This is a genomic window from Sphingomonas adhaesiva (genome assembly GCF_002374855.1).
GTDB classification, from domain to species: Bacteria; Pseudomonadota; Alphaproteobacteria; order Sphingomonadales; family Sphingomonadaceae; genus Sphingomonas; species Sphingomonas adhaesiva.
Window position 1 is genome coordinate 114,625 of sequence record NZ_NWVC01000004.1, and the last position, 56,101, is coordinate 170,725.

Annotated in this window: 54 protein-coding genes (1 of these 54 cut by a window edge); 28 read left to right on the forward strand and 26 right to left on the reverse strand. The window is 69.5% G+C overall.

Annotated elements, in window-relative coordinates:
- Positions 1 to 1,422, reverse strand: the 5' portion of a protein-coding gene (locus COA07_RS10200; protein WP_066711453.1) for an OPT family oligopeptide transporter. The gene continues 540 nt to the left of window position 1, outside the view; the window shows 1,422 of its 1,962 coding nt (coding positions 1-1,422); the start codon lies at positions 1,420 to 1,422; its stop codon lies beyond the left edge, outside the window.
- A gap of 487 nt (positions 1,423 to 1,909) precedes the next feature.
- Between COA07_RS10200 and COA07_RS10205 the strand changes: the two genes are divergently transcribed.
- Positions 1,910 to 3,196: a homoserine dehydrogenase gene (locus COA07_RS10205; RefSeq protein ID WP_066711454.1), complete on the forward strand. Its 1,287-nt coding sequence runs from the start codon at positions 1,910 to 1,912 to the stop codon at positions 3,194 to 3,196.
- Positions 3,197 to 3,202: 6 nt separating this feature from the next.
- Here the strand turns inward: COA07_RS10205 and COA07_RS10210 are convergent, their stop codons facing one another.
- From COA07_RS10210 to COA07_RS10225, 4 genes are all read right to left on the reverse strand, one after another.
- Positions 3,203 to 3,706, reverse strand: a complete 504-nt coding sequence (locus tag COA07_RS10210; RefSeq protein ID WP_066711455.1) for a hypothetical protein — start codon at positions 3,704 to 3,706, stop codon at positions 3,203 to 3,205.
- A 31-nt stretch (positions 3,707 to 3,737) separates the two neighbouring features.
- Positions 3,738 to 4,073, reverse strand: coding sequence for a DMT family protein (locus COA07_RS10215; protein WP_066711456.1), 336 nt, complete (start codon positions 4,071 to 4,073; stop codon positions 3,738 to 3,740).
- Between the two features lie 93 nt (positions 4,074 to 4,166).
- Positions 4,167 to 4,517, reverse strand: a complete 351-nt coding sequence (locus COA07_RS10220; protein WP_066711457.1) for a DNA primase — start codon at positions 4,515 to 4,517, stop codon at positions 4,167 to 4,169.
- 73 nt (positions 4,518 to 4,590) lie between these two features.
- Positions 4,591 to 5,817, reverse strand: a complete 1,227-nt coding sequence (locus COA07_RS10225) for a multidrug effflux MFS transporter (protein ID WP_066711458.1) — start codon at positions 5,815 to 5,817, stop codon at positions 4,591 to 4,593.
- Between the two features lie 95 nt (positions 5,818 to 5,912).
- Between COA07_RS10225 and COA07_RS10230 the strand changes: the two genes are divergently transcribed.
- Positions 5,913 to 6,869, forward strand: a complete 957-nt coding sequence (locus COA07_RS10230) for an isopenicillin N synthase family dioxygenase (protein ID WP_066711459.1) — start codon at positions 5,913 to 5,915, stop codon at positions 6,867 to 6,869.
- A gap of 21 nt (positions 6,870 to 6,890) precedes the next feature.
- Here the strand turns inward: COA07_RS10230 and COA07_RS10235 are convergent, their stop codons facing one another.
- The 6 genes from COA07_RS10235 to hflK all read right to left on the reverse strand — a co-directional run bounded on the left by COA07_RS10235 (position 6,891) and on the right by hflK (position 13,746).
- Positions 6,891 to 7,598, reverse strand: a complete 708-nt coding sequence (locus COA07_RS10235; RefSeq protein ID WP_066711460.1) for a VIT1/CCC1 transporter family protein — start codon at positions 7,596 to 7,598, stop codon at positions 6,891 to 6,893.
- A gap of 22 nt (positions 7,599 to 7,620) precedes the next feature.
- On the reverse strand, positions 7,621 to 8,145 hold the full coding sequence (locus COA07_RS10240; protein WP_066711461.1) for a phosphoribosyltransferase family protein: 525 nt from the start codon (positions 8,143 to 8,145) through the stop codon (positions 7,621 to 7,623).
- A gap of 166 nt (positions 8,146 to 8,311) precedes the next feature.
- The gene (locus COA07_RS10245) at positions 8,312 to 9,973 is read right to left on the reverse strand and encodes a helicase HerA-like domain-containing protein (RefSeq protein WP_096640943.1); all 1,662 of its coding nucleotides are present in this window, start codon (positions 9,971 to 9,973) and stop codon (positions 8,312 to 8,314) included.
- A gap of 77 nt (positions 9,974 to 10,050) precedes the next feature.
- The gene (locus COA07_RS10250; RefSeq protein WP_066712483.1) at positions 10,051 to 11,583 is read right to left on the reverse strand and encodes a Do family serine endopeptidase; all 1,533 of its coding nucleotides are present in this window, start codon (positions 11,581 to 11,583) and stop codon (positions 10,051 to 10,053) included.
- A 145-nt stretch (positions 11,584 to 11,728) separates the two neighbouring features.
- Complete coding sequence (gene hflC / locus COA07_RS10255) at positions 11,729 to 12,607, reverse strand: protease modulator HflC (RefSeq protein WP_066712482.1); 879 nt, start codon at positions 12,605 to 12,607, stop codon at positions 11,729 to 11,731.
- Positions 12,607 to 13,746, reverse strand: a complete 1,140-nt coding sequence (gene hflK / locus COA07_RS10260) for a protease modulator HflK (protein ID WP_096640999.1) — start codon at positions 13,744 to 13,746, stop codon at positions 12,607 to 12,609. Before hflK ends, hflC begins: the two co-directional genes overlap by 1 nt.
- Positions 13,747 to 13,819: 73 nt before the next feature.
- Here hflK and COA07_RS10265 point away from each other — a divergent pair, with 73 nt between their 5' ends.
- The 3 genes from COA07_RS10265 to COA07_RS10275 are packed head-to-tail and all read left to right on the forward strand — an operon-like array spanning position 13,820 to position 15,511.
- A complete protein-coding gene (locus COA07_RS10265; RefSeq protein WP_066711511.1) occupies positions 13,820 to 14,764 on the forward strand; it encodes an Mrp/NBP35 family ATP-binding protein in 945 nt (314 codons plus the stop codon).
- 55 nt (positions 14,765 to 14,819) lie between these two features.
- Positions 14,820 to 15,257: a CoA-binding protein gene (locus COA07_RS10270; protein WP_066711512.1), complete on the forward strand. Its 438-nt coding sequence runs from the start codon at positions 14,820 to 14,822 to the stop codon at positions 15,255 to 15,257.
- On the forward strand, positions 15,254 to 15,511 hold the full coding sequence (locus COA07_RS10275; RefSeq protein ID WP_066711513.1) for a hypothetical protein: 258 nt from the start codon (positions 15,254 to 15,256) through the stop codon (positions 15,509 to 15,511). Before COA07_RS10270 ends, COA07_RS10275 begins: the two co-directional genes overlap by 4 nt.
- A gap of 7 nt (positions 15,512 to 15,518) precedes the next feature.
- On the opposite strand, the gene COA07_RS10280 is transcribed toward COA07_RS10275, so the two are convergent.
- Together COA07_RS10280 and COA07_RS10285 are read right to left on the reverse strand one after the other, a co-directional pair.
- Complete coding sequence (locus tag COA07_RS10280; protein ID WP_066711514.1) at positions 15,519 to 16,526, reverse strand: glycosyltransferase family 4 protein; 1,008 nt, start codon at positions 16,524 to 16,526, stop codon at positions 15,519 to 15,521.
- A gap of 52 nt (positions 16,527 to 16,578) precedes the next feature.
- The gene (locus COA07_RS10285; protein WP_066711517.1) at positions 16,579 to 18,129 is read right to left on the reverse strand and encodes an alpha-amylase family glycosyl hydrolase; all 1,551 of its coding nucleotides are present in this window, start codon (positions 18,127 to 18,129) and stop codon (positions 16,579 to 16,581) included.
- 143 nt (positions 18,130 to 18,272) lie between these two features.
- Here COA07_RS10285 and coxB point away from each other — a divergent pair, with 143 nt between their 5' ends.
- The 7 genes from coxB (at position 18,273) to COA07_RS10320 (ending at position 26,661) form a co-directional block, all read left to right on the forward strand.
- Positions 18,273 to 19,229: a cytochrome c oxidase subunit II gene (coxB, locus tag COA07_RS10290; RefSeq protein WP_066711515.1), complete on the forward strand. Its 957-nt coding sequence runs from the start codon at positions 18,273 to 18,275 to the stop codon at positions 19,227 to 19,229.
- A complete protein-coding gene (locus COA07_RS10295; RefSeq protein ID WP_066711516.1) occupies positions 19,226 to 21,754 on the forward strand; it encodes a cbb3-type cytochrome c oxidase subunit I in 2,529 nt (842 codons plus the stop codon). The genes coxB and COA07_RS10295 overlap by 4 nt, the downstream gene beginning before the upstream one ends.
- Entirely contained in the window at positions 21,751 to 22,158 is a 408-nt protein-coding gene (locus tag COA07_RS10300) for a hypothetical protein (RefSeq protein WP_245842109.1), read from the forward strand. The genes COA07_RS10295 and COA07_RS10300 overlap by 4 nt, the downstream gene beginning before the upstream one ends.
- Positions 22,155 to 22,712: a cytochrome c oxidase assembly protein gene (locus tag COA07_RS10305; protein ID WP_245842110.1), complete on the forward strand. Its 558-nt coding sequence runs from the start codon at positions 22,155 to 22,157 to the stop codon at positions 22,710 to 22,712. Before COA07_RS10300 ends, COA07_RS10305 begins: the two co-directional genes overlap by 4 nt.
- The gene (locus COA07_RS10310) at positions 22,709 to 23,794 is read left to right on the forward strand and encodes a c-type cytochrome (RefSeq protein ID WP_096640945.1); all 1,086 of its coding nucleotides are present in this window, start codon (positions 22,709 to 22,711) and stop codon (positions 23,792 to 23,794) included. The genes COA07_RS10305 and COA07_RS10310 overlap by 4 nt, the downstream gene beginning before the upstream one ends.
- 496 nt (positions 23,795 to 24,290) lie before the next feature.
- Positions 24,291 to 26,186, forward strand: a complete 1,896-nt coding sequence (locus COA07_RS10315; RefSeq protein WP_066713356.1) for a ribonucleoside-diphosphate reductase subunit alpha — start codon at positions 24,291 to 24,293, stop codon at positions 26,184 to 26,186.
- Between the two features lie 82 nt (positions 26,187 to 26,268).
- On the forward strand, positions 26,269 to 26,661 hold the full coding sequence (locus COA07_RS10320; protein WP_066711704.1) for an endonuclease domain-containing protein: 393 nt from the start codon (positions 26,269 to 26,271) through the stop codon (positions 26,659 to 26,661).
- Between the two features lie 77 nt (positions 26,662 to 26,738).
- Here COA07_RS10320 and COA07_RS10325 read toward each other — a convergent pair whose 3' ends face one another.
- The gene (locus tag COA07_RS10325) at positions 26,739 to 26,990 is read right to left on the reverse strand and encodes a DUF2171 domain-containing protein (protein ID WP_066711712.1); all 252 of its coding nucleotides are present in this window, start codon (positions 26,988 to 26,990) and stop codon (positions 26,739 to 26,741) included.
- 59 nt (positions 26,991 to 27,049) lie between these two features.
- Between COA07_RS10325 and COA07_RS10330 the strand changes: the two genes are divergently transcribed.
- Both COA07_RS10330 and COA07_RS10335 read left to right on the forward strand, forming a co-directional pair.
- Complete coding sequence (locus tag COA07_RS10330) at positions 27,050 to 27,265, forward strand: hypothetical protein (protein ID WP_066711705.1); 216 nt, start codon at positions 27,050 to 27,052, stop codon at positions 27,263 to 27,265.
- Positions 27,266 to 27,313: 48 nt separating this feature from the next.
- On the forward strand, positions 27,314 to 28,369 hold the full coding sequence (locus COA07_RS10335) for a ribonucleotide-diphosphate reductase subunit beta (protein WP_066711706.1): 1,056 nt from the start codon (positions 27,314 to 27,316) through the stop codon (positions 28,367 to 28,369).
- Positions 28,370 to 28,418: 49 nt separating this feature from the next.
- Here the strand turns inward: COA07_RS10335 and COA07_RS10340 are convergent, their stop codons facing one another.
- The 4 genes from COA07_RS10340 to ykgO all read right to left on the reverse strand — a co-directional run bounded on the left by COA07_RS10340 (position 28,419) and on the right by ykgO (position 30,557).
- Entirely contained in the window at positions 28,419 to 28,790 is a 372-nt protein-coding gene (locus tag COA07_RS10340) for a DUF4440 domain-containing protein (RefSeq protein ID WP_066711707.1), read from the reverse strand.
- A gap of 63 nt (positions 28,791 to 28,853) precedes the next feature.
- Positions 28,854 to 29,711, reverse strand: coding sequence for an aspartyl protease family protein (locus tag COA07_RS10345; protein ID WP_066711708.1), 858 nt, complete (start codon positions 29,709 to 29,711; stop codon positions 28,854 to 28,856).
- An 84-nt stretch (positions 29,712 to 29,795) separates the two neighbouring features.
- On the reverse strand, positions 29,796 to 30,404 hold the full coding sequence (locus COA07_RS10350; protein WP_066711709.1) for an HAD family hydrolase: 609 nt from the start codon (positions 30,402 to 30,404) through the stop codon (positions 29,796 to 29,798).
- Positions 30,405 to 30,431: 27 nt separating this feature from the next.
- Complete coding sequence (gene ykgO, locus COA07_RS10355) at positions 30,432 to 30,557, reverse strand: type B 50S ribosomal protein L36 (protein WP_003046794.1); 126 nt, start codon at positions 30,555 to 30,557, stop codon at positions 30,432 to 30,434.
- Positions 30,558 to 30,764: 207 nt separating this feature from the next.
- Here ykgO and COA07_RS10360 point away from each other — a divergent pair, with 207 nt between their 5' ends.
- On the forward strand, positions 30,765 to 31,370 hold the full coding sequence (locus tag COA07_RS10360; protein WP_066711710.1) for a DUF4136 domain-containing protein: 606 nt from the start codon (positions 30,765 to 30,767) through the stop codon (positions 31,368 to 31,370).
- Entirely contained in the window at positions 31,367 to 32,491 is a 1,125-nt protein-coding gene (locus COA07_RS10365; RefSeq protein WP_066711711.1) for a M14 family metallopeptidase, read from the forward strand. Before COA07_RS10360 ends, COA07_RS10365 begins: the two co-directional genes overlap by 4 nt.
- A 784-nt stretch (positions 32,492 to 33,275) precedes the next feature.
- On the opposite strand, the gene COA07_RS10370 is transcribed toward COA07_RS10365, so the two are convergent.
- Positions 33,276 to 33,824 carry a hypothetical protein gene (locus tag COA07_RS10370; protein ID WP_245842111.1) on the reverse strand — a complete coding sequence of 183 codons (549 nt, stop codon included), beginning with the start codon at positions 33,822 to 33,824 and terminating at the stop codon, positions 33,276 to 33,278.
- Positions 33,825 to 33,942: 118 nt separating this feature from the next.
- On the opposite strand from COA07_RS10370, the gene COA07_RS10375 reads away from it, so the two are divergent.
- Complete coding sequence (locus COA07_RS10375; protein WP_066711489.1) at positions 33,943 to 34,311, forward strand: PRC-barrel domain-containing protein; 369 nt, start codon at positions 33,943 to 33,945, stop codon at positions 34,309 to 34,311.
- 11 nt (positions 34,312 to 34,322) lie between these two features.
- Positions 34,323 to 34,472, forward strand: a complete 150-nt coding sequence (locus tag COA07_RS18280) for a hypothetical protein (protein WP_157085244.1) — start codon at positions 34,323 to 34,325, stop codon at positions 34,470 to 34,472.
- A gap of 5 nt (positions 34,473 to 34,477) precedes the next feature.
- Here the strand turns inward: COA07_RS18280 and COA07_RS10380 are convergent, their stop codons facing one another.
- Both COA07_RS10380 and uvrB read right to left on the reverse strand, forming a co-directional pair.
- Positions 34,478 to 35,212 (reverse strand): TonB family protein, encoded by a 735-nt coding sequence (locus tag COA07_RS10380; protein WP_083956900.1) that lies wholly within the window; start codon positions 35,210 to 35,212, stop codon positions 34,478 to 34,480.
- A gap of 45 nt (positions 35,213 to 35,257) precedes the next feature.
- Entirely contained in the window at positions 35,258 to 37,453 is a 2,196-nt protein-coding gene (gene uvrB, locus COA07_RS10385; RefSeq protein WP_066711488.1) for an excinuclease ABC subunit UvrB, read from the reverse strand.
- 212 nt (positions 37,454 to 37,665) lie between these two features.
- Here uvrB and COA07_RS10390 point away from each other — a divergent pair, with 212 nt between their 5' ends.
- Entirely contained in the window at positions 37,666 to 38,499 is an 834-nt protein-coding gene (locus tag COA07_RS10390; RefSeq protein WP_281254089.1) for a ferredoxin--NADP reductase, read from the forward strand.
- Between the two features lie 310 nt (positions 38,500 to 38,809).
- Here COA07_RS10390 and paoC read toward each other — a convergent pair whose 3' ends face one another.
- Genes paoC through paoA form a run of 3 tightly spaced genes read right to left on the reverse strand, consistent with a single transcriptional unit; the run spans position 38,810 to position 42,602 of the window.
- Positions 38,810 to 41,005 carry an aldehyde oxidoreductase molybdenum-binding subunit PaoC gene (gene paoC, locus COA07_RS10395; protein ID WP_066711486.1) on the reverse strand — a complete coding sequence of 732 codons (2,196 nt, stop codon included), beginning with the start codon at positions 41,003 to 41,005 and terminating at the stop codon, positions 38,810 to 38,812.
- Positions 41,002 to 41,958 carry an FAD binding domain-containing protein gene (locus COA07_RS10400; protein ID WP_066711485.1) on the reverse strand — a complete coding sequence of 319 codons (957 nt, stop codon included), beginning with the start codon at positions 41,956 to 41,958 and terminating at the stop codon, positions 41,002 to 41,004. Before COA07_RS10400 ends, paoC begins: the two co-directional genes overlap by 4 nt.
- On the reverse strand, positions 41,955 to 42,602 hold the full coding sequence (gene paoA, locus COA07_RS10405; protein ID WP_096640949.1) for an aldehyde dehydrogenase iron-sulfur subunit PaoA: 648 nt from the start codon (positions 42,600 to 42,602) through the stop codon (positions 41,955 to 41,957). Before paoA ends, COA07_RS10400 begins: the two co-directional genes overlap by 4 nt.
- A gap of 185 nt (positions 42,603 to 42,787) precedes the next feature.
- On the opposite strand from paoA, the gene COA07_RS10410 reads away from it, so the two are divergent.
- The 7 genes from COA07_RS10410 (at position 42,788) to COA07_RS10440 (ending at position 51,923) form a co-directional block, all read left to right on the forward strand.
- On the forward strand, positions 42,788 to 44,875 hold the full coding sequence (locus tag COA07_RS10410) for a prolyl oligopeptidase family serine peptidase (RefSeq protein ID WP_373853935.1): 2,088 nt from the start codon (positions 42,788 to 42,790) through the stop codon (positions 44,873 to 44,875).
- 63 nt (positions 44,876 to 44,938) lie between these two features.
- A complete protein-coding gene (locus COA07_RS10415; RefSeq protein ID WP_066712742.1) occupies positions 44,939 to 46,489 on the forward strand; it encodes a GAF domain-containing protein in 1,551 nt (516 codons plus the stop codon).
- A 257-nt stretch (positions 46,490 to 46,746) separates the two neighbouring features.
- The gene (locus COA07_RS10420) at positions 46,747 to 47,514 is read left to right on the forward strand and encodes a Crp/Fnr family transcriptional regulator (RefSeq protein WP_096640951.1); all 768 of its coding nucleotides are present in this window, start codon (positions 46,747 to 46,749) and stop codon (positions 47,512 to 47,514) included.
- 68 nt (positions 47,515 to 47,582) lie between these two features.
- Positions 47,583 to 48,422 (forward strand): diacylglycerol/lipid kinase family protein, encoded by an 840-nt coding sequence (locus COA07_RS10425; RefSeq protein WP_096640953.1) that lies wholly within the window; start codon positions 47,583 to 47,585, stop codon positions 48,420 to 48,422.
- Positions 48,419 to 49,198: a metallophosphoesterase family protein gene (locus tag COA07_RS10430; protein ID WP_066710459.1), complete on the forward strand. Its 780-nt coding sequence runs from the start codon at positions 48,419 to 48,421 to the stop codon at positions 49,196 to 49,198. Before COA07_RS10425 ends, COA07_RS10430 begins: the two co-directional genes overlap by 4 nt.
- Before the next feature lie 45 nt (positions 49,199 to 49,243).
- The gene (locus tag COA07_RS10435; protein ID WP_096640955.1) at positions 49,244 to 51,598 is read left to right on the forward strand and encodes a ribonuclease R family protein; all 2,355 of its coding nucleotides are present in this window, start codon (positions 49,244 to 49,246) and stop codon (positions 51,596 to 51,598) included.
- A 19-nt stretch (positions 51,599 to 51,617) separates the two neighbouring features.
- The gene (locus COA07_RS10440) at positions 51,618 to 51,923 is read left to right on the forward strand and encodes a hypothetical protein (protein ID WP_141396506.1); all 306 of its coding nucleotides are present in this window, start codon (positions 51,618 to 51,620) and stop codon (positions 51,921 to 51,923) included.
- A 471-nt stretch (positions 51,924 to 52,394) separates the two neighbouring features.
- Here the strand turns inward: COA07_RS10440 and metK are convergent, their stop codons facing one another.
- On the reverse strand, positions 52,395 to 53,612 hold the full coding sequence (gene metK / locus COA07_RS10445) for a methionine adenosyltransferase (protein WP_066710453.1): 1,218 nt from the start codon (positions 53,610 to 53,612) through the stop codon (positions 52,395 to 52,397).
- A 44-nt stretch (positions 53,613 to 53,656) separates the two neighbouring features.
- Positions 53,657 to 55,210, reverse strand: a complete 1,554-nt coding sequence (gene lnt / locus COA07_RS10450) for an apolipoprotein N-acyltransferase (protein ID WP_066710450.1) — start codon at positions 55,208 to 55,210, stop codon at positions 53,657 to 53,659.
- 104 nt (positions 55,211 to 55,314) lie between these two features.
- On the opposite strand from lnt, the gene COA07_RS10455 reads away from it, so the two are divergent.
- Complete coding sequence (locus COA07_RS10455; protein WP_066710471.1) at positions 55,315 to 55,749, forward strand: VOC family protein; 435 nt, start codon at positions 55,315 to 55,317, stop codon at positions 55,747 to 55,749.
- Complete coding sequence (locus COA07_RS10460; RefSeq protein WP_066710448.1) at positions 55,746 to 56,048, forward strand: polyhydroxyalkanoic acid system family protein; 303 nt, start codon at positions 55,746 to 55,748, stop codon at positions 56,046 to 56,048. The genes COA07_RS10455 and COA07_RS10460 overlap by 4 nt, the downstream gene beginning before the upstream one ends.
- Positions 56,049 to 56,101: the final 53 nt, after the last annotated feature.

Below are 56,101 nucleotides of genomic sequence, written 5' to 3' on the forward strand. Positions count from 1 at the left end.
CAGTTGCAGCACCGGCGGCACCACCAGCGAACCGAAGCCGACGCCGATCACCAGCGCGACCTGCTGCTTCCACGGCGTCGCGCCGACCAGCTGCCCGGTCTTCAGATCCTGCAGATTGTCGTTGGAGATGGTCGCCACGCCAAAGACGATGCCGGTGACGATCAGCGCATAGGCGACCAGCGCCGATGTTTCCTGCGCGCCGCCGCCGCGCCCGAACCAGCCGACCAGCATCAGCGAGGCGGCGATGACCGAGAGGATGCCGATCCCCGACACCGGCGAATTGGACGCGCCGATCAACCCGGCCATATAGCCGCACACCGCCGCGATCACGAGGCCGACGACCAGCACGAACAACAGGCTGGCCGCGATCAGCAGCCAGGCGCTGCCCGCCAGCGGCCCGCCCGCGAGTACGCCGTGGAGGAGCAGCGCGATCGGCACCAGCACCGCCAGCGTGCCGCCCGCGATCGCGGCGAACGGCAGGTCGCGTTCCTCCAGCGCGACGCCCGCACCGCGTGCGCCGCGCGATGCCGCCAGCGACGCGCGCAGCCCGCCCGCGACCGGCCCGGCGATGCGGATCAGCGTCCAGATCGCCGCGACGCCGATCACCCCGGCCCCGAAGAAGCGCACGTCGTTGCGGAACACGGTGTTGGCCCATTGCGCGACGTCGCCCGCCTGCGGCGCGGCGGCGGTCAGGATCGGCAGGACGATCCACCAGCCGATCGCGACGCCCGCAAGGATCGCCAGCCCAGCCGACAGCCCGATCAGGTGCCCAGCGCCCAGCAGCGCGAACGACAGCCCGCCGACCACCCCGGTCGCGCCCGCGCCGACGCGGAAGAAGGTGGCGGCCTCCGCCGCGATCAGCTTCGTCTGGGTGAGGATCGCGAAGCCGGCGGAGGCGAGCGTGCTGGCGAGGATCGCGGACATGCCCTTCACGCTTTCCGCCCCGCCGTGGCGGCTTTCCTCGCCGACCTTCAGCACCTCGGCCGCGGCGCGCCCCTCGGGATAGGGCAGGTCGGTGTCGACCACCAGGGCGCGGCGCAGCGGCACGGAGAACATCACCCCCAGCACGCCGCCGGTGGCGGTGACCGCGGCGGTGGTGAGGAACGGGAACCCCTGCCAGTAACCGACCATCACCAGCCCGGGCAGGACAAAGATGATCGCCGCCAGCGTCCCCGCCGCCGACGCCACCGTCTGGACGATGTTGTTTTCGAGGATCGAGGAGCCGCGGAAGGCACGCAGCACCGCCATCGAGATCACCGCGGCGGGGATCGAGGTGGCGAAGGTCAGCCCGATCTTCAGCCCCAGATAGACGTTGGCGGCGGTGAACAGCAGCGTGATCGCGCCGCCCAGCAGGATGCCGCGCAGCGTCAGTTCGGCGACGGGGGTGGGTGCGGGAGCGGCGGGTGATGCGGGTCCGGTCATTGCGCTACCGTGGCATAGCCGCGCCGCGTCCACCAGCGGGGGCGGCACGCTGGCGCGCTATGATGCAGCGGACGGACCCGTGGCACCCAGGGTCGTGCTCGCCGGTGCACGCATAAGGGCCGGGCGGGCAACGGTGGAATGGTGCGTCTGTCGCGTACGCGGGGGGAGCGCGGCCATGTCGCTCCCCCGGTCGGCTGCCGGTCCTACCGGCGACATCCTGCTCCTGCGCGCGTTGTTTTTTGGGGTGCGGCAGCGATCATGTACCGCATTCGCAAGCCAAAAAAAAGCCGGGCAGAAGCCCGGCTGTAAAAGTTTTTAGGAGAGGATGCCTGAAAGGCACGGCTTTTGTGCATCGCAACACACAATTGTGCAAGTGCAATGTGATTCGCGTGCGGTTGCAAAAAATGCATTCGCTGGCGAGTCGCGTCTCGCTCGACATCAGCCACGGCAGACCGTAATCGCGGCCGGCGAGTTCGGGGGACAGGCGATGGCGGACGTGTTGCGGGTGGCATTGGCGGGGCTGGGCACCGTCGGCGGCGGGGTGATCCGCGTGCTGGACGAGAACCGCGAGCTGATCGCGCGCCGCGCCGGCCGCCCGATCGAGGTCGTCGCCGTGTCCGCGCGCGACCGGTTGAAGAACCGCGGGGTCGACCTGTCGCGCTTCGCCTGGGTCGACGATACCGCGACGCTGGCGGACGTGGAGGCGGACGTGATCGTCGAGCTGATCGGCGGATCGGACGGCCCGGCCCTGGCGCTGGCGCGGCGCACGCTGGCGGCGGGCAAGGGGCTGGTCACCGCGAACAAGGCGATGCTGGCGCACCATGGCCTGGACCTGGCGCGCGCCGCCGAGGAAGCGGGCACCGCGCTGAAGTTCGAGGCGGCGGTGGCCGGCGGCATCCCGGTCATCAAGGGGCTGCGGGAGGGCGCGGCGGCCAATGCGATCGGGCGCGTCTACGGCATCCTCAACGGCACGTGCAATTTCATCCTGTCGAAGATGGAGAGTGAAGGCCGCGACTTTGCGGAGGTGCTGGCCGAGGCGCAGGCGCTGGGCTTCGCAGAGGCCGATCCGTCGTTCGACATCGACGGCGTCGACGCCGCGCACAAATTGTCGATCCTGGCCAGCCTGGCGTTCGGCACCGCGCCGGCGTTCGACGCGGTCGAGATCAGCGGCATCCGCCACCTGCTGGCGGCGGACATCGCGGAGGCGGCGGCGCTGGGCTATCGCGTCCGCCTGATCGGCGTGGCGGAGGCCGGGGCGTCCGGGCTGTTCCAGCGTGTCCATGCGCATCTGGTCCCCAGCGACCATCCACTGGCGCATGTCACCGGCGCGACCAACGCGGTCGTCGCGGAGGGCAATTTCGTCGGCCGGCTGCTGTTCCAGGGCGCCGGCGCGGGCGCGGGGCCGACCGCCAGCGCGGTGGTCGCCGACCTGATCGACATCGCGCGCGGCGAATTCGGCCCGGCCTATGCGATGCCCGCCGATGCGCTGGCGACGACCGCGGCGGCCGACAGCGGCGAACGGCGCGGGCGCGCCTATCTGCGCTTCTCGGTCGCGGATCGCGTCGGCGTGCTGGCCGAAATCGCCGCGGCGATGCGCGACGCGGGCGTGTCGATCGAAAGCCTGATCCAGCGCGGTGCGTCCGCGGAGGGCAGCGTGCTGGTCGCGATCGTCACGCACGAGGGGCCGGAACGCTGCGTCGAACATGCGCTGGAGCGGTTGCGCGGATCGCAGAGCCTGACCGGCGAGCCGCTGTGGATGCACATCCTGGCGTAGTGCGTACTAGGGGCTGACGCGCCCGGCCAGCGACGGTTCGGTGAGGTCGATCGGCACGCGCTCGCCCTTCGCCGCCTTCGCGTGCGGGCGGAAGGCGCGGGCGACGCCGCCGATCACGTCGCCGACCAGCATTCCGGCGCTGGTCCCTTCCCCGTTGCGTTCGCAGCAGCTGCCCGGCGCGACCAGTTTCTGGACGCCGCGGATCGCCGCGGTGCCCATGCCGAGCAGGTCGATCCCCACCTGGCACCCGCGGGCCACCGAGGCGCACGGCGCGCCTTCCGCCGCCAGCGCACCCATGCCGTCGGCGTTGCGGTTGACCGGCTGCGGCAGCGACGAGGGCGCCTCGTCCGGCAGCGGCAGCTTCTGGTCGGGGAGAGGATCGGCGCACACGACGATCTCGTCCGGGGCACGGCCGCGCTTGCAGGCCTGATGCGCGACGGGCACCAGCACCGAGAAACGCGCGGGGACGTCCGCCGGGGCGGCCTGGAGCAGCAACAGGGCAGCGATCATGCGCGCAGCGTGGGCGCCCGCGCTGCGATCGTCAACGCCCCGCGAACATGAACGCGGCGGCGCCCACCAGGCAGCCGAACGCCCCGGCGTGGCGCCAGGTCAGCGGCTCCTTCAGCACGACGATCGCGAAGATCGTGAACACCGCCAGCGTGATGACCTCCTGCGTCACCTTCAGCTGCCCGCCGGTCCAGCCGTGCAGATAGCCGATGCGGTTGGCCGGCACCGCCAGGCAATATTCGAAGAAAGCGATCGCCCAGCTGATGACGATCACCAGCGGCAGCGCCTTGTCCTCGCCGCCCTTCAGATGCCAATACCAGGCGATCGTCATGAAGCAGTTCGATGCGATCAGCAGGGCGATCGTGGGCATGGCGGGCAGCGTTCCGCGAAAGAGGGCAGGGTGGCCCGCCATGCCGCCGCGCGCGCGCCGGTGCAATGGCGCGCGGCGACGGCGGACAGAGGGTCAGGGACGCAGCGCCGCGTCGTCGCGATCGGTAAGTTCGGCGTCGTCCTCGCCACCGTCGACGGCATCGTCGTCGAAATCGGCCTGGGTTTCGTCCTCGGCGACGTCGGCATCGTCCTGCACCACGGTGGCGTCGGTCTCCCCGACCTCGCCGTCGCGCAGCGTCAGTTCGTCCTCATCCTCCAGATCGTCGTCCTCGTCGATGTCGGGATCGAGATCGACGATGATCGTCCCGTCGCTCGGCCCGTCGCGAGTCGCCTCCAGGATCTCGGCACGCTGGCTTTCGTCGTAGCCGTCCTCGTCATAGCCGTCGTCGCCCGAACCGTGACCATGGATCTGATGTCCGCCCATCGCGATGCTCCTCATGCCGATGATGGCGACGAACGGCAGACGGGCGCGCGCGGTTCCGCTGGCGCGGCTCGGTTCAGCGCGTCGTGAACAGCCGCCCGCGCTCCGTCACCAGCACCGCGGCGATCGAGGCCAGCCCCGCGACCAGGAAACCGGCGGTCAGCGGCACGGTGGTGCCGTCGAACGACTGGCCGATCACCGCGCCCACGCCCGCGGCGACCGTCACGCTGGTGAAGCCCTGCACGCTGGAGGCGGTGCCCGCGATATGGCCCATATTCTCCATCGCCATCGCGGAGAAATTGGCGCTGGCCAGCCCGAAGCAGCCCATGGTGATCGCCTGCAGCACCGCGAACACCCACAGATTCTCGAACCCCGCCAGTGCGAGCGCGAGGTGTAGCGCGGATGCGGCGATCAGCAGCAGCACCGCGCCATGCGCCAGCCGCCGCGTCCCCACGCGCATCACCAGCCGTGCGTTGGCGAGGTTCGCAGCCGCCATCGTTCCCGCGGTGGTGGCGAAGATGACCAGCAGCAGCCGCGGGCGCCCGAACGTGTCGGCCATGATCTGCTGGATCGAATTGAGATAGCCGTACAGCGCGCCCAGCAGCGCGGTCGCCGCCAGTGTATATCCCAGCGACCAGCGATCCGACAGCGTCAGCCGCCACCCCGCGACGATCCGCGCGGGCGACAGCGGCACGCGATCCTCGCGGTGCATCGTCTCGGGCATCCGCCACGAAAACCACGCCAGCACGGCGATCGTCGCGACCGCCACCGCCCAGAAGATGTCGCGCCACCCGCCGAACAGCAGTACCCCCGCGCCGAAGGCGGGCGCCAGCACCGGCACGATCATGAAGACGATGAAGGTGATCGACATCACCCGCGCCATCGCGCGCCCTTCGAAGCAATCGCGCACGATCGCCACCGCCGACACGCGCGCCGCGGCGATCGCGAAGCCGGCGGTGACGCGCGCGGCCAGCAGCAGCGGGAAGCTGGCGGCGATCGCGCACAGCGCATTGGCGGCGACATAGATCGCCATCGCCGCGATCAGGCTGCGCCGCCGCCCGAACCGGTCGGCCAACGGCCCGTGGATCAACTGCCCGCCGCCGAACCCCAGGACGAAGGCGGTGATGACATATTGCCGCGCATTGGCATCGGGGGCGCCCAGCGTATCGCCGATCGCGGGCAGCGCGGGCAGCATCGAATCGATCCCCAGCGCGGTCAGCGCCATCAGGGCGGCGATCAGCGCGACGAATTCGGGCAGCGGAAGCGGCGGTCCCCGATCGGTGGGGGCAGGGGAAGACGACATGCCGCCGCGACTAGGGCAGCGGACGCGCGCTGTCACGCGTTGCCGGACGTGCCGCGCGCGCCTATCTTCGCCACATCAACAGGTTGGACGTTCTTATGCTCGACACCCCCGCCGCCCAGGTTCCGACGCTGAGCCTGAAGGACCAGGATCGCGACCCCGACGGCTTCGCCGCGGCGCTGGGCGGATCGTTCGAACGGTTCGGCTTCGCGATCGTCGCCGACCATGGCGTGCCGCAGCCGCTGATCGACCGCGCCTGGGCCGAAACCGCGGCGCTGTTCGCGCTGCCCGAGGAGGAGAAGCGCGCGTATCACGTCCCGGGCGGCGGCGGCGCGCGCGGCTATACCCCGTTCAAGACCGAGATCGCCAAGGACGCGCGCCACGTCGACCTGAAGGAATTCTGGCACGTCGGCCGCGAACTGCCCGCCGGGCACCGCTATGCGGGCGAGATGGCGGCGAACGTCTGGCCGACGCGGCCGGAGGGGTTCCGCGACACGTTCGTGGAGATGTTCGACGCGTTCGATCGCGCCGGCGACCGGCTGCTGTCCGCGATCGCGCGGCACCTGGGGCTGGCGCCCGACTGGTTCGATCCGGCGGTGAAGGACGGCAATTCGGTGCTGCGGCTGCTGCACTATCCGCCGATCCCCGCCGATGCGGAGGGCGTGCGCGCCGGCGCGCATGAGGATATCAACCTCATCACGCTGCTGCTGGGGGCCGAGGAAGCGGGGCTGGAACTGCTCGACCGCGATTCGGGGCGCTGGCTGGCGATCAAGCCGCCGGAGGGGGCGATGGTCGTCAATGTCGGCGACATGCTGCAACGGCTGACCAACCATGTGCTGCCGTCGACCACGCACCGCGTCGTCAACCCGCCGCCCGAACGGCGCGGCCATTCGCGCTATTCGATGCCGTTCTTCCTGCACCCGGCGCCCGATTTCCTGATCGAGACGCTGCCGCAGACGATCACCGCCGACCGGCCGAACCGCTATCCGACGCCGATCACCGCCAACGGTTACCTGCACGAACGGCTGGTCGAGATCGGCCTTATCAAGAAGTAAGCCGGCGGCGCTGGGCGACCGTCAGATCACCGTGCCGGTCGCCTTGCCGATCAGCGCGGTGACGGCCATCGCCAGCGCGCCGAGCGCGACGACGCGCACCATCCCGCGCACCACCGGCGCGCCGCCCGCCCGCGCGCCGAGCATTCCGAGCAGCGCCAGCAGCAGCAAGGCGGTGGCGGGAACGGCGTAGAGGACGGCGTCGTGCGGGGCGAGCGCGGCGAGGACGGGCGGGATTGCGCCCGCGCTGAACGCCGCGGCGGAAAACAGCGCGGCCTGCACCGGGTTCGAACCGCCGTCGTCCGCCAGCCCCAGTTCGTCCCGGCGGTGGGCGCCGAGCGCGTCATGCGCCATCATCTGTTCGGCGACGCGCTGCGCCAGCGCGGGTTCGACGCCGCGCGCCTCGTAGATCGCGGCCAGCTCGCGCGTTTCGGCCAGCGGCGCGCGCTTCAGCTCGGCGGCCTCGCGCACAAGATCGGCACGCTCGGTATCCGCCTGCGAACTGACCGAGACATATTCGCCCGCCGCCATCGACAGCGCGCCGCCGACCAGCGCGGCGGTGCCCGCGATCAGCACGGCGCCCGCGCTCGCGCCCGGTGCCGCCGCCACGCCGACGATCAGGCTGGAGACGGAGATGATGCCGTCGTTCGCCCCCAGCACCGCGGCGCGCAGCCAGCCGGTACGGTGGACCAGATGATGTTCGCCGGCGGCATGGGGAAGGGCGTCTGTCATGCTGCCTCCGGCACTCCGGGTGTCAGGCAATCCGTTCGGGCACTTCGGCCGCATCGGCGGCGATCGCGCTGTCGGGGGCCATCGCCTCCCACGGGAAGACGAACCAGTCCTTGGTCACGGTGCGGTCGATGCCGTGCGCGGCATATTCGACGCGCTGCTGCGACCGGCAATTGTCGATCAGCGTGGCGAAGCGCACTGCCCCGTCGGCCGCGCCCTCGCGCGCCAGCATCGTGCGCAGATGCCCGATCGTGCGCCCGCTGTCGTTGATGTCGTCGACGAACAGCAGCCGCTGGCCGGCGCGGGTGCGCGCGGCGAGCTTCGCGATCGCGTCGGCGGCCAGTTCCTCCGACTGCGACGAATAATCGACCGCCAGCATCGGCAGGCCGGTGGCATGGCTGAGATAGACCGCGGGGATCAACCCGCCGCGGCCGATGCCGATGATATGCGCGGGCGTCCAGTCCGCATCCGCCGCCATCGCCGCGGCCAGCGCGCGGACATGGGCGACGAGATCGGCGTGGGTGATCGGGGTGAAGATCGGCGTGCTCATGGCGGCGATGTAACGAAGACGCGCGCGCGAGTCATCGGGGTTGCGCCGCGCCTGCGTCATCCCGGCGAAGGCTGCGATCTTCCTGTGGCGGGCGTGACGGACGATCACGGGAGACCCCAGCTTTCGCTGGGGTGACGTTCGAGGCGGGCGGCGTCGGCGCCCGCCCTTACCGCCGCAGCAACCCGCCCAGCACGCCGCGCATCACCTGGCCCAGCAGGCCGCCGCCGGACTTGCCACGGCCCGATCCCAGCACCGCCTTGGTCACTTCATTCGCCACGGTCCGGCCGATCGCGGAGGAGGCGGAGCGGGTGGCGGAGGTCATCGCCTTGTTCCACGGGTTGTTCGCCGCCTCGCGCTCGGCGGCGCGGCGGGCGCGGTCGTCCTCGCGCGCCTGGCGGTCGGCGTCGCGCTGCGCGGCGATGCGCGCGCGTTCGGCGTCCCTGGCGGCCTTCGCCTGTTCCTTCGCCTCCAGCGCGGCGGCCTTGTCCGCTGCGTGCTGTGCCTTGGCGGCGGCGACCGCGGCGGCGGCCTCCTGCGTCTTGGCGGCGAGCAGTTCCTCGGCCGAATCGCGGTCGACGATCGTGTCATACTTGGTGCCGATCGCGTCGGTCTGGATCAGCACGCGGCGCTCGTCCGGCGTGACCGGCCCGACCCGGCTGGCGGGCGGGCGGATCAGCGTGCGCTCGACCGGCGCGGGCGCGCCGTCGGGCTGGAGCAGCGACACCAGCGCCTCGCCGGTCTTGAGCTGCGTGATCGCGCTCGCCACGTCGACCGCCGGATTGGGGCGAAACGTCAGCGCCGCGGCGCTGACCGCCTTCTGGTCGCGCGGGGTGAAGGCGTTCAGCTTGTGCTGGATGCGGTTGCCCAGCTGCCCGGCGACCTTGTCGGGGATGTCGATCGGGTTCTGGGTGATGAAATAGACGCCGACGCCCTTCGACCGGATCAGCCGGACGACCTGTTCGATCTTGTCCATCAGCGCGTCGGGCGCATCGTCGAACAGCAGGTGCGCCTCGTCGAAGAAGAAGCACAGCTTCGGCTTGTCGGGGTCGCCCACCTCCGGCAGATGCTCGAACAGTTCGGACAACAGCCATAGCAGGAACGTCGAATACAGCTTCGGGCTGGCCATCAGCCGGTCGGCCGCCAGCACGTTGACGAGGCCGCGGCCCCGGTCGTCCACGCCGAACAGGTCGTCCAGATCGAGCGCGGGTTCGCCGAAGAAATGTTCCGCGCCCTGACTGCGCAGCTGGAGCAGCGCGCGCTGGATCGCGCCGATCGACTGCTTGCCGACATTGCCGTAGGTGACGGTCAGTTCGTCCGCGCGCTCCGCGCAATGCGCCAGCATCGCCTGCAGATCGTCCATGTCGATCAGCAGCAGGCCGTCCTGGTCGGCGACGTGGAAGGCGATCGTCAGCACGCCTTCCTGCACCTCGTTCAGCCCCATCAGCCGCGCGAGCAGCAGCGGACCCATCTCGCTGACGGTGGTGCGGATCGGGTGGCCCTGTTCGCCGTACAGGTCCCAGAACTGCACCGGCGTATCGGCATAGGCCCAGTCGGTCAGGCCGATCTCGGCAGCGCGCGCGGCGAAGATCGGGTGCGTCTTCGCCGCCGGGGAACCGGCCATGGCGAGGCCGGACAGGTCGCCCTTCACGTCGGCGACGAAGCACGCCACGCCCGCGGCGGAAAAGCCCTCCACCACGCCCTGCAACGTCACCGTCTTGCCGGTGCCGGTCGCCCCGGCGATCAGCCCGTGGCGGTTGGCGCGGCGCAGGTCCAGCCGCTGCGGCGCCACGCCGCCGTCGCCCGCGCCGATGAAGATGCCGTCGCTCACTCGTCACTCTCCCCACAGGCGAAAAGGGCCGCCGCATCCGATGATGCGACGGCCCCGTTCGCGGCGCAATGCGGCGGTTACTTGATCTTCACTGCCAGGAAGACGCCGCTGGTGCGCTGACGCGTGATGTTCAGCAGCACCTGCGGGCGCCCCTGCGCCTTGGCCGCGGCGACGACGCGCGCGACATCGGCGGCGGTGCGCACCGGCTGCGAGTTGATCGAGGAGATCACGTCGCCGCGCTTCAGCTTCTGGCCCGCATCACTGGACGGATCGACCGCGCTGACGACGACGCCCTGCACCGTCGAATCGACCCCGATCGCGCGCGCGATCTGCGCGGTCAGCGGCTGGACGGTAACGCCGATCGAGCTGGACGCGGGCGCGACCGCGCCATCGTCGTCACCGCCCGGCAGCCCGTCATCGTCACTGCCGCCGCCCTGCAGCGCGGCCATCTGATCCTCCGGCGGGCGCGTCGCGACCGTCGCGGTGACCGTCGTCGGACGACCGTCGCGGATCACGTCCATGCGGATCGTCGAACCCGGTGCGGCATTGGCGACCAGGTAGGACAGCGTGCGGTCCGGCGTCACCGCCTGGCCATTGATCGCGGTGACGACGTCGCCCTGGCGCAGCCCGGCCTTCGCGCCCGGACCGCCCGGTTCGACCCGGCCGATGATCTCGCCCTTGTTCTTGGGCAGGCCCAGCGCCGCGGCGATATCGTCGTTCACCGGCTGGATGCCGACGCCCAGATAGCCGCGCTGGATCTTCTGACCCTTCATCAGCGTGTCGATGATCGGCTTCGCCTCGGTCGCGGGGATCGCGAAGCCGATGCCGATGTTGCCGCCCGACTGCGAATAGATCTGGCTGTTGATGCCGATCACCTCGCCGTTCAGGTTGAACATCGGGCCGCCCGAATTGCCCTGGTTGATCGCGGCATCGGTCTGGATGAAGCTGTCGAACGGGCCGTTGCCGGTCGAACGGTGCACCGCCGAGACGATGCCCGCGGTCACCGTGCCGCCCAGCCCGAACGGCTGGCCGATCGCGACCACCCAGTCGCCGACGCGCGCGCGTCCCGAATCGCCCATGCGGACGAACGGCAGCGGGGTGGGCGAATCGATCTTCAGCACCGCCAGGTCGGAGGTGGGATCGCGGCCGATCAGCTTGGCCTTGTATTCCTTGCGGTCCTGCAGCGTGACGGTGATCGATTCGACCGTCGCGCCGCGCGCCGCCGGCGCGATGACGTGGTTGTTGGTGACGACGTAGCCGTCCGCCGAGATCAGGAAGCCCGAACCGAGCGACTGCCCCTCACGCGTGACCGGCGCGCCGCCGCCTCCGCCGCCGAACTGGCCGAACAGGTCGCCGAACGGCGTGCCGGCGAACGGGTTCGCCTGCTGCTGGACGGTGACCTTCTGGGTGGTGGAGATGTTGACGACCGCGGGCTGCAGCTTGGCGACCAGATCGGCGAAGCTCATCGGCGCGCCGGCGCGCGGCGCGGCGGCGGCGATGCTGCCCGGTTCGTTCTGGGCGACTTGCGCGGTCGCGGGGTTCTGCAGCGTCAGCGACGCGGCGGTGCCGCCGAGCAGAAGGGCGCCGGTAAGGGCGTAGGCGTAACGCACTTTTCTCATGTCCTTCTCAATCACCCATTCAATGTAAGGAGGAACGATGCGTCATCCAGTGCCGGACGTGCGATGAACGCGGTTTGAATGTTAACGCATCGACAGCTGTTTCTGTCCCGGCCCGCCTCGGCGCGCCGGGACGACGTCAGTTGCGCCCGCGCCCGCTGAATTCGCGCAGATAGGCGTTGTTCGGGCTCATGATGATGTTGGTCGATCCCTCCGGCGCCGGCCCGCCGTCCGCACCGAAGGTGTGTCGGTAGCTCTGCATCGCGCGGTAGAAATCGTAGAAGTCGGCATCCTTGCTGAACGCATCGGCATAGACGCGCGCGGCCTGCGCATCCGCTTCGGCGCGGACGATCTGCGCCTGCTTCTGCCCCTGCGCGCGGATCGTGTTCGCTTCCTGCTGGCGCGCGGTGCGCATCCGCTGGAGCGCGCTTTCCAGCGGGCTGCCTTCCGGCAGGTCGGCATGCTTGATCCGCACGTCGACGATCTCCGCGCCATATTGGCGGGCATAGCGCTGCAGCGACGCCTGGATCGCGTCCATCACCTTGCCGCGTTCCGGGCTGAGCAGCACCGAGAACGGCACCTTGCCCAGTTCGTTGCGCAGCGCGGTGCCCAGCAGCGGGCGCAGCTGGTCGGCGACGCGCTCCTCGGTGTTCGACGTGCTGCCGGTCGAAGTCACCGCCTTCAGCGGATCGACGATGCGGAAGCGTGCGAAGGCATCGACGTTGAGCCGCAGCTGATCGGTCGACAGCACCAGCGTATTGTCGAGATCGGCGTCGAGCACGCGCTTGTCGACCCACACGATCTTGTCGACGAACGGGATGCGCGCGATCACGCCCGCGCCGGTGTTGCCGATCGTCTGGCCGGGCTGCCACTGGTTGACCAGCCGGATCGGGTTGTTGAGCCGCAGGACGACCGCCTGCTGCGTTTCCGGCACGATCGCGAAGGTCGCGGCGGCCAGGATGGCGAGGATCAGCGCGGCGAAGCCGAGCGCGATGGGATGGCGGAACCAGTGCGGCATCACCGCTGCCCTCCCTGCGCCGGCTGGGCGGGCTGTGCGGGGGCGGCCGGCGTCGCCGCGGCGCCCTCACCGGGTTCGCGCAGGCGGCGGCCCTCGCCCAGCGGCAGGTACGGCGTCACGCCGGGCGTCTCCACGATCGTCTTGTCCGTCCTGGCCAGCACGGCCTCCATCGTCTCGTAATACATGCGGCGGCGCGTCACCTCGGGCGCCAGGCGATATTGTTCGTACACCTGGTTGAAGGCCGATGCCTCGCCCTGCGCGCGCGCGATCACCTGCTGCGAATAGGAGCGCGCGTTGTTGAGGTTGCCGACCGCTTCCTGCTGCGCGGCGGTGACGGCGTTGAAATCGTCGGCCAGCTGCGGCGGGGCCGATGCCTGCTTGATCGACACGCCCTGCACGCGCACGCCCGCTTCGTAGCTGTCGAGGATTTCCTGCATCATCTGCGCCACGCGTGCCTCGATCGTGGTGCGGCCCGCGCCGATCGCCTCGTTCAGCGTGGTGGTGGCCAGCACCGCGCGCATCGCGCTTTCGGCGGTGGCGCGCACGGTTTCCTGCGGGTCCTTGATCTCGAACACGTAATCGCGCGGATTGGAGACGCGCCAGCGCACCGTATAGGCCAGGTCGATGATGTTCTGGTCGCCGGTCAGCACCATCTCCCCGCCTTCCTGCGGGAATTCGTCGGTGCGCACCTGTTCGACGTCCACCTTCGTCACGTTGACGATCGGCGCGGGCAGCGTCAGGCGGATGCCCGGTTCCAGTTCGCCGGCATAGCGGCCGAAATAGGTGACGACGCCGCGCTGCTGCGGGCCGATCTGGTGGAACGACGTCAGCAGGATCCACAGCCCGACCAGCAGCGCGATGCCGATCAGCCACAGCATCCGCGCGTTCGCGCCACCCTGCCACTGCGGCCCGCCGCCGCCGCCGAACCCGCCGCCGCCGCCGTTGCCGCCGCGCGCCTTCTTCAGGAATTCGTCCAGCGCCGTCGGCTTCGCCGTGGGGCGCCGCGCGCCGCCGGGGGGCGTCGACCACGGGTTGCGCGGGCCGGCACTGTCGTCCCCGCCGCCGCCCCACGGGCCGTTGTCATTGTTGTCGGCGGCAAGGATGATCGGGCGCCGGAGCCAGCGTCGCAGGATGGTCATATCCGCCTTTATAGGAGCGGCGCGCCCGAAAAACAGTGCCAAGCGGTACAAGCGCGCGTAACGGATCGTATCCATGAGCGAAATGCAGGTGAAGGAAGCGGTCCGCGCCGTCGCGGGCGAGCGGGCGACGGTGCGGATCGAGGGGCAGCGCATCGGCGTGGTGGTCGATGCGACCGGGCTGGACGCGACCGCGCGCGACGCGCTGGAGGCGAGCGTGCGGATGGCGGCATCGCTGCCCGGATACGAGGTGCGGGTGGTCGTCACCGCCGAGCGGGTCGCGCGGCGGATCGTCGCGGTCGCCAGCGGGAAGGGCGGGGTCGGCAAGTCGACGCTGTCGGCCAATCTGGCGATCGCGCTGGCGCGCGCCGGGCGGCGTACCGGGCTGGTCGATGCCGATATCTACGGCCCGTCGCAGCCGCGGCTGATGGCGGTGGAGGGCATTCGGCCGCAGGCGCGCGACAAGGTGCTGCTGCCGGTCGCGACGCCATATGGCGTGCCGCTGCTGTCGATGGGGCAGCTGGTGGAGCCGGGGCGCGCGATCGCGTGGCGCGGGCCGATGACCGCGGGCGCGCTGGGCCAGCTGGTCGATGCCGACTGGGGCGCGACCGATACGCTGGTGGTCGACCTGCCGCCCGGTACCGGCGACGTCCAGCTGACGATGGTGCAGAAACACCGCCCGGCGGGCGCGGTGATCGTGTCGACGCCGCAGGACTTGGCGCTGATCGACGCGCGCCGCGCGATCGACCTGTTCCAGAAGGCGGGCGTGCCGATCATCGGGCTGGTCGAGAACATGGCCGGCTATGCCTGCCCGCATTGCGGCGAGGTGTCCGATCCGTTCGGGCGCGGCGGCGCGGAGGCGGCGGCGCGCGACGCGGGGATCGCGTTCCTGGGGCGCGTGCCGCTGGACATCGCGATCCGCACCGCGTCGGACGCGGGCCAGCCGCCCGCGGCGGTGGAGGGTGACCGCGTGTTCGCGCCGATCGCGGCGCAGGTGGCGGCGTGGCTGGCGGCGCATTGAGCGGACGCGGATCGAAGGCGGCGCGGCGGCGTTCCCCCCGCGAGGGAGAATCGCCATGCCGTTGACCGCCGATGCCGATATCAAGGCGCTGCTCGAGGAGGTGCGCACCATCGCCCTCGTCGGCGCGTCGGACCGCCCCGACCGCCCGTCCTATGGCGTGATGGCGACGCTGCAGGCGCACGGCTATCGCGTGATCCCGGTCAACCCGCAGATCACCGGCGAGCATGTCCATGGCGAGTTCGTGTTCCGCGACCTGTCGCAGCTGGGCGACCCGATCGACATGGTCGACATCTTCCGCCGGTCGAGCGCGGTCGCCGAGGTGGTGGACGAGGCGATCGCGATCGGCGCGAAGGCGGTGTGGATGCAATTGGGCGTGATCGACCAGGCTGCCGCGGCGCGTGCCGAGGCGGCGGGGCTGAAGGTGGTGATGGACCGCTGCCCGGCGATCGACCTGCCCCGGCTGGGCGTGGCGCCTGTGGGCGAGCGGGCGTGAGCGGCGCGGCGCTGGCGCTGCTGCTGGTCGCGGCGCAGGACGACGGCGCACTGCTGGCCACCGCCGCCAGCCGGCTGTCGGCGATCCCCCACAAGGTCGCGGAGCCGGGCCGCTACCGGATCGACGGCACCCCGCGCGTCGACGACGACAAGGAACGCGCGCTGGGCACCACCGGCGGGCAATGCCAGGTGGTCGGCGCGCGCATGTGCACCAGGCCGCCACGGACATGGTGGCGCGGCGCGCTGCCGCGCTGACCGCGGCTCACCCCACTATCCGCCGGTAGAGCGCAATATAATCGTCGGCCATCCGGTCGATGCTGAACCGGTCGGCGACCGCACGGCGGCAGGCGGCGCGGTCGATCGTCTCAGCCCGCTCGATCGCGTCGATCGCCCCGGCCATGTCGTCCACCAGGAAACCGGTGACGCCGTGTTCGATGATCTCCGGCATCGAACCGCGCCGCGTCGCGATCACCGGCGTGCCGCACGCCATCGCTTCCACTACCGACAGGCCGAACGGCTCGTCGAAGTTGATGAGGTGGAGCAGCGCGCGCGCGCCGCCCAGCGCGCGCACCCGCGCCGCGCCGCCGACCGCGCCGTGATAGCGGATGGTGGTGCCGTCGACCGCGGGCGCGACGTCGCGGTCGTGATAGCCCTGATCCTGCACGATGCCGTACAGGTCGAGCCGCCGCGCGACCGCGCGCGCCGCCGCGATCGCCTCTGCCGCGCCCTTGTCGGGGTGGAGGCGGCCGAAGAACAGCAAATCGTCGCTGCCGGCCGGGTCGAACGCGAAATCGTCCAGCGGGATGCCGTGGTGAATCGTCGCGGCATAGCGCAGGTCCGGGTGCCGGTCCGCGTCGCTGATCGCGACATAGTGCACGCGGTCCTGATAGGGCGCGTACATCGGCAGGATGCGGTCGGACGAGAAGCCGTGGATCGTCGTCACCATCGGCGTATCGACCAGCGGGGCGAAGGCGTGCGCGGGGAAATCCGCCTGGTTGTGGATCAGGTCGAACCGATCGCCTTGCGCGAACAGGTGCGACAGGTGGCGATATTCCCACACCTTCGCGTCGATCGACGGGTCTTCGGAATAAGGCGCGGGCACCACCCCGTCGAGCGTCGCGGCGGTCACGCTGTCGAGCGTCGCGAACAGCGTCACGTCCACCCCGCGCGCGACCAGTGCCTCGGTCAGCAGGCTGGTGACCAGTTCCCACGGTCCGTAATGGCGCGGCGGCGTGCGCCACGCGATCGGGGCAAGCATGGCGATCTTCATGGCTATTGGTCCTTTGTCCTTCACGCCACCCCGGCGAGGGCCGGGGTGGCGGTCAGCGGATGATGATCCCTTCGTCGGCGCGAAGGGTCTCGTGCGCCGAACCGGGCAGGGTGGACAGCAGCACCTCGCCCCCGAACGGCAACGGTTTCGCCTCATGGGTCAGGTTCAGCGCCACGCGCAGCACCGCATCGCCGTGCCGCCGTTCGAACGCCAGCACGCCATCGCTCGCATCCAGCAACCGGAAATCCCCCACCGACAGCGCCGGATGCGCGCGGCGTAGCGCCAGCAGCCGGCGATACAGCGTCAGCATCGACCCCGCGTCGCCGTCCTGCGCGGCGACGTTGCGGGTGCGCCAGTCGGGATTGAGCGGCAGCCACGGCTCGGCGGTGCTGAAACCGGCATGCGGCGCCGCGTCCCACGGCATCGGCGTACGCGACCGGTCGCGGCCGATGCCGATGCCGGGCTGACGCAGCTCCTGCGGATCGCGGACGCGGTCGGGCGGGATATCGACCTGGCCGATCCCGATCTCGTCGCCCTGATACAGCGTCGGCGTGCCGCGCAGCGTCAGCAGCAGCATCGCCGCGACGCGCGCCTGCGCCTCCCCGACGCGCGCGGCGATGCGCGGGGCGTCGTGGCTGCCGATCACCCAATTGGGCCAGCCGTGCGGCGGCAGCGACGCCTCGTAGGCGGCGATCATCTCGCGAAGCCCCGCGGCGTCCCAGCCGTTCTCGATCAGCTGGAAATTGAACGGCAGGTGCACCTGCGGCCGCGCGCGCGTGCCGTACCAGCGCGCGTGGCGATCGTTGGGCAGGAAGATCTCGCCGATCAGCACGCGATCGCCGCCATAGCCGTCGGCGATCGCGCGCATCTCGGCCGCTATCGCATGCGCCTCCGGCTGGTCGGTGGAATGCCGCTGGATCAGCCGGTCGCGCTCGGTGATGCCGGGGCGCCAATAGGGGTTGGGCGGATTGTCCGGGAAACCCTCCGCCTTGACGATATGCCACAGCACGTCGATGCGGAAACCGTCGACGCCGCGATCGAACCAGAAGCGCATGACGTCGAACATCGCCGCCTTCACCGCCGGGTTGCGCCAGTTGAGGTCGGGCTGCTGCTTCAGGAAGGCGTGCAGGTAATATTGGCCGGTTGCGGCGTCATATTCCCACGCCGATCCGCCGAAATCGCTGATCCAGTTGTTGGGCGGCCCGCCATCGGGGGCGGGATCGCGCCAGATATACCAGTCGCGCTTCGGGTTCGTGCGGTCGGCGCGGCTTTCGACGAACCACGGGTGGCGGTCCGAACTGTGGTTGGGGACGAAATCGAGCAACAGCTTCAGCCCATGCGCATGGGCCGCCGCCAGCAACCGGTCGAACGCGGCGAGATCGCCGAACAGCGGATCGACGTCGCGATAATCCGCCACGTCATAGCCGAAATCGGCCATCGGCGACGGGAAGATCGGCGACAGCCAGATCGCATCGACCCCCAGCGCGGCGATATGGTCCAGCCGGCGTTCGATCCCCGCCAGATCGCCGACCCCGTCGCCGTCGCTGTCCTGGAACGAGCGCGGATAGACCTGATACACCGTCCCGCGCCGCCACCACGGCATGTCGTCCGCCACCCGCCTCACCCCTTCGCTGCGTCGGGGCAGATAACCGCCGAGCGGGGCAAGCGTTCATGTCTGCTGCGTAACATTGTGCTTCCCAACGGGGTCGGACGCGGAACAAAGCGGTGCCGGTTCCTTTCTGCCTGATGAACGGGGACGGACAGGGGGTACCGCGCGGCGTGGGTTCGGGGCGGCAATCGATCTTCTCGACATTCGGCGCGGAGGCGGAGACGCTGGCCGGGCTGACGTGGTGGATGACCGCGGGGGCGGTGGTGATCTTCGTCGCGGTGGCGACGCTGATCCTCATGGCCCTGCGCGCGCGCCGCAACGCGATCACCCATCGGCAGGGGATGCGGCTGGTGCTGTGGGCTGGCGGCGTCGTGCCGACGGTGGTGCTGCTGTCGCTGCTGGTGTCGACGCTGCCGCAGATGCGCCCGATCGCGGTTGCGCCCGGCGACCTGCGCGTGACGGTGGAGAGCGAGCAATTCTGGTGGCGCATCCGCTACCGCCCGCCCGGCGCGGCTGAACTGGTGACCGCCAACGAACTGCGCGTCCCCGTCGGGCGCACCGTCGCGCTGGAGCTGGAGGCGGGCGACGTCCTGCACAGTTTCTGGGTGCCGGGGCTGGCGGGCAAGATGGACATGGTGCCCGGGCGCACCAACACGCTGGTGGTACGCGCGACCCGCGCGGGGCGTTTCCGCGGGCAATGCGCCGAATTCTGCGGGTTGAGCCATGCGCTGATGGCGTTCGACGTGATCGCGATGGAGCCGGCGGCGTTCGACCGCTGGCTGGCGGAGCGGCGCGGCCCGGCGCGTGACGGTGCCGCCACCGATCCGGGCGCGCGCGCCTTCGCCGCTTATGGCTGCGCGGCGTGCCATGCGGTGCGCGGCACGGCGGCGGCGGGCACGATCGGCCCCGACCTGACGCATATCGGCGCCCGCACGACGCTGGGCGCGGGCATCCTGCCGATGGACACGGAGCATCTGCGCCGCTTCGTGAAGGATGCCCCGGCGGTGAAGCCGGGCGCGCGGATGCCCGCCTATCCGCACATGACGAACGACGACGCGACCGCGATCGCGCGCTGGCTGGAATCGCTGACATGAGCCTTCACGCACAGGACGATCCGCAGCTGCGCGCCGATCAGGAACAGCGGCTGCGCACCGTCTGGGCGCCGCCGACCGGCTGGTTCGGGCGCTGGACCGACGTCAATAACAACCGCGTCGGCGTATGGTACACGCTGACTGCGTTCACCTTCATGCTGTTCGCGGGCGTGCTGGCGCTCATCATGCGCACGCAGCTGGCCGCGCCGGGCAACGACCTGGTGTCCGCATCGACGTTCAACCAGCTGTTCACGCTGCACGGCTCGATGATGATGTTCCTGTTCGCGGTGCCGATGTTCGAGGCGGTGGCGGTGATCCTGCTGCCGCAGCTGCTGGGCGCGCGCGACCTGCCGTTCCCGCGGCTGTCGGCGTTCGGTTACTGGAGCTTCCTGATCGGCGGCGTGTTCGTCGCCGGGTCGATCTTCTTCAATGCCGCGCCCGACGGCGGGTGGTTCATGTACCCGCCGTTCACGACGCGCACCGACCTGTCGGGGCTGGGTGCCGACATCTGGATGCTCGGCCTCAGCTTCATCGAGGTGTCGTCGGTCGCCGCGGCGGTGGAACTGATCGTCGGCGTGCTCAAGACGCGGCCGCCGGGGATGCGGCTGAACCTGATGCCGCTGTACGCCTGGTACATCCTGGTCGTGGCGGTGATGATCCTGTTCGCCTTCCCGCCGCTGATCGCGGGCGACCTGCTGTTCGAGATGGAGCGGCTGCTCGGCTGGCCGTTCTTCGATGCGGCGAAGGGCGGCGACGCGATCCTGTGGCAGCACCTGTTCTGGATCTTCGGCCACCCGGAAGTCTATATCGTCTTCCTCCCCTCGATCGCGCTGTTCGCGATGATGGTGCCGACGTTCGCGCAGCGCCACCTGCTGGGCTATCCGTGGATCGTGCTGGCGGCGGTGGGGACGGCGTTCCTGTCGTTCGGGCTGTGGGTCCACCACATGTTCACCACCGGGCTGCCCAAGATCAGCCTGGCGTTCTTCTCCGCCGCGTCCGAGGCGGTGGCGATCCCCACCGGCATCCAGATCTTCGTGTTCATCGCGACGATGTGGGCCGGGCGGGTCACCTGGTCGACGCCGCTGCTCTACGCCTTCGGGTCGATCGCGATCTTCGTCATCGGCGGGCTGACCGGGGTGATGGTGGCGATCGCGCCGTTCGACTGGCAGGCGCACGACACCTATTTCATCGTCGCGCACCTGCATTACGTGCTGATCGGCGGCACGCTGATTCCGCTGATGGGCGGGCTGTATTATTACTGGCCGCTCATCACCGGAAAGAAGCTGTCCGACCGGATCGGGCGCACCGCCTTCTGGTTCCAGTTCGTCGGCGCGAACCTGACGTTCTTCCCGATGCACTTTTCGGGGCTGATGGGGATGCCGCGGCGCGTGTTCACCTATCCGGCGGAGCTGGGGGTGGGCGGGCTGAACATGGCGTCCACGATCGGGTCGTACGTGTTCGCGATCGGCGTGCTGCTGGTGTGCGTCGACCTGGCGCGTAGTCCGTGGCGGCAGAAGTCGCCGCGCAACCCGTGGAACGCCGGCACGCTGGAATGGCTGGCGCACCCGGATGACGAGGATTGGGGCATCCGTTCCGTGCCCCTCATCACCAGCCGCTATCCGATCTGGGACCAGAAGAATTTCGTGCGCAACGTCGACGAAGGCCGCTTCTTCCTGCCCGACGCGCCCGAGGGCCGGCGCGAGACGATCATCACCAGCGTGCTGGACGCGCGCCCGGTGCAGGTGATCCGGCTGGGCACCCCCAGCGCCAAGCCGATGGCGACCGCGGCGGCGCTGGGCAGCGTGTTCATCCTGACGACCTATCATCTCTATTGGTGGGCGTTGGCGGGCGCGGTGGCGACGCTGTCGATGGTACTGTGGTGGCTGTGGACCGGCACCGCGGAGATCCCGGAGAATGAGGAGAAGTCGATCGGCCACGGGCTGAAGGTGCCGCTCTACTGCTCGGGCGGATCGTCGGCGGGCTGGTGGGCGATGTTCATCACGATGATGGCGGACGCCACCGCCTTCTCCGGGCTGGTCTTCGGCTATTATTTCTTCTGGACCCGTCATGACGATTTCCCGCCGAGCGGGCCGGGGATGGACGGGCCGGGCGCGTTCTGGCCGATGGCGGCGCTGGCGATCACGCTGGCGTCCTGGGCGATGACGGTCGCCGCGCGCGAACTGAATGCGCGTGGGGCCGAGGGCGCGGCGCGCGGATTGCTTGGCGTCGGCGCGCTCGCCTCGCTGGCCGCGATCGGTGCGGGGCTGGCGGGGCCGATGACGACGGGGCTGGAACCCTCGCTCCACGTCTATCCCGCGATCGTGTGGACGCTGGTGCTGTGGACCGTCGCGCACAATGGCGTCGGCGCGATCATGCAGCTGTACACGCTGGCGCGCAGCATCGCGGGGCGGATGACCCCGCGGTACGACGCGGACGTGCGCAACATCACCGTCTACCATCATTTCATGGCACTGACCGCGATCGTCACCTACGCCACGATCGGGCTGTTCCCGGGGGCGGGATCGTGAAGAACGAAAGCCCCCACGGCGATCGCCCCGGCGGCCTGCGCGCACGCATCCTGGCGCTGCGCGTCACCTTGTGGACGCTGATCGTCCCCCCGACCGTGTGGGCGGTGCATTTCCTGTTCTGCTATTTGTGGGTGTCGGTCAGCTGCGCGAAGCTTGGGCAGTTCCCGCGCTTCACCACCGCCTTCGTCATCGGCACCGGCGTGGCGCTGGCGATCATCGTCGCGGCCGGGGCGATCGCCTGGGTCCAGTCGCGCACCCCCGGCGATCCGCCCCCGCATGACGAGGGTACCGATATCGACCGGCTGCGCTTCATCGCCAAATCGACGCTGCTGCTGGCGGGGCTGAGCTTCGTCGCGGTGGTGTTCACCGCCGCGCCCGCGCTGATGCTGACGGACTGCCGGTGAGCGCGGCGGGCTGGATCGTCGCCGCGCTGTCGGCGGTGCTGGCGATGGCCGGGCTGGGGATGACCGGGCATATGATGGCGCACATGGCCGCGGTCGCGGTCGCCGCGCCGCTGATCGCGCTCGGCCGGCCGTCGCATGGCGGGGCGGCGGGCGCGCCGCTGGCGTGGGCGATGGCGGAATTCGCGATCGTCTGGTCGTGGCACGCGCCCGCGCTGCGTGCGCTGGCGGATGCGCATCTGGCGGTCGCACTGGTGGAACAGGCGCTGTTCCTGGGCGTGGGCATCGCGCTGTGGCGATCGGCGCTGGCGCAGCCGGCGGCGGGGGTGGCGGCATTGCTGGTCACGTCGATGCACATGACGCTGCTGGGCGTGCTGATCGGGCTGGCGGGCCGTCCGCTGTACATGATGATGGCGATGCACCCCGCGCCGGGGCTGGACGCGCTGGCGGACCAGGCGCTGGGCGGGGTGGTGATGCTGGTGGTCGGCGGCGCGAGTTACTGCCTGGGCGGGCTGTGGCTGCTCGGCACGATCCTGAAGGAGCGCAGGGCGGCATGACGATCCGGCTGACGTGGAAGCGCATCGTGGCGGTGCTGGCCGGGCTGGCGGTGGCGGGGCTGCTGTTCGCCTGGTCGGGGGTGATGAACATCGCCGCCTCGTCGGGGCATTGGGCGATCACAGACTGGTTCCTGCACTGGACGATGCGCAATTCGGTGAAGACGCACGCCTTTTTCGATTCGCCGGAGGATGTCATCGCCACCGACGGCCAGCTGGTCAGCGCGGCGGGGCATTTCGCCGCCGCCTGCGCCACCTGCCACGGCGCGCCGGGGCAGCGGCCCTCGCCGGTGATGCAGAAAGCGACGCCGCCCGCGCCCGACCTGACCGATCCGGCGCTGAAGAACAAATGGACCGACGCGCAACTGTTCTACATCCTGCGCCACGGGGTGAAGTTCACCGGGATGCCGGCATGGGGCGCGGCCGGGCGCGATGACGAGATCCGGCGGATGGTCGCCTTCGTCCGCCGCCTGCCGACGCTGTCGCCCGCGCAGTATCGCGCGCTGACCGGGATGGCGACGGGCGCGGGCACCACGGGGGCGCCCGCGCTGGGCGACAATGTCCTGGCCGGCTGTGTTGCGTGCCACGGCGCGGACGGGCGCGGGCGCGGGCAGCGCGACATACCGGTGCTGGGCGGGCAGAACCCGCGCTACCTGGAACAGGCGCTTCGCGATTACGCCAGTGGTACGCGCGCCAGCGCGGTGATGGCCAATGCCGCCGCGACGCTGACCGCGCAGGAACGCCGCGCGCTGGCGCGGCATTTCGCGGCGCTGCCCGGGCTGGGCACTGCCGCCCCCGCCGGTGGCGACGCGCGGGTACGCACGATCGTGATGCGCGGCCTGCCCGAACGCCAGCTGCCCGCCTGCGCCGGCTGTCACGCGCCGGGCAAGGCGCAGCCGGTGCTTGCCGGGCAGCGCGCCTCCTATCTGGCGCAGCGGTTGCGGCAGTGGCGGCACGACGATGCGACGATCGACGCGCGCCAGCCGCAGGACGCGATGGCGGTGATTGCCCGACGTATCCCCGACGATATGGTCGAGCCGCTGGCGCGGTACTTCGCCGGGGTCGAGGCGCCGCGCGGCCGATAGGCTCGTCATCCCGGCGAAGGCCGGGATCTCCCGATGATCGCGCGGCGCCGGCGCCGCGTGAGGCGCCGGCCTTCGCTGGACCCACATGTATGCCGCGTGGTCCTGTCTACCAGCGGCCGACCGCATCGCAGCGCCGGCTGGCCGCTGCATGAAAATATTTTTGTTCGCGCGACGTTCTCTTGCAATCGGCGAACCCCGCGGAAGTCCGTGCGTCGCAGAGTCCGCCCCGCCGCGCCGGCCAGCGTAAGGTCCGGTAACGGCCGTTTTTACCGACTTGCCTGCCCCGGCGATCTGCCACAATCTGTAGAGGTCAGGTTCGGGGGCGAACCCAAGTTATGGTAGAACGGCGGCGACGACCCCATATGGGATCGGACGCCGCGACCGCCGCCGGGGACGACGGGCGATCACGGTTTGTTCTCAACGGTTTGCCCTGTTAGAGTCGGTGCATCGGCATCGATTCGCCGGAACGGTACGGGAACGCGGGAGCGGTGCGAGCATGGATTTCAAAGGGACGGACGGCGAGGCGATGACCACCGACACGATCGAGGCGGCGACCACGGGCGCCGCCGCCGCAGAGGCGACCAAAGGCGTGCTGGCCAAGCCCTATCCGGTCGAGGTCGATCACGGGCGCGACGCGCTGCTGACCGATTTCGGCAAGGAAACGCTGAAGGACCGCTACCTCCTGCCGGGCGAAAGCTTCCAGGACCTGTTCGTCCGCGTGGCCAGCGCCTATGCCGACGATGCCGCGCACGCGCAGCGCATCTACGACTATATCTCGCGGCTGTGGTTCATGCCGGCGACGCCGGTGCTGTCCAACGGCGGCACCGGGCGCGGGCTGCCGATCAGCTGCTATCTCAATTCGGTGCCCGACAGCCTCAACGGCATCGTCGACACCTGGAACGAGAATGTCTGGCTCGCCTCGCGCGGCGGCGGCATCGGCACCTATTGGGGCAATGTGCGCGGCATCGGCGAGCCGGTCGGCCTCAACGGCAAGACCAGCGGGATCATCCCGTTCGTGCGCGTGATGGACAGCCTGACGCTCGCGATTTCGCAAGGATCGCTGCGCCGCGGCTCGGCGGCCTGCTACCTCGACATCTCGCACCCCGAGATCGAGGAGTTCCTGGAGATCCGCAAGCCGTCGGGCGATTTCAACCGCAAGGCGCTGAACCTGCACCACGGCGTGCTGATCCCCGACGCCTTCATGGAAGCGGTGCGCGACGGCGCCGAATGGGAGCTGAAGAGCCCCAAGGACCAGACCGTGCGCGGCAAGGTGGACGCGCGCGCGCTGTTCCAGAAGCTGGTCGAGACCCGGCTGGCGACCGGCGAGCCGTACATCGTCTTCGCCGACCATGTGAACAATTCGATGCCCAGGCACCATCGCGAGCTGGGGCTGAAGGTATCGACGTCGAACCTGTGCAGCGAGATCACGCTGCCGACGGGCAAGGATCACCTCGGCAACGATCGCACCGCAGTGTGCTGCCTGTCGTCGCTCAACCTGGAAACCTGGGACGAGTGGAAGGACGAGAAGGGCTTCGTCGAGGACGTGATGCGCTTCCTCGACAACGTCCTGCAGGACTATATCGACCGCCACGAACCGGGGATGGAGCGTGCCGCCTATTCCGCCGCGCGCGAACGGTCGGTCGGGCTGGGGGTGATGGGCTTCCACTCCTTCCTCCAGGCGCGCGGGCTGCCGTTCGAAGGCGCGATGGCCAAGAGCTGGAACCTGCGGATGTTCAAGCACATCAATGCGCAGGTGAACCAGGCGTCGATGACGCTCGCGGCGGAGCGCGGGCCGTGCCCCGACGCCGCCGACGTCGGCGTGATGGAGCGGTTCTCGTGCAAGATGGCGATTGCGCCCACCGCGTCGATCAGCATCATCTGCGGCGGGACCAGCGCGTGCATCGAGCCGATCCCGGCGAACATCTACACCCACAAGACGCTGTCGGGCAGCTTCGCGGTCAAGAACCCGTATCTGGAAAAGCTGCTGTCCGAAAAGTCGAAGAATTCCGACGCGGTGTGGAATTCGATCCTGGAACATGGCGGGTCGGTCCAGCACCTCGACTTCCTCAGCCAGGAAGAAAAGGATTGCTACAAGACCTCGTTCGAGATCGACCAGCGCTGGCTTCTGGAACTGGCCGGCGACCGTGCGCCGTTTATCGACCAGGCGCAGTCGCTCAACCTGTTCATCCCCGCCGACGTCGAGAAATGGGACCTGCTGATGCTCCATTTCCGCGCCTGGGAACTGGGCATCAAGTCGCTCTACTACCTGCGCTCCAAGTCGGTGCAGCGCGCCGGCTTCGCGGGCGGGGTGGAAAACGACAATACGATCGAAAAGCCGAAGTACGAATTCGGCGAAAGCACCGATTACGACGAATGCCTGGCGTGTCAGTGAGGTGGCGGGGCATCCTCGCCCGTTGATCCCCTCTCCCCTTGTGGGAGAGGGAGGGGCCCGCCCGGCGCAGCCGGGTGGGAGGGTGAGGGGGAATGCGGAAGGCCTGACGAAACGCCAGCTTTTGCCGCCGGATGCCGTCGTGCGATCACGGGCGTTGCGGCGCGGCGCTGGAGAACCCGAGCGGCTTTTGTGGCGCGCGCTGCGTTCCGTGCTGCCACAGGCCCAGTTTCGCCGGCAGGTTCCGTTCGGTCCGTATCATGTCGATTTCTGTTCACATGCGGCACGTCTGGTCGTCGAGGTGGATGGAGACGACCATGCGGCCAAGCAGCAAGGGGACGCGGTTCGAACCAGCTTCCTCCACGATGAAGGTTACGACGTGATCCGTTTCGGCAATGCAGACGTGATGGCGAATCTGGACGGCGTCCTCGCAGCGATCGCGGCGCGGATCGCGCATAAAAAAGGGGGCCGCCCATGACGGACGGCCCCCTCACCCTCCCACTGCCTGCGGCAGCGGGCCCCTCCCTCTCCCACAAGGGGAGAGGGGTAGGTCACTCATTCCGCTTCTTCGAACATGTCCTGCGCGTTCTGCGCGGTCGCGGACAGGCGCACCGTGTCGCCCTCCACCTCGGCCACCAGGCCGAGCGGGATGTAGTGATGCTTGGCGCCCTGGCCGTCCTGCGTCTGCGGGCTGTCGTTCTTCGTCAGTTTGATGCGGTCGCCGTCGACGTGATCGACCGTTCCGACATGCACGCCGTCGGCACCGACGACCTTGGCATGTTCCTTGATCTGGCTGGCATCGGCCATCGTCATTCTCCTTCGGGGGTTGATCCGCTGGCGCAACGCATAGGCGCGGAGTTGGTGGCATGACGCTCGACACGCTGCCGCTGGAAAGCGCCATCATGTTCGCGGTCGCCGCGGTGTTGGTGCTGGTCGGCGCATGGCTGCTGCTGCAATTGCGCCACCCGCAGGGGCCGGCGCGCGTCTATGTCTATCGCATGGTCGGCATCATGGCGGTGGCGGGTGGCAGCACGCTGGCGATGAGCGCCGCCGCCATGTGGCAGTGGAGCGCCGCCCCCTGAGCCGCCCCGCATTCCCCGTTTCTTCAAGATTTACCCCGGAGTAGTTCGATGTCCCTCCTTCAAGCATCCAAGCAGTACAAGCCGTTCGAATACCCTTGGGCATACGAATATTGGAAGCGCCAGCAGCAGCTGCACTGGCTGCCCGAAGAAGTGCCGCTGGGCGAGGATTGCCGCGACTGGGCGCAGAAGCTGACCGACCACGAACGCAACCTGCTGACGCAGATCTTCCGCTTCTTCACCCAGGCGGACGTCGAGGTGCAGGATTGCTACCACGAAAAATACGGCCGCGTGTTCAAGCCGACCGAGGTCAAGATGATGCTGACCGCGTTCAGCAACATGGAGACCGTGCATATCGCGGCCTATTCGCACCTGCTCGACACCATCGGCATGCCGGAAAGCGAATATGGCGCGTTCCTGGAATATGCCGAGCTGAAGGACAAGCACGACTATCTCCAGAACTTTGGCGTCGATACCGATGAGGATATCGCGCGCACGCTGGCGATGTTCGGCGGCTTTACCGAGGGCGTGCAGCTGTTCGCGTCGTTCGCGATGCTGATGAACTTCCCGCGCTTCAACAAGATGAAGGGCATGGGGCAGATCGTGTCCTGGTCGGTCCGCGACGAAAGCCTGCATTGCGAGGGGATCATCCGGCTGTTCCACGCCTTCGTGAAGGAGCGCAACTGCCTGACCAAGGCGGTGAAGGACGATATCGCCGACCAGTGCCAGACGACGATCCGGCTGGAGGACGCCTTCATCGACCTGGCGTTCGAGATGGGGCCGGTCAACGGCATGACCGCCAAGGATATCAAGAAGTATATCCGCTACATCGCCGACTGGCGTCTGGGGCAATTGGGGCTGAAGCCGATCTACATGATCGACGAACATCCCATCCCGTGGCTGACCCCGCTGCTCAACGGCGTCGAGCACGCCAATTTCTTCGAGACGCGCGCCACCGAATATTCGAAGGCCGCGACGAAGGGGCAGTGGAACGACGTGTGGGACGCGTTCGACAAGCGCCAGAAGGCCAAGGGCGCGCGCGCCGCGGACGAGGATCCGGCCGAGATCGGCGACATGTTCAGCCGCGCGGGCGTCGCCGCGGAGTGACGCCGCGGCGGGCGACGGGGGCCGATGCGGCGCCCGTCACCCGCGCCGGTCAGGCCGCGTTCGCTCCCGCCACCAGCGGCGGCGTCTGCTGGTGCTGGACCACGCGCCAGTCCTTGTGCGTGACGCGGCGATAGGTCGAGGTACAGTGCGCGATGTAATCATCGCCGTCCGCGCGGGCGGCGGTGGCGGTATAGGCGACGACGATCAATCCTTCCTGCGGACGGGCGACACGCCGGTCGGCGAAGGCGACCCGGTCCCAGCGCGGGGTCGCGCTGACCGCGTCGGTGGCATGCTCACCCGTCAGGACGAACGGCGGGGTGGGCAGCACCATCAGGCATTCCGGGTCGATCGCCTCCTGGTAATGCGCCGCGTCGGCGGTCCACAGGCTTTCCTCGAAGGCCCAGATGCGGTCGTCGTCCATGCCGTCTCTCCATCGGTGTCGGGCGACAGCGATCGACCGTGCGCTCGGTTCCGGCGGGCGCGGTCAGGGGCGCGCGGGCAACACCCAGCTGCGCTTGCCTGCGGGATCGAGCACCAGCGTCACCTGCCGGATCAACGGCAGGCCGATATTGGCGATGTCCCCCAGGAAGCTGACCTCCGGATCGTGCAGCGTCAGCGGCCCGATGCGGATCGTGCCACGGATGCGCCCGCCCCACACCTCGCCGCTGTTGCTAATAGAGGTGTAGCTGCCGACGACCTTCGCGGGTTCGTACAGCGGCACGGTGCGCATCATCGCGACCGGCAGGCTGAGCGCGGCGTCATAGCCGGTATCGACATGCGCCGGGATCGACGATCCGCCGGGCAGCACCAGCGCGATCGTGGCGATCCCGCCGACATAGGAGGTGGCGGGGCCGGCGGGCGGGGTGGCGGTGGTGCGCGGGGTCAGCCGCACCTGCGACCGCGCCAGATCGACCGCGACCAGGCTGTCGGTGAAGATTTCCGACGATATGATCCCGACCGCGTCGTCGGGATCGAACGGCGATACCGCCGCCTCGATCGTGCCCACCGCCAGGCCTCCCAGCCGCACGCCGGGGATGCGCACCATCGGCAGCCGCCGCGTCCGGCCCGACGTGCCGTCCACCTCGATCGCGGTGCCCGACCGGCGCAGGCGGTGGCGGCGGACCAGCACCGGGTCGATCGTGTTGCCGTCCGATCCGGTATCGAACACCATCGGCACCGGCTCGCCAGCGCCGATCCGCATCAGCGCGATCACGCGGCCTTCCGACTGGTAGAGCGGGATGATGCGTGGCGGCGCTTTGGCGGGGACGGCGGCGGCGGGTGCCCCCTGGGCGATGGCAGGGGCCGTGAGCAGAACGCCGAATAGAAAGGCGAAACGGATCACGGGCGGCCTCCTCATGGTGAGAGGGCCGGTGTGCCACGAACGAAAACATTTGTAAACGTACGGCCGGTCCAAGGCCGCGCGGGGTCAGCGAATCAGGCCAAGCCCGACCAGTTCGGATCGCAGCGTCGCGGCATCGCGGAACAGATGCGACCGGATCCCCAGCGCGCTGGCCCCCGCGACATTGGCGGCATTGTCGTCGATGAAGAACGCCTGATCCGCGCGCAGCCCAAATCGGTCCAGCGCCAGGCGGAAGATCGCGGCGTCCGGCTTCACCAGTTTCTCGTCGCCCGACACCACGATGTCGCGGAACCGGTCGAACATCGCCGCCTCCCGCGCGCGGAACGGTGCGAAGAACTCGCCGGAAAAGTTGGTGATCGCGAATAGCGGCACGCCGCCCGCGTCCAGTTCGTCGACCAGCGCGACCATGCCCGGCATCGGCCCGGGGATCTGTTCGGAAAAGCGCGGCCCCCACAGCGCGATCATCGCGGCATGTTCGGGGTGCCGCGCGCTCAGCTCCGCCGACGTTTCGGCGAACGGGCGGCCGGCATCGTGCTGGAAATGCCAGTCCTTCGTCGCGACCGTGTCCAGAAACACGTCAAGCGCCTGTTCGTCGTCGAACAGGCGCTCGTAGAGAATCCGAGGATTCCAGTCGTACAGGACGTGCCCGACGTCGAAAATCACCGACGTCGGCATCGTGCCGTCAGTCACCGCGCGGGCGGATCAGCCCTGGCGCGCCTTGAACCGGCGGTTGGTCTTGTTGATGACATAGGTGCGGCCGCGGCGACGGATCACGCGGTTGTCGCGATGACGGTCCTTGAGCGACTTGAGGCTGTTGCGGATCTTCATGGGATGGCTTCTTCAGGTAAATCGTGAAGCGCGGCGCGTAGAGAGCAGCGCCCGGAAAGTCAACCGCGCGTCGCGGCCGCCCGGCGCGATCGGCGACCGTTCGGCGTGCGTGGACCTTGTGGCGAACCCGTGCGTTGCTATGTCGAAACGATCGCCATCGCGGCGGTGCCCGGTGGCGGCGCCGACTGCATTGTTACGGGGTAGTCCATGCGTCGTGCCGTCCTGTTCCCCCTGACCGCCGCGCTGGCGCTGTCCGCCTGCGCCACCGGGCCGCAACGGTTCCCGGTGGAGGCTACGCGCTTCCACTATGATGCGGTGACGCAGCGCGGGACCGTGTCGGTCGAACCGCTGCCCGGCGCGTCGTCGGCCAGCCTCGAGTACAAGACCTATGCCGCCGCGGTTCAGGCCGAGCTGCTGAAGCTGGGCTTCACCAATCCGGCGCCCGGCACCACGGCGCAGTTCATCGTCACCGTCGGCTTCACGCGCACCGACCGCGCGCTGCCGCCGCGACGCTCGCCGATCACGATCGGGCTGGGCGGGGGTGTCGGCGGCGGCGGGTGGCGCAGCGGCGGCGGCGTCGGCGGCGGGGTTAGCTTCCCGGTCGGCGGCAGCGGGGCCGGTCGCGGCGCGATCGTCACCGAACTGGCGGTGCGCATCCGCCAGGGCGGCGATGCCATCTGGGAAGGGCAGGCGCAGTCGCTGACCGACACCAGCGCCCCCGATGCCGATGTCGCATCGGTCGCCGCGCGCCTGGCATCGGCGCTGTTCAAGGACTTCCCCGGCGAATCGGGCCGCACGATCGAGGTGAAATGACCCTGTCCATCAATGCCGCGTTCGACGGCGGGAACATCCGCGTCGTCGCGATCGACGATTCGGGCGACACGCGCCGCTGCGATCTGGAGATTGCGCGCGATCACCAGTCGGACTTCTACCAGTGGTTCTACTTCCGCGCCGCGGGGCTGGCGGGGAAGGCGACGACGTTCCGCATCCTGAATGCGGGGCAGAGCGCCTATCCGTTCGGCTGGCCCGGCTATCGTACGCGCGCGTCGACCGATCTGGCGCACTGGCCGATGATCGACACGCGCTACGCCGACGGCGTGCTGGAATTCGACTGGCCGGCGGGCGGCGGCGACTTGGCGTGGTTCGCCTATTTCGCGCCCTATACGATGGAGCAGCATGCCCGGCTGGTCGCGCGCATCGCCGCGCGCCCCGGCGTGACGCACCGCGAACTGGGGCAGACGCTGGACGGGCAGGCGATCGATTACCTGCGCATCGGCACCGGCGCGAAGCAGGTGTGGCTGTATGCGCGCCAGCATCCCGGCGAATCGATGGCCGAATGGTGGATGGACGGCGCGCTCGACTGGCTGACCAGCGATGCGGCGGCGCCGTTGCTGGCGGCGGCGACGGTCCATGTCGTGCCCAACATGAACCCCGACGGCACCCGCCGCGGGCACCTGCGCACCAATGCGGCGGGGGTGAACCTGAACCGCGAATGGCACGCGCCCAGCGCGGAGCGGTCGCCCGAGGTGCTGTGCGTGCTGGCGGAGATGGACCGCACCGGCGTCGACTTCGCGATCGACGTCCATGGCGACGAGGCGATCGCGGCGAATTTCATCGCCGGGTTCGAAGGCATCCCGTCCTGGACCGAGCGGCAGGGCGCGCTGTTCACCGATTTCGGCCGGCGGCTGGCGGCGCACACCGCCGATTTCCAGACCGAAAAGGGCTATGACAAGGCCGCGCCCGGCAAGGCCAATCTGTCGATGTCGACCAACCAGCTGGCCGAGCGGTTCGGCGCGGTATCGGTGACGCTGGAAATGCCGTTCAAGGATCACGATCCCAACGCGGATGCGACCTATGGCTGGAGCGGCGAGCGGTCGGCGACGCTGGGCGTGTCGTGCCTGGAAGTGTTGACCGGGATGATCGGCGACCTGTAGGGCGGTCGTCGGCGGTAGTGTCGGGCGAGGCGGCGTTCTCCCCTCAGCGAGAACGTTTCGGATATTCCCCCGTCATGCCGGACGTGTTCCGGCATGCATCGGGCCGCGCACGTCCACGCCGCTGATCGGGCGGCCGGCCGGTGCGGGGCCTCATGCCGATACGACGGATGACCCCGTCAGCGGTGACAGTCGATCAGGCGACCGTGGAACGGCTTCACGAGGCCGTTGCAAAGCGTGCAGCTTTGCCCTCTCGGATCGTTCGGGAGTTCCTCGTCCGGCGGCCACCGCCCCTACACATCACATGCCGGCCGGTATGCGGCACGATGGATGTCGGAACAGGTCCGGCATGACGGGAGCGGTGTAGCCGAGGTGTCGCGCGATCGGGGCGACAGTGGCGATTGACGTCAGATCGACCCGCGATCCGCCGCCAGCAGATATGAGAAGAGGTTGCCGAACGCCCGGTGACAGGCGCCCGACAACCCCTAAACATGGTCAGCGGCCGGAGAGCTCCAGCCCGGGAGACCATGCAGGCCTCCGACATTCCGATCGCCGCGTTATCGGGGAGGATACCCCCACGACGATCGACCTGTCAGAAGCGCGTCCCCCGAACGAACTGAACCGACCCCATTGCTGAACCATGAGACATCGGATCACCTCCTTTCGCTGGTTGATAACGAGCGCGATCTGACGACCGCATCGCCAATGTGAGGGGTCCGGGGCGTGCATGCAAGTCTTGTATTGTGCGCGCGTTTCGACGATTCTCGCGCGCCTTGCCGGCGGGGCGTCAGCCGCGGCAATCCTCCACCACGCGCGCCAGCTCCGCCCAGGGCGGCAGCACCGTCGGCGCGGTCCCCGGCTGTTCGATCGTGAACCGCCCGCGCGAAAAGATCATCGCATCCAGCAGCCGGTCGTTGGCCGCCAGCCGCACCGCGACATAGGGCAGCGCGCCGCCGGTCGGCTGCACCGCCAGCGTGCGCGTCATGCTGGTGGTGCGGATCGTGAAGGCGCCCGGCGCGCTGCCGGCGCGCGACAGGTACAGCGCGCGCGCACCCCGGTCGCACCGCACCACCACCGCCGCATCCGCGCCCGCCGCACCGTATAGCGCGCGGCTGCCGCGCGCGTCGCGGTCATAGGTCCAGGTGCCCGGCGTCCACGGCCAGTCCTGCCAGTCCGCGGCCAGGGTGGGGGAGGGGGCCGGCACGGGGACCGGCACCGGGCGCGGCGCCGGCGCGGGCGTCGGCTCGGTACGCGGGACGCACCCCGCGGCGATCAGCGCGGCGAGAACCACGGCGCCGCGCGGCGGAAACGGGCGGAGGGGCGGAAAGCGGGTCACCCCCCGCGCTATGCCGGATTGCCCCGCGCGGCTCAACCGCCGCGGCCGCGCCCCGTCGCGGAACCGGCGCGGCGGACCGGCGGTTTGATCCACAGCAAGTTCGACAGCCGGAGGTTCCATGCCCGACGACACGCCGACCCAGATCCTGGTGCAGGCCAATCTTTCCGAAACGATGAAGGTCGACAGCCGCGACGGCGATCACCTTGGGTCGGTCCATGCCTTCATGGTGCACAAGGCATCGGGGCGCACCACCCATGCGGTGCTGAGCCTTGGCGGTTTCCTGGGGATGGGCAAGAGCTTCTACCCGCTGCCGTTCTCGCTGCTGCAATATGATCCGGTACGCGACGGCTTCGTCGTGACGATCGACCGGCGGATGCTGGAAGGCGGGCCGAGCTGGGCGAACAACGCGCCGGTGTTCGACCAATCCTACGCCGATCGCGTCGCCAGTTACTATCAGGTCGGCGGCGAGAATCTGGCGGTCGGTTGAGGAGCGGGATGATGACGACGACGAAGCGCGACGGCGACAATGCGGTGCAGGAAGCGGTCGAGGAACTGCTGACCGATCCCGATTCACCCGACAAGGGCAACACCAATCCGCCGCAGACCACCGATGCCGAGCCGCAGGACGCGCCGCACCGCGACCGGTAGGCGCGTCACCGGTCCGGCTCGATCACCCATTGATGGTTCTCGATGATCCACGCCGGCACCGCCCGCCCGTCCGCATCGCGTGACGGGCGGTAGCGGAACCGCTGTTCGATCAGGCGGCAGGTGGTGGCGTCCAGCGTCGCATTGCCGCTCGATCGGGTAACGCTGCAATCGCGCACCCGCCCGTCGACCCACACCAGGAACTTGACCGATACGGTCCCCTGGAACCCGGCCTCGCCGACGTCGCCGGGGTAATCGGCATCGCGCAGTCGCCCGCGGACATGCACCGGCGGCGTCTCGTCCATCCCGCTGCCGTCGCCGTCACCCCAGCCGCCGCTGCCGGTCCCGTCGCCCACGCCGCCCGCGCCCGTACCCGGGCCGACGCGGGTCGTCGCTCCCTGAGTCGCGTCGTCACCCGCGAACGGCTTGAGCGCGACGGTGATCGGCGGCGGCGGTAGCGGGACGACGACGATCGGCCGCGGCGCCGCGACCTGCGTCGCCTGCGACCGGATGTTCGGCGGCGCGGCACGCCCCGACGGGCGCGAGACGGCCGTCTTCTTCGGCACGACCTTTTCCGGCGGGCGCGGCGGCGGATCGACGCGAAAGACCGCCAGTCCTTCGTCCAGCGGCACCCGCATCATGCCCCCCGCCAGCCCGGTCAGCAGCGCCCAGCCGATCGCCGAGGTCAGCGCCCCTGCGGCGACCGCCGATCCGATCCGTTCCTGACGCGGTGCTGCGTACATGACCCTCGCGCTAGCGCGCCGCGGCTGAACCCAGGCTGATCCGCCTCACCGCGCTCCGCGCGCGCCGCCGAACTTGCGTTGCGTCTTGCCGAAGCGGGTCTTGCGCGTACCCGGCTTGCCTTCGTTGCTGCGGCCCATCACCGGCGCCTTGTGCTGTTCGACCGGCAGGCCCAGCTCTTCCTGTTCCAGCTGGCGGATTTCGTCGCGCAGGCGGCCAGCCTCCTCGAATTCCAGATCCGATGCGGCCTTGCGCATCTTCTTCTCCAGCTCCTCGATATAGGCGCGCAGGTTGTGGCCGACCATGTGCGGGCGCTGTTCGTCGATCTCGACCGTCACCTGATCCTGCGAGGCGACGTGCGCGATGATGTCGCCGATGTCGCGGCGGATCGTGGTGGGGGTGATGCCGTGTTCGCGGTTGTACGCCTCCTGCTTTTCGCGGCGGCGCGCGGTTTCGTTCATCGCGCGCTCCATGCTGCCGGTGATGCGGTCGGCGTACAGGATCACGCGCCCCTCGACGTTGCGCGCCGCGCGCCCGATCGTCTGGATCAGCGACGTTTCGGACCGCAGGAAGCCTTCCTTGTCGGCGTCCATGATGCACACCAGCCCGCATTCGGGGATGTCCAGCCCCTCGCGCAGCAGGTTGATGCCGATCAGCACGTCGTACACCCCCAGCCGCAGGTCGCGGATCAGCTCGATCCGCTCCAGCGTCTCGACGTCGGAATGCATGTAGCGCACGCGCACCCCGGCCTCGTGCATATATTCGGTCAGGTCCTCCGCCATCCGCTTGGTCAGCGTGGTGACGAGCGTGCGGAACCCCTTCTCCGCGGTGGCGCGGCATTCGACGATGCAGTCCTGCACCTGTTCCTCGACCGGGCGGATTTCCACCGGCGGGTCGATCAGCCCGGTCGGGCGGATCACCTGTTCGGCGAAGACGCCGCCGGACTGTTCCATCTCCCACGATCCCGGCGTCGCGGACACGCACACCGTCTGCGGGCGCATCGCGTCCCATTCGTTGAAGCGCAGCGGGCGGTTGTCGATGCAGCTGGGCAGGCGGAAGCCATATTCGGCCAGCGTGATCTTGCGCCGGTGGTCGCCGCGCGCCATCGCGCCGATCTGCGGCACCGTCTGGTGGCTTTCGTCGACGAACAGCAGCGCGTTTTCCGGCAGATATTCGAACAGCGTGGGCGGCGGCTCGCCGGGCAGGCGGCCGGTCAGGAAGCGGCTGTAATTCTCGATCCCGTTGCAACTGCCGGTTGCGGCGATCATCTCCAGGTCGAAATGCGTGCGCTGCTCCAGCCGCTGGCGCTCCAAGAGCTTGCCCTCCGCCTCCAGCTCCTTCAGCCGCTCGGTCAGTTCGTGGCGGATCGCCTCGCTCGCCTGCTTCATCGTCGGGCCGGGGGTGACATAGTGCGAATTGGCATAGACGCGGATCGACGACAGGCTGGCGGCCTTCCGCCCGGTCAGCGGGTCGAATTCGACGATATCCTCGATCTCGTCGCCGAAGAACGACACGCGCCATGCGCTGTCCTCATAATGCGACGGGAAGATTTCGAGGTTGTCGCCCTTCACCCGGAAATTGCCGCGCTGGAACGCGGCGTCGTTGCGCTTGTACTGCAACGCCACCAGCTTGCGCACGATCTCGCGCTGGTCGACCGACTGGCCCTTCTTCAGGTCGAAGATCATCGCCGAATAGGTTTCGACCGAACCGATGCCGTACAGGCACGATACCGATGCGACGATCAGCACGTCGTCGCGCTCCAGGAGCGATCGGGTGGCCGAATGGCGCATCCGGTCGATCGCCTCGTTGATCGAGCTTTCCTTCTCGATATAGGTGTCGGAGCGCGGGACATATGCCTCCGGCTGGTAATAGTCGTAATAACTGACGAAATATTCGACCGCGTTTTCGGGAAAGAAGCTCTTGAACTCGCCGTACAATTGCGCGGCCAGAATCTTGTTGGGTGCCAGGATCAGCGCGGGGCGCTGCAACTGTTCGATCACCTTGGCCATGGTGAACGTCTTGCCCGATCCGGTGACGCCCAGCAGCACCTGGTCGCGCTCCCCCTGGCGCGCGGCGCCGACCAGCTCGGCGATCGCGGTCGGCTGGTCTCCGGACGGCTGATAGTCGCTGACCAGCTTGAACGGCTTGCCGCCCTCCACCTTCTCGGGCCGCTGCGGCCGATGGGGGACGAAGCTGTCGCCGGTTTCCGGCTCGGCAAGGCTGGTGCGGATCTGGATCGCCATATGGGGGAATATGGGGAACATCGCCGCGCACGCAACGACGGTCGGGATGGAAGTGCGCTGCGACCTGTTCGCAAAAAATGCTTGCATCCGCCAAGCCAAGCGTTTCTTGCCATGGACCGGCGCAGCGGCCATCGGCACGCTCGTGAATGGGGCATCCGCGGGCCATGGGGCCGTCGTTACGGTTGCCGCGATGGAGATAGACAGAAGTGAGCATCGATACGGGCGCGCCCGTCCTGATCCCGGAAAATGCCGCGTTCCAGACCGTGGCCGTGAAATGGGTGCGGCACTGGAACGAACATCTGTTCAGCTTCGCGGTCGAGCGGCCGGCGTCGTTCCGCTTCCGCTCGGGCGAATTCGTGATGATCGGCCTGCCGGGCGAGGGCGAGGCGGTGGCGGGCAAGCCGCCCAAGCCGGTCATGCGCGCCTATTCGATCGCCAGCCCGTCCTGGGCCGAGGAACTGGAATTCCTGTCGATCAAGGTGCCGGACGGCCCGCTGACCGGCCGGTTGCAGGCGGTGAAGCCCGGCGACCAGCTGTACATGGGCAAGAAGCCGACCGGTACCCTGGTGCTCGACGCGCTGCTGGGCGGCAAGCGATTGTTCCTGCTGTCGACCGGCACCGGGCTGGCCCCGTTCCTGAGCGTGGCGCGCGACCCGGAGGCGTATGAGCGGTTCGAACAGGTGGTGATCGTCCACGGCGTACGCCGCGTCGACGATCTGGCGTGGCACGACATGCTGAGCGAGCGGCTGGCCGACGATCCGCTGGTGTCCGATCAGGCGGCCGAGCAATTCCACTATCTGCCGTGCGTCACGCGCGAGGAGTTCCACACGATGGGCCGGATCACGACGCTGATCGAGGACGGGCGGCTGTTCGGCGCGCCGCTGGTCGGCGACACGCGCTTCGATCCCGAAACCGACCGCGTCATGCTGTGCGGATCGACCGCGATGATCCGCGAAACCGCGGGTATCCTGGAAGCGGCGGGGCTGACCGAAGGGTCGAACGCCAACCCCGGCCAGTTCGTGATCGAGCGCGCGTTCGTCGATTAAGAACGTCGCCCCAGCGCAGGCAGGGGCCTATCGCTGTGTCGTTCGGCGTTGCGCTCGTAACACGCGGCATCCCGCCTGTGTCCGCTGATGGGCTTTCACTCCGGCAGACATAGGCCCCTGCCTTCGCAGGGGCGACGGAATAAGCCGTCACCCCAGCGAAGGCTGGGGTCTCTACGTTGTGGACGCTACGCGCCACAACGGACAGATCCCAGCCTTCGCTGGGATGACGCCGGTGGCGACAAGGTGCTCCGGCGAAAGGCCGTAGCCGTGGGTAAGGGAGCGCGACGCCAGCCGCGCTCCCCCTCGCGGGTCACACCCGCGCCAGCCCCTTCAGCACCTTGTCCAGCGTCAGCGGATAGTCGCGGATCCGTACGCCGCAGGCGTTGTAGACCGCATTGGCCACCGCCGCCGCCGCGCCGCACATCCCCAGTTCGCCGACGCCCTTGGCCTTCATCGGCGACGTCTTGTCGTCCAGCGTATCGAGGAACACCACCTCCTGGTGCGGCACGTCGAGGTGCACGGGGACGTGATATTCGGCCAGGTCGTGGTTGACGAAATAGCCGAAGCGCGGATCGACCACCGCATCCTCCATCAACGCCGCGCCGATCCCCATCGACATGCCACCGATCACCTGGCTGCGCGCGGACACGGGGTTCAGGATGCGCCCGGCGTCGTACACGCCCGACATGCGCCGCACGCGGATCTCGCCGGTATGCGCATCGACGCCCGCCTCGACGAAATGCGCGCCGAACGTCGCCTGCGCATAATCGTCATTGAGGCGGCCGAACTCGATCGTGTCCTCGCCGCTGATTCCGTCGTCGCCCGCGGCCTTCGCCAGATCGACCGAGCGGCCGCCGTCGCTGACCTTCCCGTCGGCGAAGGTCGCGCGATCGGCGTCGAAGCCCAGCTTCTGCGCGATGCGGCGGCGCAGGTCGACACACGCGGCATAGACGCCCGCGGTGGAGCTGTTGCCGCCCCATTGCCCGCCCGATCCCGCCGATTCCGGAAAGCGGCTGTCGCCCAGCAGGACGATGACCTTGTCCAGCGGCACGCCCATCATCTCCGCCGCGGTCTGCGCGATGATCGTATAGCTGCCGGTGCCGATGTCGGTCATGTCGGTGGCGACGGTGACCATGCCCTTGCGATCGACGCCGACGCGCGCACCGCTCTTCATGTTCATGTTGTTGCGGAACGCTGCGGCCACGCCCATGCCGACCAGCCAGCGCCCGTCGCGCATTTTGCCCGGCGTCGCGCTGCGCCGTGCCCAGCCGAACCGCTGCGCGCCTTCCTCAAGGCAGCGCACCAGATGGCGGTCGGAAAACGGCCGTTCGGGTTTTTCGGGATCGACCTGCGTGTCGTTCAGGATGCGCAGGCGCACCGGGTCCATCCCCAGCTTTTCCGCCAGTTCGTCCATCGCGACTTCCAGCGCCATCATCCCCGGCGCCTCGCCCGGCGCGCGCATCGCATTGGCTTCGGGCAGGTCGAGCACCGCCAGCCGCGTCTCGGTCAGCCGGTTGGCGCCGGCGTAGAGCAATTGCGTCTGGTTGGCCGCCGTCTCCGGCCCGCCGCCGGGCAGGTCGCCCGACCAGGTTTGGTGCGCGATCGCGGTGATCTTCCCCGTCCTGTCCGCGCCCAGCCGGATGCGCTGGATCGTCGCGGGGCGGTGCGTGGTGTTGTTCATGATCTGCGCCCGCGCGAGCGCGACCTTGACCGGGCGCTTCGCCGCGCGCGCCGCCAGCGCGGCCATCACCGCGTCGGACCGCACCCACAGCTTCCCGCCGAACCCGCCGCCGACATAGGGGGAGACGACGCGGATCTTCTCCTTCGGGATCAGCAGCGTCTCGCTCATGTCGCGCACCGCCCAGGCGATCATCTGGTTCGACGTCCACAGCGTCACCGTGTCGCCGTCCCACGCCGCGATGGTGGCGTGCGGCTCCATCATCGTGTGGCTCTGGTCGGGGGTGGTGTAGGTGGCGTCGACCGTCACCGGCGCGGCGGCGAAAGCGCGCGCGAAGTCGCCGACCGCGGTCTTCATCTTGTCGCCCGGCGCGATCGGCGCGCCGGCCTTCGCCGCGGCCAGATCGTAGCGGCCCTTGGCGCGCGCATAGTCCACGCGCACGCGCTTGGCCGCGTCGCGCGCCTGTTCGAACGTCTCGGCGACGACGATCGCCACTGCCTGGTCGTAATGTTCGACCATCGGCCCGGCCAGCATCGTGGCGGTATGCGCCTTGGCCTTGCCCAGCTTGCCGGCGTTTTCATGCGTGACGATCGCTATCACGCCGGGTGCGCGCGCTGCGTCGGCGGTGTCGATGCGCGCGATCCGCCCTTTGGCCACCGCGCTGCCGACGATCACGCCATAGGCATGGCCGGGCGCGACGTCGTTGCGTTCGAAGGCATAGGGCGCCGTGCCGGTCACCTTCAGCGGGCCGTCGATGCGCGGGGTCGGCTTGCCGATCACCCGGCGCTGGTCGATCGGGTTGGTGCCCGCGGGCGTTTCGAACTTCATGCCGCGGCTCCCTCGGCCAGGACCGAGGCGAGCGTTCGCTCCACCAGCGGTATCTTGAATCCATTCTGGTCGGTGGTCTGCGCGCCGGCCAGCGCGGCGGCGGCGATCGCCTTCGCCCCGCCGTCGACGCGCGTTTCCGCTGCCTCGACGCGCCACGGCTTGTGCGCCAGCCCGCCGAACGCGAAGCGCGCGGTGCCGTTCGTCGGGCGCAGCACCGCCGCGACCGAGATGGTGGCGAAGGCATAGGACGACCGGTCGCGCACCTTGCGATAGATGTGCGTGCCCCCAACCGGGGCGGGCAGGGTGACCGCGGTGATCATCTCGCCGGCGACCAGCGCGGTTTCCACCCATGGCGTGCTGCCGGGCAGGCGGTGGAAATCGGCGATCGCGATGCGCCGCGTCTGGCCGTTGGGCATCACCGTTTCGACCGTCGCGTCGAGTGCGCGCATTGCCACCGCCATGTCGCTGGGGTGCGTGGCGATGCAATCCTTGCTGGTGCCCAGGATCGCCAGATTGCGGTTGAACCCGCCGATCGCGGCACAGCCCGAACCCGGCTGGCGCTTGTTGCACGGCTGGTTGGTGTCGTAGAAATACGGGCAGCGCGTCCGCTGGAGCAGGTTGCCGGCAGTGGTCGCCTTGTTGCGCAGCTGGCCCGACGCGCCCGACACCAGCGCCCGGCTCAGCACGCCATAGTCGCGCCGCACGCGCGCATCGGCGGCCAGCGCGGTGTTGCGGACCAGCGCACCGATCCGGATGCCGCCCTCGGCGGTCGGCTCGATCGTGTCGAGGCCCAGCCGATTGACGTCGACCAGATGGCGCGGCGTCTCGATCTGCAATTTCATCAGGTCGAGCAGGTTGGTGCCGCCCGCGACGAATTTCGCGCCCGGCGTGCGCGCGACCGCGGCGGCGGCGGCGGCGGGGCTGGCGGCGCGTTCGTAGGTGAAGGGCTTCATGCGACGTCCTTTGCCCCCGCCACGTCGGCGATCGCGGCGATGATGTTCGAATAAGCGGCGCAGCGGCAGATGTTGCCGCTCATCCGCTCGCGCAGTTCCTCGCCGGTCAGCGTGGCGCTGCCGGCGACGTCGGCGGTGACGTAGCTGGGCACGCCGTCCTTGATCTCCTGCAGCACCGCGATCGAGCTCATGATCTGCCCGGGGGTGCAATAGCCGCACTGGAAACCGTCGTGCTTCACGAACGCCGCCTGCATCGGGTGCAGGTCGCCGGGGCGGCCCAGCCCCTCGATCGTGGTGATCGCGTCGCCGTCGTGCATCACCGCCAGCGTTAGGCACGAATTGATCCGCTTGCCTTCCACCATCACCGTGCACGCGCCGCACTGGCCATGGTCGCAGCCCTTCTTGCTGCCGGTCAGGTTCAGATGCTCGCGCAGCGCATCGAGCAGCGTGACGCGCGGATCGAGATCGAGCGCGCGCGCCTTGCCGTTCACGGTGAAGCGCACCGGCACGGTCGGCGGTGCGGGCTGCGCCGGGCCGGTCGGGGCGGCGCCGGCGTCGATCGGCACCGCGCCGGCGGCAGCGGCGGCCGCACCGCCGACGAGCGCGCCGCGGCGCGACAGGGTAAAGGCCGGTTCGTCGTTCATGAAAGTCCCCCTGGCAGGCGGTATCCGGACGGATTCGCCCGCGGATGTTCTGCATCGCGCAACGCGGCTGATCCAGATCGTATCCGACTGTATCGAACGGTATATGGTCGTGCGTCATCGCGCTTGCGCCGCGCCGCGCTTGCGTCATGGTCGCCGCCGTCACTTTCCACCGGAGCCGAACGATCGTGCGTATCCTTCTGTCCGTCGCGCTGATCGCGCTGACCCCGTACCCCGTCCTCGCCCAGGTCGAACCCGCCGCCCAGGCCTCCACCCAGCCCAATGCCGCTCCCGCGGACGGCCCGGTGCGCGGCTTCACCGGCGCCGACCTGTTCGGTCTGTCGGTCGCCAGCGATCCGCAGATCAGCCCGGACGGCCGGCAGATCGCCTATGTCCGGCGCACCGGCGACGTCATGACCGATCGCATGGCCGGATCGCTGTGGCTGATCGACGTGGCCAGCGGGCGCCAGACGCCGCTGGTCGCCTCCGGCAGCAGCCCGCGCTGGTCGCCCGACGGCACGCGCATCGCCTATGTCGCGGGCGACGGCGATGCCGCGCAGCTGTTCGTGCGCTGGGTCGCGACCGGCGTGTCGGCGCGAATCACCAGCTTCCCCGGTGATCCCGGCGCGATCGCCTGGTCGCCGGACGGGCGGCAGATCGCCTATGTCGCCAATGTCGCGGGCGATGCCGCCACGCTGGGCAAGGCGCCGCCCAAGCCGGAGGGCGCGAAATGGGCGCCCCCGCTGGAGGTGATCGACCGCATCACCTATCGCAACGACGGGCCGGGCTATCGCAAGCCGGGCTACGACCATCTGTTCGTGGTCGGCGCGGACGGCGGCGCGGCGCGCCAGCTGACGTTCGGCCGGTTCGACGACGGCGGCCCGCTGTCGTGGAGCCGCGATGGCCGGCGCATCACCTTCTCCGCGATCCGCGCGAAGGATGCCGAGCGCGAGGTGATGAACAGCGACGTCTACGCCGTCGACGTCGCCACCGGCGCGCTGACGACGCTGACCACGCGCGACGGGCCGGACGGCGGCGCGCGCTGGTCGCCGGACGGCACACGGCTCGCCTGGGTCGGCTTCGACGACAAGCGCCGCGCCTATGAGAATGGCGAATTGTACGTCGGCGGTGCGGACGGCGCGGCGCCGCGCTCGCTGACCGCATCGCTCGACCGCACGATCGAGGATGCGCAATGGGCCGGCGACGGGCGCAGCCTGTTCGCCAGCTATGACGACCATGGCCTGCGCAAGCTGGCGCGGATCGGGCTGGACGGCCGCGTCGTGCCGGTGGCCGACAATCTGAAGGGCGACGGGCTGGACCGCCCCTATACCGGCGGCGATTTCTCGGTTTCGACGGGCGGCGCGGTCGCCTTCACCGGCGGCGGGGCGGAGGCGCCGGCGGACGTGTGGGTCTGGTCCGGCGGCAAGGCGCGGCGGCTGACCGACCTCAACGCCACGCTGGCGGCGGCCAAGGCGCTGGCGCCGGTGCGCAAGATCGCGGTCACCGCGCCCGACGGGCGTGCGATCGACGCCTGGATCGCCACCCCGCCGGGGCGCCGGCCCGGGCAGCGCGTGCCGCTGGTGCTGGAAATCCACGGCGGGCCGCACGCCGCCTACGGCCCAGGCTTCGGCACCGACATGCAATTGTACGCCGCCGCCGGCTATGCCGTGCTGTGGACCAACCCGCGCGGTTCCACCTCCTATGGCGCGGAATTCGCGAACCTCATCAACAAGACCTATCCGGCGCAGGATTACAACGACCTGATGGCCGCGGTGGATGCCGCGATCGCGGACGGCACCGCCGATCCCGACAATCTGTTCGTCACCGGCGGGTCTGGCGGCGGCCTGCTGACCGCGTGGATCGTCGGCAAGAACAACCGGTTCAAGGCCGCCGCGACGCAGAAGCCGGTCGTCAACTGGATCAGCGAGGCGCTGACCATGGACAACACGCTCTTCACGTCGCGCTACTGGTTCGCCAAGCTGCCGTGGGAGGATCCGATGGGCTATTGGAACCGCTCGCCGCTCAGCCTGGTCGGCAATGTGAAGACCCCGACGCTGGTCGTGGTCGGCAGCGAGGATTACCGGACCCCGGTCAGCGAGGCGGAGCAATATTACGCGGCGCTGCGCATCGCGGGCGTCCCCAGTGCGCTGGTGAAGGTGCCGGGGGCCAGCCATGGCGGGCTGGCGGCGCGCCCGTCGCAATCGGCCGCGCGGATTGCGGCCATCGTCGCATGGTTCGATCGCTATCGAACCGCTACAAGGGCCGATGGCCAGTGATAAGGCATTATTTGTCAACGGTTTTTCCGTAGACGGGTGATGCGTGAAGGCGGAGTGGCGAGTATGGAATATCCCCATGCGATCCTGATGGACGCGCTCCGTCGGAAGAATGCGGTGCTGGAAGGCATCAACCGGATCTTCCGGGAGGCGCTGTCCGCCCGGTCGGAGGAGACGCTGGGCCAATTGTGCCTGGCGGTGGCCGAGGACGTGACCGGCGCCGCGTTCAGCTTCATGGGGGAGGTGAACCGCGCGACCGGCCGGCTCGACGATCTGGCGATCAGCGAGCGCGGCTGGGCGGCCTTCACCCGCGACGATCCGCAATGGCCGCGCGGCAAGCTGCTTAGCGGCTTTCACGTCCACGGCCTCCACGGGCGGGTCGTGCGCGACGGCGTCAGCCTGATCGCCAACGATCCGGCGACGCACCCCGACCGGATCGGCACGCCGGACGGCCATCCGCCGCTGAACAATTTTCTGGGCGTGCCGCTGCGTCACGACGGCCGCGTCATCGGCCTGATCGCGCTGGGCAACCGCGAGGGCGGGTTTCGCGACGAGGAACGCGAGATGGTGGAGGAAATGGCCCCCGCCATCGTCCAGGCACTGATGCGCCAGCGCGCCGAGCAGCGGCTGCGCGAGAGCGACGCGATGCGCGACGTCATGTTCGAACTCGTGCCCGCGATGCTGTGGCGCGCCGATGCGGAGGGGCGCACCGTCACCTCCAACCGCCAGTGGCAGCGCCTGACGGGACAGCCGTTCTCGGAAAGCAGCGACTGGGGCTGGCTGAAGCAGATCCACCCCGACGACGTCGCGACGAGCGAGCGCGTGTTCCGCCATGCCTTTGCCGGTGGCGAACCGCTGATCCACCAGCATCGCGTGCGCCATCGCGACGGCAGCTATCGCTGGTATCTGGTGCGCCAGTTCCCCGTCCGCGATGCCGACGACACGATCACCCACTGGTTCGGCGCAGCCACCGACGTCACCGAGCTGCGGGTATTGCAGGATCGTCAGCGCGAGCTGGTCGCCGAATTGCAGTATCGCGTGCGCAACATCCTGACGCTGGTGCGGTCGGTGTTCGCCCAGACCGTCGATTCGCGCGATTCGCTGGAGGATGTCGCCGACCATTTCCGCGGACGGCTCGATTCGCTGGCGCGGACGCAATCGGTGGTGGCGCAGACCGCCAGCGGGCGCGTCGACCTGGAAAACCTGATCCGCGACGAATTGCTCAACGTCGGCGTGGGGGAAGGCACCGGGCTGCGGCTGGACGGCCCCGACGTGGCGTTGCCGCCGATGGTGGCGGAGGTGCTGGGCCTGGCGATCCACGAACTGGCGATCAACGCGGTCAAGTTCGGCGCGTTCAAGGTGCCGGGCGGGCGCGTCGACATCGCCTGGACGCTCGCGGCCGCTGTCGACGGGGCGCTGCCCCGGTTGCGCCTCGCGTGGACCGAATGCGGGGTGCCGGCGGTACCGATCGCGCCTACGCGACAGGGGTTCGGCACGCTGCTGATCGAGGATTCGCTGCCGCGGCGGCTGGACGCGACGGCGAGGCTGGAATTCCTGGGCGGCGGCATCCGCTGCCTGGTCGACGTGCCGCTCGTCGATGGCGACACCACGTTCTGATGTCGGCGAAACGCGGCGACGGCCGGGTGGCGGCAAGCGGCGCGGATCGTGGCGGCGTGGTGCGCGTGCGTCAACCATATGGCGGGCCGCTCCTCCCGATGGAGCACCGCTTGGCCGCATCGCCCGTGTTTTTTGGTGTAAAGCTCTATATTGATTGGTATTACCCAATCTGGTGTAGGCTGTTTCCCCCACCGGATGTCCGTGCCTGATGTCCTGCCATCCTAGCGGTCGACCGTCTGTGCCAAGGAGAATTCGCAATGCCCCGCAACACCGCGCACATCGCAGACGGGCGGTATGACCTGGCAGAGGAACCCGCGCTGGTCCGGTTCGCCGCGCTGGGCCTGGACGGTGCCGCCGCTGCTACCGGCCTGGCGGACGCGGTCGCGCGCGCCTATCCGGTGCGCGCCCGCCGCGAACTGACCAGCGAGGGGCGCGCGATCGCCGAGCCGCGGCTGCTGCTGCGCGGCTGGGCGGCGCGGGTGCGGCTGCTGCCCGACGGCCGCCGCCAGTTCATGAGCTTCCTGGTCCCCGGCGATCTGATCGGGATGAACGCGCAGCCGCAACCGCTGGCGGCGGCGACGGTGATCGCGGTGACCGACGTCGTCGCGTGCCGCCCGCCGTCGATCGACGATGCGCCCGCGCTGGCGGACACCTATGCGGTCAGCGCGGCGCTGGACGAGGCATATCTGCTCGCGCAGATCACCCGGCTGGGGCGGCTCAACGCACAGGAACGGATCGCCGACCTGCTGCTGGAACTCCACGAACGGCTGACGCTCAACGGGATGGCGCAGGGCGATGCCTTCGAATTGCCGCTGACGCAGGAAGTGCTGGCCGACGCGCTCGGCCTCACCTCCGTCCACGTCAACCGCATGGTCCAGCAGGCGCGCCGCGACGGCGACCTGCAATGGAAGGGCGGGCGCGTCACCCTGACCGATCCGGTCGCGCTGGCACGCAAGATCGGCCGCATCCCGCCGCGCGTGTCCGCGATGCAGGAGGCTGCTGCGGCCGTGACGCCGACGGCGTAGCGCCGCCTTTTCCGATCGGTGCCCCCTCCGGCAGTGCAGCCGTTCGCGCCCGCGCGCGTTGGGCGCGCATGACCCGTTTCTGGCTGATCGCCAACGCCCGCTCCGGCTCGGTTTCCGACACCACGCTGGAGGGCGTCGTGGCGGCGCTCGCGGCGCGTGGCGTGCTGGCGGGACGCACCGACTTTCCGGCGGAACCCTTGCCCGAACTGCGCGCGCTGGACGCGGCGCAGGTCGATACCGTCGTGGTGCTGGCGGGTGACGGCACGATCAACGCGGCGGCGCGGCGCTATGCCGACTGGGCCGGCACGCTGCTGATCCTGCCCGGCGGCACGATGAACATGCTGGCGCGCGCGCTGCACGGCGATGCCGCGCCCGCCGCGATCGTCGCGCAGCTCGACCGGTCGCGCACGGTCGATCTGCCGGTCATCGCCGCGGCGGAGCATCGCGCGTTCGTGGGCGTCATCCTGGGGCCGGCGACGGCGTGGAACCACGCGCGCGAACGCTGGCGGGCGGGTCGCTGGCGCGCGGCGCTGCGCGCGGTGCGCGCCGCATGGGCCCGCTCGCGCGGGCGCGGCATCGCGATCGCGGGCGTCGCCGGCCGTCCGCAGGCGGTGTTCGTCAGCGCCGGGGACGATGCGCTGCGCATCGCGGCGGTCGATGCGTCGGACGGGCGGATGCTTGCAGAACTGGGCTGGGAATGGCTGAGCGGCGACTGGATCGCGGCGGGCGCGGTCACCAGCCTCCAGCGCGCGACGGTGCGGCTGGGCGGGCGGCGCCCGGTCGCCGCGCTGTTCGACGGCGAACCCGCGCTCTTGCCAGCGGGCAGCGTTCTGCGCTTGGAGCGGTCACGCCCGATGTTCCTCCAGACCCGCCAAATCCTCCTCCAGACGCGAAAGCCCGCCGCATGACCAAGCTGTTCCACGTAAGCGACGTGCACTTCGGCGCGGAAGACCCGGCGGCGATCGCGTGGTTCGGCCAGTGCGTCGCGGCGGAGCGCCCCGATGCGGTCATCATGACCGGCGACCTGACGATGCGCGCCACCACGCGCGAGTTCGAGGCGGGCGGCGCCTGGCTGCGCAGCCTGGGCGTGCCGGTGACGCTGGAGGTCGGCAACCACGACCTGCCCTATTATTGGGACCCGATCCGCCGGCTGCTCGCGCCCTATTCGCGCTATGCCGCGGTCGAAAAGATGATCGAGCGCCCGCTCGACATCGCGGGGATCACCGTCGTCCCGCTCAAGACCACGGCGCGTGCGCAATGGCGCTGGAACTGGTCGAAGGGGCGGGTCAGCCCGGGGTCGCTGCGCCGCGCGCTGGCGATCATCGCCGATGCGCCGAAGGATCACCTGATCTTCGTCGCCGGGCATCATCCGCTGATCGAGGGCGGGACGACCGGCACCGCGCGTACCCGGAACGGCGGCGTCGCGCTGGCCGCGCTGGCGGATGCGGGCGCGCATGCGGTGCTGTCCGGCCATGTGCACGACCCGTTCGACATCCCGTACGACCGCAACGGCTGGCGCGTGCGGATGATCGGCGCGGGCACGCTGTCGAAGCGGACGCGCGCCACCCCGCCTGCCTTCAACGACATCCGCGTGACCGGCCGGACCTTCGAAACCTTCGTACGCCACATGGGCGAGGCGTCGCACCCGATCAGCGGTTCGACCACCGCCGGGGCGACGGTATGACGGGGGCGGTGGCGTCGGCGGGCGCCATCGCCTATTGCCGCTGACGTGCCCAAGAAACCCCCGCCCGGCCTGCCCACGCGCCAGCAGATCCTCGATTTCATCGCCACGTCCGACGTCCCGGCGGGCAAGCGCGAGATCGCGCGCGCCTTCGCGCTGTCCGCGCAGGAGAAGATCGCGCTCAAGGCGCTGCTGAAGGACATGGCCGACGAAGGGCTGATCGACAGCGCGCCCGGCCGCGCCTTCCACGCGATGGGCGGGCTGCCCAAGGTGACGGTGCTGCGCATCGTCGATGTCGACGACGGCGGCAACGTGTGGGCCGCGCCCGAACGCTGGGAGGCCGACGTGCCCGCCCCGCGCATCCGCGTGCGCGAACGCAAGCGCGGCGCGCTGGGCGTCGGCGAACGCGTGCTGGCGCGGACCGAGGAGACCGGCGGCGGCTGGACCGCGCATCCGATGAAGGTGCTCAAGCCCAGCGCCGAACAGATGATCGGCGTGCTGCGCGGCGAAGGCGAGCGGATGTGGCTGCAGGCGGTCGACAAGAAGGAGCGGCGCGAAGTCGCCGTATACGACGCAGGCGGCGCGGAAGCGGGCGAACTGGTGCTGGCCGAAAAGGCCGGGCGCCCGCCGCGGATCACCGCACGGGTGGTGCAGCGGCTGGGCGATCCGTTCGCGCCGCGCAGCTTCTCGCTGATCGCGATCCACAAGCTGGGCATCCCCGATGTCTTCGCCGCCGAGGCGCTGGAGGAGGCCGCACGGGTCGCGCGCCAGCCGCTGGGCGCGGGGCGGGAGGACCTGACCCACCTGCCGATCGTCGCGATCGACCCCGCCGATGCGCGCGATCACGACGACGCCGTCTGGGCCGCGCCCGACGACGATCCCGCCAACGAGGGCGGGTGGAAGGCGATCGTCGCGATCGCGGACGTCAGCTTCTACGTCCGCCCCGGCAGCGCGCTGGACCGCGAGGCGCGCGCGCGCGGCAACTCGGTCTATTTCCCCGACCGCGTCGTGCCGATGCTGCCGGAAATCCTGTCCGCCGACGTGTGTTCGCTGAAGGAGGGCGAGGATCGCGCCGCGCTCGCCTGCCACCTTCAGGTGTCGAAGGTCGGCGCGCTCAAGGCGTGGCGCTTCACCCGCGCCACCGTGCGGCTGGCGGCCAACATCGCCTATGAGGACGCGCAGGCCGCGATCGACGCGCTCCTCCCCGAGCTAGGCTCGGGGAGGGGGACCGCCGACGCAGTCGGTGGTGGAGGGGCCGGGGCCACGGACGCCGCCGTTCCGCATCCGCCCCTCCACCAGCCTGCGGCCGGTCCCCCTCCCCGAGACGAGCTCGGGGAGGATATCCTCACCGCCTTGTCGCACCTCTGGGATTGCTGGCGCGCCCTCGCCAGGGCGCGCGATGCGCGCGCGCCGCTCGAACTCGACCTGCCCGAACGCCGCGTCGTGCTGGACGACCAAGGCCGCATCGTGTCGGTCGCCGCGCGCGAGCGGCTCGACGCGCACCGGCTGATCGAGGATTACATGATCGCCGCCAACGTCGCCGCCGCCAAGGCGCTGGAGGTGAAGAAGGCGCCGGTGATGTACCGCGTCCACGAACCTCCCGCGCGTGAGAAGCTGGTCGCGCTCAAGGATTATCTGGAGACGTTCGGCGTCCCCTTCGCGCTGGGGCAGGTGATCCGCCCGGCGACGTTCAACCACCTGATCGAACGCGTCGGCGATGCCGATTTCCGACCGGAGATCATGGAGCAGATCCTGCGTTCGCAGACGCAGGCCTATTACGCGCCCGCCAACCACGGCCATTTCGGGCTGGCGCTGGGCAGCTATGCGCATTTCACCTCGCCGATCCGCCGCTACGCCGACCTGATGGTCCACCGCGCATTGGTGTCCGCCTATGCGCTGGGGCCGGGCGGGCTGGGCGGGGACGAGGATTTCGAGCGCGTGGGCGAGACGATCAGCGCGCTGGAACGCCGCGCGATGGAGGCCGAGCGCGAGACGATCGACCGCTATGTCGCCGCCTTCCTGTCCGAACGCGTCGGGCAGATCGTGCCGGTGCGGATCACCGGCGTCACCAATTTCGGCTTCTTCGCCACCGTCGAGGGGATGGGCGGCGACGGGCTGATGCCGGTGCGCGACCTGGGCGGCGAATATTTCCGCTTCGACGAAGCCGCGCGGCGGCTGGTCGGCGAAACCAGCGGCGAGGAATATGCGCAGGGCCAGCGGCTCGACCTGCGGCTGGCGGAAGCCAATCCGGTGTCGGGCGCGCTGCGCTTCGAACTGCCCGAGGGTCGCTACGGCACCCCGTCGGCGGGTGCGCGGCGCGGCGAGGGCGCGGCGAAGCCGCCGCGCGTGCTCAAGCGACGCGGACGGCCCGGCAATATCCGCCATCAGGGGCGCCGGAAGTAACGAAAGGGAATCGCAGGCGATGTCGGGAACGGTAGTGGCGGCGATGGTCGCGCGCGCGCGCAAGCGGATCGAATGGCATTTCGTGTCCGCGGGCGCGACGCGCAAGGAAACTGCGATCGCCTTCGAACGGCCCACGGGGCGGCTGGAACGCCGCGTCTTCGACCGGATGGTGTCGTTCGGCGCGATCGAGAAGACGCCGGCGGGCACCTTCTGGCTGGTGGAAAAGCGGCTTGGCGATTTCCGCAAGGAATCGCTGGCGCGCGTACTGGGGATATTGGCGGTCGCCGGCTTCGCCGCTGCGGGCGCGATGCTGATCGGCGGGTAGGGACGTCGGCGGTCGGGCGGGAGTAGCGCGCCTTCAATCGTCACCCCAGCGAAGGCTGGGGTCTCCCCGTTGGAATCGCCACGCCCGCCCAGCACCAGACCCCAGCTTTCGCTGGGGTGACGATGGTGGCCGACACGCCGTCGCCGCTGCGCAGGCAGGGGCCCATATCTGCCGAGTGGATGACACCGCCGGCAACAAGCGGCGCAGCGCAAGTGTCCGACGGCGCCGACGCACGCCACAGCGATAGGCCCCTGCCTGCGCAGGGGCGACGACGGTTGGGCGGGGAGTAGCGCCCCCCAACACGTCACCCCAGCGAAGGCTGGGGTCTCCCCGTTGAAACCGCCACGCCCGCCCGGCACCAGACCCCAGCCTTCGCTGGGGAGACGTAGCGAGAACCAGCTCCCAAAACGAAAAAGGCCTCCCCCGACACCCGCCGGGGAAGGCCTTTCCGCTATCCCGTGGTCACCTCGCTCAGGCGACCTTCGCCTTCAGCGCGTCGACCAGGTCGGTCTTTTCCCAGGTGAACAGGTCACCTTCCGGCGTGCGGCCGAAATGGCCGTAGGCGGCGGTCTTCGAATAGATCGGGGCGTTGAGCTTCAGATGCTCGCGGATGCCCTTCGGCGTCAGCCGGACGAGCTGCGGCAGCGCGGTCTCCAGCGCGGCCTCCTCGACCGTGCCGGTGCCGTGCAGGTCGACATAGACAGACAGCGGCTCGGCGATGCCGATCGCATAGGACAGCTGGATCGTGCAGCGCTTGGCCAGCCCCGCCGCAACGACGTTCTTCGCCAGATAGCGCGCGACATAGGCGGCCGAGCGGTCGACCTTGGTCGGGTCCTTGCCGCTGAACGCGCCGCCGCCGTGCGGGGCCGCGCCGCCATAGGTGTCGACGATGATCTTGCGCCCCGTCAGCCCGGCGTCGCCGTCCGGCCCGCCGATCTCGAACTGGCCGGTCGGGTTGATGTAGATCTTGGTCGCGTCGTCGATGAAGCCGTCGGGCAGCACGTCCTTGAACACGCCCATCACGTAATCGCGCAGCACCGCGTACTTCGCGGCGTCGGCGTTCTCGCCCTTCTCGCAATAGCCGGGCGCATGCTGGGTCGACACGACCAGCGCGGTCGCCTTCACCGGCACGCCGCCTTCATATTGCAGCGTCACCTGGCTCTTGGCGTCCGGCTCCAGGAACGGCGCCGCGCCCGAATGCCGGTCGGCGGCCATCCGCTCCAGGATCTTGTGGCTGTAGTACAGCGTGGCGGGCATCAGCCCCGGCGTCTCGTCGGTCGCGTAACCGAACATGATGCCCTGGTCGCCCGCGCCCTCGTCCTTGTTGCCGCTTTCGTCGACGCCCATCGCGATATGCGCGGACTGGCCGTGCAGTTCGTTGAGGAAGCGGAATTCGTTCCAGTGGAAGCCCGACTGTTCGTAGCCGATGCGCTTCACCGTCGCGCGGACGGTCGCCTCGATCTCCGCTTCGACGCCCGGCGCCCACTGGCCGTCCTCATACACGCCCTTGCCGCGAATCTCGCCGGCCAGCACGACCAGCTGGGTCGTGGTCAGCGTTTCGCACGCGACGCGCGCCTCGGGATCCTTGGACAGGAACAGATCGACGATCGAGTCGGAAATCTGGTCGGCGACCTTGTCCGGGTGACCTTCGGAAACGGACTCGGAGGTGAAGATGAACGACTGACGCATGGGCGCTCCAGCAGGGATAACGATATAAAGATGCCTTTATGTCTCTATCGCGGGCGGCGGCGGATGGCAAATGCGATCGCCACCAGCATGGCACCCACGATCGCCGCCATCGCATTGCCCATCCGCGCGAAGGGCGTCGGCAGGTGCGCCGGGGGGATCGGCAGGTCGATCGCCCCCGCGCGATGGTGCGGCACCACGCCCAGCACCTCGCCATCGGCGGAGATCACCGACGAATTGCTGTTGGGCGTCGCGCGCACGATCGGCAGGCCTTCCTCGATCGCGCGCAGCTGCGCCTGGCGCAGAAACTGCGGCGGCCCCCATGTGCCGAACCACGCCTCGTTCGACGGGTTGAAGATCAGCTGTGGGCGATGCGCGCGGTCGGTGACATGGCCGGAGAAGATGATCTCGTAGCACACCTGCACCCCCACCGGGCCGAAGGCAGGCAGGTCCAGCGTGCGCGGGCCGGGGCCGGGGATGAAGTCGATATCGCCGGGCACCAGCCGCGACAGACCCAGCGGGCGCAGCAGCCACGGCATCGGCAGATATTCGCCATAGGGGACCAGATGCGCCTTGTCGTAACGCCAGCGGATGCGCCCGCGCGGGTCGATCAGGAACACCGAATTGGCCGCGCTGGCGACGTCGCCGCCGCGATCGAAATGCAGCGCGGTGCCGCCGGTCATCAACAGGTCGCGCGGCCCCAGCACCGACGCCATCCGCGCGCGCGTGGCGTAGGGGCTGGTCGCGCCATAGATCCACGTCGGGTAATCGTCCTCGATGAAGTCGCGGATCACCCCTTCGGGCCACAGCACCAGCCGCGGCGCGGCGCCGGGCCGCCCCGACAGCCGGGTCAGCCGCGCCAGCATCATCGCCTGGTCGCTGTCGCCGCGCTGGTCCTGCGCGACATTGGGCTGGACGGTGACGACGCGCGGGTCGGTCGGCCCGTCGCGCGTGTCGGAATCGGGCACGTCGCCGAACCCGCGCACGACCTGCACCGCCAGCAACGCGACCAGTGCGGCGGCCAGCGGCCAGCGCCGCCGCGTGACGAGGAGCAGCAGCGCGCCGGCGGTGACGACGAACAGCCCCGACAGCGCATAGGTGCCGATGTCGCGCCCCAGCAGCGCGACGTCGTTGACCGGCAATCCCAGCCAGATCACCCCCAGCGGGTCCCAGGCATAGCCGGTGAACACCCAGCTCCTCAGCCATTCGGTCAATATCCACGCCGCGGCGAACAGCAGCACGAACGCGGTGTCGATCGCCGGGCGGCGCATCCGCCACGCCAGCGCGGCCGCGATCGCCGGATAGACCGCCAGATACAGCGCCAGCGCCAGCGGCGCGACATAGCCCAGCACCGGCGGCATCTTGTCCTGGAAGTCGAAGGCGTGCTGGAACCAATTGTCGTTGATCGTGAAATGCCCGACCCCGAACGCCCAGCCGCGCCACGCCGCCTGCCGCAGCGTCGGCGCGTCGTGCACCAGCCACATCCACCCCGCTAGGCAGGCGAGCGTCAGCCACCACCAGTCGAGCGGGGCGAAGCCGCAGGCGGCGGCGGCGCCGAGCAACAGGGCGGCAAGGGCGGGATAGCGGCGAAGCACGGTCATCGGCGGGGGTGATGTCCTGATCGGGCGGCGCGGACAAGCCGGCGTCATGAGGGAGGGGCGGGGGAAGGGGTGACGCGCGCTTGGCGCAGGCGTATCACAACCACATGACATTGCGCCCGTTCCATCTCGCCTTTCCCGTCCACGATCTGGCCGCCGCGCGCGATTTCTACACGCGCGTGCTCGGCTGTGCGGAAGGGCGGTCGAGCGACCAGTGGATCGACTTCGATTTCCGCGGTCACCAGATCGTCGCCCACCTCGATCCCGACGCCCGCGCGGTCGCGACCGAAAATGCCGTCGACGGGCATCACGTGCCGGTGCCGCATTTCGGCATCGTGCTGACGATGGACGACTGGCACGCGCTGGCCGCGCGGGTGGAGGCGGCGGGCGTGCCGTTCGGCATCGCGCCCTATGTGCGGTTCAAGGGGCTGCCGGGCGAGCAGGCGACGATGTTCTTTCGCGATCCCAGCGGCAACGCGCTGGAGTTCAAGGCGTTCGCCGACGACGCGATGTTGTTCGAAACGGAGAAGACCGACCGATGAGCCAGCCGATCGAAGTGGACCTGCCGCACCAGCTGGGCGTGGCGGCGGCGCGGCAGCGGATCGAGGGCGGGTTCGGCAAGCTGGCCGAATATGTCCCCGGCGGGCATGTCGCCGAACATCGCTGGGACGGCGACACGCTGCACTTCACCGTGGAGGGGATGGGCCAGCGGATCGCGGTCAGGCTGGAGGTCGCCGACCGCAACGTCCATGCGGTGTTCGACCTGCCCGGCTTCCTGGCGATGTTCGCCGAACCGCTGCGCCAGAAGCTGCAGAAGGACGGGCCGAAGCTGCTGGAGTAGGGCGCGCCACTGGCTACCGGTCATCCCGGCGAAGGCTAGGATCTTCCGGTTGT

Excerpts from the sequence above, each read along its gene's own strand:
- COA07_RS10205 (WP_066711454.1), top strand. The coding sequence starts at position 1,910 with ATGGCGGACGTGTTGCGGGTGGCATTGGCGGGGCTGGGCACCGTCGGC.
- COA07_RS10210 (WP_066711455.1), bottom strand. The coding sequence starts at position 3,706 with ATGATCGCTGCCCTGTTGCTGCTCCAGGCCGCCCCGGCGGACGTCCCC.
- COA07_RS10215 (WP_066711456.1), bottom strand. The coding sequence starts at position 4,073 with ATGCCCACGATCGCCCTGCTGATCGCATCGAACTGCTTCATGACGATC.
- COA07_RS10220 (WP_066711457.1), bottom strand. The coding sequence starts at position 4,517 with ATGGGCGGACATCAGATCCATGGTCACGGTTCGGGCGACGACGGCTAT.
- COA07_RS10225 (WP_066711458.1), bottom strand. The coding sequence starts at position 5,817 with ATGTCGTCTTCCCCTGCCCCCACCGATCGGGGACCGCCGCTTCCGCTG.
- COA07_RS10230 (WP_066711459.1), top strand. The coding sequence starts at position 5,913 with ATGCTCGACACCCCCGCCGCCCAGGTTCCGACGCTGAGCCTGAAGGAC.
- COA07_RS10235 (WP_066711460.1), bottom strand. The coding sequence starts at position 7,598 with ATGACAGACGCCCTTCCCCATGCCGCCGGCGAACATCATCTGGTCCAC.
- COA07_RS10240 (WP_066711461.1), bottom strand. The coding sequence starts at position 8,145 with ATGAGCACGCCGATCTTCACCCCGATCACCCACGCCGATCTCGTCGCC.
- hflC (WP_066712482.1), bottom strand. The coding sequence starts at position 12,607 with ATGCCGCACTGGTTCCGCCATCCCATCGCGCTCGGCTTCGCCGCGCTG.
- hflK (WP_096640999.1), bottom strand. The coding sequence starts at position 13,746 with ATGACCATCCTGCGACGCTGGCTCCGGCGCCCGATCATCCTTGCCGCC.
- COA07_RS10265 (WP_066711511.1), top strand. The coding sequence starts at position 13,820 with ATGAGCGAAATGCAGGTGAAGGAAGCGGTCCGCGCCGTCGCGGGCGAG.
- COA07_RS10270 (WP_066711512.1), top strand. The coding sequence starts at position 14,820 with ATGCCGTTGACCGCCGATGCCGATATCAAGGCGCTGCTCGAGGAGGTG.
- COA07_RS10280 (WP_066711514.1), bottom strand. The coding sequence starts at position 16,526 with ATGAAGATCGCCATGCTTGCCCCGATCGCGTGGCGCACGCCGCCGCGC.
- COA07_RS10285 (WP_066711517.1), bottom strand. The coding sequence starts at position 18,129 with ATGCCGTGGTGGCGGCGCGGGACGGTGTATCAGGTCTATCCGCGCTCG.
- coxB (WP_066711515.1), top strand. The coding sequence starts at position 18,273 with ATGAACGGGGACGGACAGGGGGTACCGCGCGGCGTGGGTTCGGGGCGG.
- COA07_RS10295 (WP_066711516.1), top strand. The coding sequence starts at position 19,226 with ATGAGCCTTCACGCACAGGACGATCCGCAGCTGCGCGCCGATCAGGAA.
- COA07_RS10310 (WP_096640945.1), top strand. The coding sequence starts at position 22,709 with ATGACGATCCGGCTGACGTGGAAGCGCATCGTGGCGGTGCTGGCCGGG.
- COA07_RS10315 (WP_066713356.1), top strand. The coding sequence starts at position 24,291 with ATGGATTTCAAAGGGACGGACGGCGAGGCGATGACCACCGACACGATC.
- COA07_RS10325 (WP_066711712.1), bottom strand. The coding sequence starts at position 26,990 with ATGGCCGATGCCAGCCAGATCAAGGAACATGCCAAGGTCGTCGGTGCC.
- COA07_RS10330 (WP_066711705.1), top strand. The coding sequence starts at position 27,050 with ATGACGCTCGACACGCTGCCGCTGGAAAGCGCCATCATGTTCGCGGTC.
- COA07_RS10335 (WP_066711706.1), top strand. The coding sequence starts at position 27,314 with ATGTCCCTCCTTCAAGCATCCAAGCAGTACAAGCCGTTCGAATACCCT.
- COA07_RS10340 (WP_066711707.1), bottom strand. The coding sequence starts at position 28,790 with ATGGACGACGACCGCATCTGGGCCTTCGAGGAAAGCCTGTGGACCGCC.
- COA07_RS10350 (WP_066711709.1), bottom strand. The coding sequence starts at position 30,404 with ATGCCGACGTCGGTGATTTTCGACGTCGGGCACGTCCTGTACGACTGG.
- ykgO (WP_003046794.1), bottom strand. The coding sequence starts at position 30,557 with ATGAAGATCCGCAACAGCCTCAAGTCGCTCAAGGACCGTCATCGCGAC.
- COA07_RS10360 (WP_066711710.1), top strand. The coding sequence starts at position 30,765 with ATGCGTCGTGCCGTCCTGTTCCCCCTGACCGCCGCGCTGGCGCTGTCC.
- COA07_RS10365 (WP_066711711.1), top strand. The coding sequence starts at position 31,367 with ATGACCCTGTCCATCAATGCCGCGTTCGACGGCGGGAACATCCGCGTC.
- COA07_RS10375 (WP_066711489.1), top strand. The coding sequence starts at position 33,943 with ATGCCCGACGACACGCCGACCCAGATCCTGGTGCAGGCCAATCTTTCC.
- COA07_RS18280 (WP_157085244.1), top strand. The coding sequence starts at position 34,323 with ATGACGACGACGAAGCGCGACGGCGACAATGCGGTGCAGGAAGCGGTC.
- COA07_RS10380 (WP_083956900.1), bottom strand. The coding sequence starts at position 35,212 with ATGTACGCAGCACCGCGTCAGGAACGGATCGGATCGGCGGTCGCCGCA.
- uvrB (WP_066711488.1), bottom strand. The coding sequence starts at position 37,453 with ATGGCGATCCAGATCCGCACCAGCCTTGCCGAGCCGGAAACCGGCGAC.
- paoC (WP_066711486.1), bottom strand. The coding sequence starts at position 41,005 with ATGAAGTTCGAAACGCCCGCGGGCACCAACCCGATCGACCAGCGCCGG.
- COA07_RS10400 (WP_066711485.1), bottom strand. The coding sequence starts at position 41,958 with ATGAAGCCCTTCACCTACGAACGCGCCGCCAGCCCCGCCGCCGCCGCC.
- paoA (WP_096640949.1), bottom strand. The coding sequence starts at position 42,602 with ATGAACGACGAACCGGCCTTTACCCTGTCGCGCCGCGGCGCGCTCGTC.
- COA07_RS10415 (WP_066712742.1), top strand. The coding sequence starts at position 44,939 with ATGGAATATCCCCATGCGATCCTGATGGACGCGCTCCGTCGGAAGAAT.
- COA07_RS10420 (WP_096640951.1), top strand. The coding sequence starts at position 46,747 with ATGCCCCGCAACACCGCGCACATCGCAGACGGGCGGTATGACCTGGCA.
- COA07_RS10425 (WP_096640953.1), top strand. The coding sequence starts at position 47,583 with ATGACCCGTTTCTGGCTGATCGCCAACGCCCGCTCCGGCTCGGTTTCC.
- COA07_RS10430 (WP_066710459.1), top strand. The coding sequence starts at position 48,419 with ATGACCAAGCTGTTCCACGTAAGCGACGTGCACTTCGGCGCGGAAGAC.
- COA07_RS10440 (WP_141396506.1), top strand. The coding sequence starts at position 51,618 with ATGTCGGGAACGGTAGTGGCGGCGATGGTCGCGCGCGCGCGCAAGCGG.
- metK (WP_066710453.1), bottom strand. The coding sequence starts at position 53,612 with ATGCGTCAGTCGTTCATCTTCACCTCCGAGTCCGTTTCCGAAGGTCAC.
- lnt (WP_066710450.1), bottom strand. The coding sequence starts at position 55,210 with ATGACCGTGCTTCGCCGCTATCCCGCCCTTGCCGCCCTGTTGCTCGGC.
- COA07_RS10455 (WP_066710471.1), top strand. The coding sequence starts at position 55,315 with ATGACATTGCGCCCGTTCCATCTCGCCTTTCCCGTCCACGATCTGGCC.
- COA07_RS10460 (WP_066710448.1), top strand. The coding sequence starts at position 55,746 with ATGAGCCAGCCGATCGAAGTGGACCTGCCGCACCAGCTGGGCGTGGCG.